We start from the raw sequence: 55,525 nt of genomic DNA on the forward strand, positions 1-55,525 counted from the left end.
TCGCCAGACTCCCCCCGTCCCCCTGATAGCTGCCCGTTCTTAGGCCCCGGACGGGCGGGTCAAGCGGACCCCCAGGGCGCGCAGCGCCACCAGGGTCCGCTTGAGGCGACCGTCCGGGGCTAAGAGAATGGGCAGCAGGGGGACGGGGAAACCCAGCGCAACCACACGCCCCGCCACACGCCCCGCACCACCCCGGCGAGCGGTCTCAGCGGGCGGCGAGGGCGTGGTCGACGTCGGAGCTGACGAGGACGCCGTAGACGCGTCCCTGGGCGTCGACCACCAGGTACTCCGAGGCCGGGGTCTCGCGCATGGCCTTGAGCAGGGCGTCGCCGCGGACGTCGAGGTCCAGCACCATGCCCTGGCGCAGCGACTTCGCGGAGTCGCCGATGGTGACCCACGGGCGGCGCTGCTCCGGGATGGCGGCGACGGCAGCCTCGTTGACCAGCCCCGTGGGCCGGCCGGCGCTGTCGACGACGACGAGCGAGGTGACGTCGGCCTCGCGGGCCCGTCGCAGCGCCTCCGACACCGGGAGGTCGGGCGCGACGGGGGCGGCCCGGCGGGCGAGGGTGCGGGTGTCGAGCCGCGGCAGCCGGGCCCGCATGCGCCCGACGGCGAGCGCCTGCGACGCGCCGGACCACAGCAGGGCGGCGACCAGGCCGGCCCAGACGATGGTGAGGACGTCGGGACGCGCGCCGTCGAGGGCGAACGGCAGCAGCAGGACCAGGCCGGCCAGCACCTGCCCGGAGCGGGCGGCGACGACGGTGCCCCGGTGTTCGTCGCCAGTGACGCGCCAGACGGCGGCGCGCAGCATGTGGCCGCCGTCGAGGGGCAGGCCGGGGAGCACGTTGAAGACGCCGACGACGAGGTTGGCGGCGGCCAGCATGTACACCAGGAAGCCGGGCACGCTGTCGTCGTCGATGGCCAGGTAGGCGAGCAGGCCGAGCCCGCCGAGCGCCAGCGACAGCAGCGGGCCGGCGGCCGAGACGACGAGGTCGCGCCCGGGGGTGGGCGCGTCGCGCTCGATCTCGGTGTGGCCGCCGAGGAAGTGCAGGGTGACGCCGCGCACCGGCAGCCCGAGCCGGCGCGCCGTCAGGGCGTGGCCCAGCTCGTGGACGAACACCGACGCGTAGAGCAGGACGGCGAACAGGAACGAGATGGCGTAGGCCTCGCCGTCGGACAGCTGCGGCAGGTAGCCGAGCACGCTGTCGCGGCCCCAGATGGTGATGAGCCCGGCGACCAGGAACCAGGTCGGGCTGACGTACACCGGGATGCCCGCGATGCGCCCGAGACTCAGCTGCCGACCCCGACCGGTTGCCATCGTCCAAGGCTACGTGTGTCAGGGACGGCGGCGTGTGCGGACCCGCTCTGTCGGAGGTGTGATCTACAGTCCTGACCATGACGATCCGCACGCGCGCCGAGCTCGGGGACGACCCCGCGGCCCCGCGCGTGCCGAGCCTGTCGCCGTCTCGCGCGGCCGATTTCATGACCTGCCCGCTGCTCTACCGCTTCCGCACCATCGACCGGCTGCCCGAGGCGCCCAGCTCCGAGGCCACCCGCGGCACGGTCGTGCACAGCGTGCTCGAGCGGCTGTACGACCTCCCGGCCGGCGAGCGCACCCCCGGCCGCGCCACGGGTCTGGTGCGCCCGGCGTGGGACGAGCTGATCGAGGTCGAGCCCGCGGTGGCCGAGCTGTTCGCCGACGACGCCGACGGCTCGGCTCTCGCCGACTGGCTGGCCAGCGCCGAGTCCCTGGTCGAGCAGTACTTCACGCTCGAGGACCCGCGCCGGCTCGAGCCGGCCGAGCGCGAGCTGTACGTCGAGACCACGCTCGACTCCGGGCTGCGGCTGCGCGGCTACGTCGACCGCCTCGACCGTGCCGAGGCCACCGGCGACCTCCGCGTCGTCGACTACAAGACCGGCAAGGCGCCGCGGGCCGGGTTCGAGCAGCGGGCCATGTTCCAGATGCGGTTCTACGCGCTCGTGCTGTGGCGGCTGCACGGCCGGGTGCCGCGGCTGCTGCAGCTCATCTATCTCGGCAGCGGCGAGCTGCTGCGCTACGAGCCCGACGAGGCCGACCTGCGGGCCACCGAGCGCAAGCTGGCGGCGTTGTGGGCGGCCATCGAGCGGGCCACCCAGACCGGCGACTGGCGGGCCAGCCCCAGCAGGCTCTGCGACTGGTGCTCCCACCAGGCACTCTGCCCAGCCTACGGCGGCACCCCGCCGCCGCTGCCGGCCACGGTCGCCACCGCCGACGACGACGAGGCCCCGTCCCCCCGCACCTCCCCCGTCGACGCCTGAGGCCGGCGCCGGGCGGCGGGGCGGCCGCCGGGCTCAGAGCAGCGCCGCGATGCCCGCGCACACGCCGAGCAGAGCGGCGTAACCGGCCAGCACCACCGGCACGAACCAGCGCTGCGACCAGTCGATCGGGTGACCGGTGCGCGGGTCGCGCACGATGCGGGCCCGCACGGCCAGCAGGACGATCCCGACGAGGGCGGCGACCACGCCGAGCGTCAGCGTGAGCCACGCGGGCAGGCCGAGCGCGGTCTCGTCGCCGCGCACCACGGCCATGACGCCGATGGCGCTGACCGCGCCGACCACCCCTCCGACGAGGGCGTGGCCGGCGTTGCGGGTCCGGCGCTCACCCTCGGTCAGGCCGGGTCGCCCGTCGGCGACGACACGCGCGTAGTCGGCCGGTGCGCCGAAGGCGTCGCGCGGGTCCTCGCCGGTCTCGGCGAGGTGGCTGTCGACCTCGGCCAACACCTCGCCGATGCGGCCGGGCTCGACGTCGCGCAGGCGCAGCGCGGTGAGCAGCTCGCGCCGGAACCTCTCGATGTCGGTGATCATCATGCGTCGGCCTTCCTGGTGGTCAGCAGTCCGTGGGTCGTCGCGGCGAAGGCGGCCCAGCGCTCGGAGCGCTCGGAGCGCTCGGCGAGCGCGGCCCGGCCGGCGGGGGTGACGGCGAGGTACTTCCGCCCCGGCCGCGCCGCCCCGGGTCCTCCTGCCGGTGGAGGCCGCACCTCCCCGTCGAGGACGAGTTGCGGCCGGTCCGGCGCGGCCTACCGTTGATCGTGTGACGACGGCCCGCGCCAAGCTCTTCCCCCGCATCGAGCCGTGGCTGCTGGACGCGTCCCTCACGATCGTCCTCGCGGCCACCGCGGTGGTGGCGCTGTTCGTCTACACCGACCCCAGCGGCATCGAGTACGCCGACGCCGACGCGCTGGGCATCGCGCTGGTGCTGTTCATCACGGTCCCGCTGATCGTGCGCCGCAGGCGCCCGGTCGCCGTCGGCCTGGTCACCGCGGCCGGGCTGGCCGCCTTCACCGCCGTCGACTACGCCATGCCGACGGCTGCCGCGGTGGCGCTCATCGCCGTCTACACCGCGGCCAACTACGCGGGCCTGGCCGTGTCGTTGCTGGTGGCGGGCGCGCAGATGGCGGCATCGGCCGCCTACGCCGTCGTCAGCGTCGACCGGCACCCGGACCTCACCATGGACCTCGGCGCCAACATCATCATCAGCTGCCTGCTCATCCTCGGCGCGTGGGGCATCGGCCGGGCGGTGCGCAGCCGGCGGCTCTACACCGCCGAGCTCGAGGACCGCGCCCGCCGGCTCGAGCGCGCCCACGACGTCGAGGTGCGGGCCGCCATCGCCGAGGAGCGCTCGCGCATCGCCCGCGAGCTGCACGACGTCGTCGCCCACCACGTGTCGGTCATGACGGTGCAGGCGGCCGGCGCGCGCCGCTCGCTGCGCCGCGACGTCGACCGCACCGCCGACGCCCTGCAGGCCATCGAGGACATCGGCCGGTCGGCGCTGCAAGAGATGCGCCGCGTCGTCGGCGTCCTGCGCACCCCCGACGGCGACGACCGCGGCGCCCAGCCGGCCACGCTGGCCCCGCAGCCCGGCCTCGGCGACCTCGCCCTGCTCGCCGAGCAGATGCGCGACGCCGGGCTGCCGGTCGACGTGCGGGTCGAGGGCGAGCCGGGCGCCGTCCCCGTCGGCGTCGACCTCGCCGCCTTCCGGGTCATCCAGGAGGCGCTCACCAACACCATCAAGCACGCGGGACCGTCGGCCGCCACCGTCCACGTCCGCTACCTGCCGTCGGAGGTGCACGTCGAGGTCAGCGACGACGGCCACGGCGTGGCGGCCGCGCTGGAGGGGCGCCGGCCCGGGCACGGGCTGCTCGGCATGCGCGAGCGCGTGGCCCTCTATGGTGGAACCCTCGCGGCCGGACCACGCCGCGGCGGCGGCTACGAGGTGCGGGCGAAGATCCCGTACGACAGTAACGGAGCGATGTCACGATGACGGCTCAGCCCATCCGGGTCCTGCTGGTGGACGACCAGCCGCTGCTGCGCACCGGATTCCGCATGATCCTCGAGGCCGAGTCCGACATCGCGGTGGTCGGCGAGTCCGGCGACGGCGAGCAGGCGGTCGCCGCCGCGCGGGCGCTGCAGCCCGACGTCGTCCTCATGGACATCCGCATGCCGCGGGTCGACGGCGTCCAGGCCACCCGGCAGATCACCGGCGCCGCCCGCGAGGCCGCGCCGCGCGTCCTGGTGCTCACCACCTTCGACCTCGACGAGTACGTCGTCGAGGCGCTGCGGGCCGGCGCCAGCGGCTTCCTGCTCAAGGACGTCCCGGCCGAGGACCTGGTGACGGCCATCCGCACGGTGTCGCGAGGTGACGCCGTCGTCGCCCCCAGCATCACGCGCCGCCTGCTCGACATGTTCGCCAGCCGCTTCCCCGCGGCCGACTCCCCCACGCCGGCCAACCTGCAGCACCTCACCGACCGCGAGCGCGAGGTGCTCACGCTGGTGGCGCGCGGCTACTCCAACGCCGAGATCGCGGCCGAGCTGGTCGTCAGCGAGACGACGGTCAAGACCCACGTCGGCAACGTGCTGACGAAGCTGGGCCTGCGCGACCGCGTCCAGGCCGCCGTCTACGCCTACGAGAGCGGCCTGGTCCAGCCCGGCGCGCTCTAGTCCCGCTCCCAGCGCCACTGCCAGACGGTGCCCTGCTCGGGGTCGGCGAGCTCGGCGACCCGGGTGAAGCCGAGCCGGGCGAGCACCTGCGTCGACGGGTTCTCCCCCACCAGCGTGTGGGCGACGACGGCGTCGACCTCGCCGGAGTCGACGGCGCGGCGCACCAGCGCGGCGGCGGCCGCCGTACCCAGCCCGCGGCCGCGGAACGCGGGCGCCACCTCGTAGCCGATCTCGACGACGCGGTCGCGCGGCGGGCCCGCGAAGCCACCCGAGCCGATCAGAGCCGGGCCCGAGGGATCGACGAAGAAGTACATCCACCACCCCGCCTCCTCGGGATGGTCGGCGAGGTGCTCGCGGCTGAAGCCGACGGACTCCGGGAACTCCGGCCAGCCGGCGGGGATCGGGGCGCCGATCGCCGCCTCGAACTCGGCGGGCCGCTCGACGAGCGCGTCGAGCAGTTCCACGGTGGCCGGCACGACGGCGATCTCTGTCATGGAGGCCATGATGGCCCATGCCGCCGGCGGGGCGTACGCCCGCAGGACGGGCACGAGCGCCGTCCTACTCCTCACGGTGGAGCCGGCAGACCGTGCGGTCCGCCGATCATCCGGTCGCCGCCGGCCAATAGCGTGGAACACGATCCACGAACCAGCTGACGAGGAGCGCACCGGTGACGACGCAACCCAGCTCGCCGAGCACGGCGGCCCGTGCCGTTGACCTGACCAAGATCTACGGCAAGGACGACACGCAGGTGGTGGCCCTCGGCGGGGTGACGGTGGAGTTCACCGCCGGCGCCTACACCGCGATCATGGGCCCGTCCGGCTCCGGCAAGTCCACGCTCATGCACTGCATGGCCGCGCTGGACTCGTCGACGTCGGGCCAGGTGTTCGTCGGCGACACAGAGCTGAGCAAACTGGGCGACAAGGAGCTCACCCGCCTGCGCCGCGACAAGATCGGCTTCATCTTCCAGGCGTTCAACCTGATCCCGACCCTGACGGCGAAAGAGAACATCACGCTGCCGCTCGACATCGCCGGCCGCGACGTCGACAAGGAGTGGTTCGACACCGTCATCGCCACCGTCGGCCTGGCCGACCGGCTCAGCCACAAGCCCAACCAGCTCTCCGGCGGCCAGCAGCAGCGAGTGGCGTGCGCCCGCGCGCTGGTCAGCCAGCCCGAGATCATCTTCGCCGACGAGCCCACCGGCAACCTCGACTCCCGGTCCGGCACCGAGGTGCTGTCGTTCCTGCGCCGCTCGGTCCGCGAGTTCGGGCAGACCATCGTCATGGTCACCCACGACCCCAACGCCGCCGCCTACTCCGACCGGGTGCTGTTCCTCGCCGACGGCCTCATCGTCGACGAGATGACCGACCCGACGGCCGAGAAGGTGCTGGAGCGCATGAAGGGCTTCGACGCCGTGGGGCAGCAGGCATGATCCGCGCGACTCTCAAGAGCCTGGCCGCGCGCAAGCTGCGGCTGGCCATGAGCGCGTTCGCCATCGTGCTCGGGGTGGCGTTCGTGGCCGGCTCGTACGTGTTCACCGACACCATCGACCGGACCTTCGACGACATCTTCGGCGGGCTGTCCTCCGACGTCGTCGTGCGGCCCGACCTGCCGGGCGAGACCGACATCTTCGCCGGCTTCGCCACCGGCACCACCACGACCATTTCGTCGGACCTGGTCGACGACGTCGCGGACCTGCCGGGCGTCGAACGGGCCGACGGCGAGATCGAGAACCAGAGCTTCTTCGTCCTCGACACCGACGGCGACGTCATGACCAGCCAGGGCGCCCCCGGCATCGCCGTCAACTGGCACGACGGCCCCGCCGCCGACGGCGACCCGGTGCTGCGCCTGGTCGACGGCGACCTGCCGGCCGGCCCGGGCGAGGTCGCCCTCGACGACCGCACCTTCGAGCGGTCCGGCTACCGGATCGGCGACGAGGTCGAGTTCGTCAGCACCGGCGACGAACCCCGGCTCACAGCGGAGCTGGTCGGCGTGGTCCGCTTCGGCGAGGGCGGCAGCCTGGCCGGCGCCAGCCTGTCGGTCTTCGAGACCCGCTACGCCCAGGAGCTCTTCGTGGGCGGCGACGACGCGTACAACCGCATCTCGGTGACGGCGGCCGACGGCGCCAGCGCCGAGGAGGTCCGCGACGAGATCAGCGCCATCCTCCCGGACGACTTCGAGGCCCTGACCGGCGCCGAGGTCGACGAGGAGACGGCGTCGGCCATCGAGGAGGGCCTCGGCTTCTTCAACACCTTCCTCCTGGTGTTCGCCGCGATCGCGCTGTTCGTCGGTGTGTTCCTCATCCTCAACACGTTCTCGATCCTGGTGGCGCAGCGCTCGCAGGAGATGGCGCTGTTCCGGGCCCTGGGCGCCGGCCGCCGTCAGGTGACGCGGTCGGTGCTGCTCGAGGCGCTCGTCGTCGGCGTCGTGGGCTCCACGCTCGGCCTGCTGCTCGGACTGGGGGTCGCGCAGCTGCTCAAGACGGTGTTCGGGGCGTTCGGGCTGGAGCTGGCCGGCGGCCTGGTGCTGCTGCCGCGGACGGTCGTCGTCGCCTACGTCGTGGGCATCGTGGTGACCATGATCGCGGCCTATGTCCCGGCGCGGCGGGCGTCGCGGGTGCCGCCGATCGCCGCCATGCGCGACGACGTGGTGGCCACGGAGTCGTCGCGGCGCTGGCACCTGTGGATCGGCGGCGCGCTGACGCTGCTCGGCGCGGCCGCGATGGCGACCGGCCTGTTCGCCGACGTCGACGACGCGGCGCTGATGGTCGGCGCCGGCATCTTCGCGGTCTTCATCGGCGTGGCGCTGCTCGCGCCGGTGCTGGCCACGCCGGTGCTGCGGGTGGTGGCCGGCTGGTACCCGAAGGCGTTCGGCACCGTCGGCCGGCTGGCCCGCGAGAACGCACTGCGCAACCCGCGGCGCACGGCGGCCACCGCGTCGGCGCTGATGATCGGCATGGCGCTGGTGACGGCCATCTCCATCATCGGCGCGTCGGCCAACGCCACGGTCGACCGCGCCCTCGACGACGGCGTGCGGGCGCAGTTCGTTGTCTCCAACGCCGTCGGTCAGCCGTTCTCGCCCAGCATCGCCGAGGCGGCGAGCCAGGTCGACGGGGTCGACGAGGTGGTCCCGGTGCGGGTGTCCGGCGGCGTCGTCGACGGCGACCAGACCTTCCTGCAGGCGTTCGACCCGGTCGCCTACGGCCGCGCCGCCGACCTGCCGATGGTCGAGGGCAGCGACGACCTCAGCGGCGGCGGGTTCCTCATCGGCGAGCAGCAGGCCGAGTCCGAGGGCCTCTCCGTCGGCGACACCGTCCGGCTGCAGCTGCCCGGCTCCGACGAGGAGATCGAGCTGATCGGCATCTACGGCCAGTCGCCGCTGCTGTCCGGCGGCGTGATCGTCAGCACGCAGACGCTCGAGGACGGCGCGGTGCCGGCGCTGGACTCGCTGCTCTACGTCATCGCCGACGACGGCGCCGACCTCGCGACCGTCCACGAGGGCCTCGACGAGGTGACGGCCGAAATCCCGACCGTCACCGTCCAGGACCAGGAGGAGTACAAGGAGTCCTCACGCGACCAGGTGAACCAGCTGCTGTACCTGGTCTACGCGCTGCTCGGGCTGGCCGTCCTCATCGCGGTCCTCGGCATCGTCAACACGCTGGCGCTGTCGGTCATGGAGCGCACCCGCGAGGTCGGGCTGCTGCGGGCCGTCGGTCTGAGCCGGCGCCAGCTGCGGCGCACGATCCGGCTGGAGTCGATCGCCATCGCCGTCCTCGGCGCCGTGCTCGGCGTCGCTCTCGGCCTGATCTTCGGGGTGTCGCTGCAGCGCGCCATCGCCGACGACGGGCTGGACCAGCTCTCCGTTCCCGGCGGGCAGCTGATCGTCTTCGTCGTCCTGGCCGCGGTCATCGGCGTGCTGGCCGCCGTCTGGCCGGCCCGGCGCGCGGCCAAGCTCGACGTGCTGCGCGCGATCACGACGGAATAACCGGCACCACGAGACCGGGAGCCGCCACCCAGTGCCGGGGTGGCGGCTCCCGCCGTGTCAGGTCGCCGGGTCGGGCTGCGGATCCGGCTCGCGGACGGGGTCCGGGTCGACGACAGCGCTGGCGGCGGGCAGGATGCGCCCGGCCTCGATGTCCTCGGCCCAGTGGCAGGCCACCCGGTGTGCGTCGGCGTGGCCGGCCACCGTCCGCAGCAGGGGCCGCTCCTCGGCACAGCGGGTGGGCTGGCGGAACGGGCAGCGGGTGTGGAAGCGGCATCCCGTCGGCGGGTCGGCCGGCGAGGGCAGGTCGCCCTGCAGCAGGATCCGCTGCCGGGTGTCCTCGACCACCGGGTCCGGGATCGGCACCGCCGACATCAGCGCCTTCGTGTACGGGTGCAGTGGCGTGGCGTACAGGTCGTCCGACGGCGCCTGCTCGACCAGCCCGCCCAGGTACATGACGGCGACGACGTCGGCGATGTGCCGGACGACGGCGAGGTCGTGCGCGATGACCAGGTAGGTCAGCCCGAGACGGTCCTGCAGCTCCTCGAGCAGGTTCACCACCTGCGCCTGGATGGACACGTCCAGCGCGGACACCGGCTCGTCGGCGACGATGAGCTGCGGCTCCAGCGCGATGGCCCGGGCGATGCCGATGCGCTGGCGCTGCCCGCCGGAGAACTCGTGCGGGTACCGGTTCGCCGCCGAGGCCGGCAGCCCCACCACGTCGAGCAGTTCGCGCACCCGGGCGCGGTGGTCGCCGCCGATGCCGTGCGCCCGCAGCGGCTCGCTCAGCACCGACTGCACGTTCTGCCGCGGGTCGAGGCTGGCCATGGGGTCCTGGAAGACCATCTGCATCTGCCGGCGCATGCGGCGCAGGTCCTCGCCGGCCAGCGCCCGCACGTCGACGTCGCCGAAGGTGACGGTGCCGGCGGTCGGCTCGACGAGACGCAGGATCGCCCGGCCGAGGGTCGACTTGCCGCAGCCGGACTCCCCCACGAGGCCGACGGTGGCGCCCCGCGGGATGTCGAGGTCGACGCCGTCGACGGCCTTGACGGAGCCCACCTGGCGCTCGACGACGATGCCGGACCTGATCGGGAAGTGCACCTCGAGCCCGCGGACGGAGAGCAGCACATCGGCCGAGGCACGCTTCTCCGCCGAGGGCGCAGGTACCTGGTCACTCATGCGGGCACCTCCTCGTTCTGCTCCAGCGGGTTCAGGCAGCGCAGGGACCGATCTCCCAAGGATTCCAGTCGCGGCGGGCCGCCGATGCAGGCGTCCAGCCGGTTCGGGCACCGGGGCGCGAAGGCGCAACCCTTGTGCCAGCTCAGCACGTCGGTCGGCGAGCCCGGGATCGGGTGCAGCGGCGCGCCGCGCGGTGCGTCGAGCCGGGGCACCGACGCCAGCAGGCCGCCGGTGTACGGGTGCCGCGGTTCGCCGAACAGCTCGCGCCGCCCGGCCGACTCGACGATGCGCCCGGAGTACATGACGTGGACGGTGTCGCACAGGCCGGCGACGACGCCCAGGTCGTGCGTGATCATCACCAGCGACGCGCCGGTGTCCTGCACCAGCTCCTTGAGCAGCTCGATGATCTGCGCCTGGATGGTGACGTCGAGCGCCGTCGTCGGCTCGTCGGCGATGAGCAGCCGCGGCTTGCAGGCCAGCGCCATGGCGATGAGCGCGCGCTGGCGCATGCCGCCGGAGAGCTGGTGCGGGTACTCCTTGAGCCGGCGCCGCGGGTCCGGGATGCCGACGCGGAACAGCAGCTCCTCGGCCGCCGCGCGCGCGGTCTCGCCCTTGAGGTCCTGGTGGCGTTCCAGCACCTCGGTGACCTGGATGCCGATGGGCACCACGGGGTTCAGCGAGGACATCGGGTCCTGGAAGACCATGGCGATGTCGCGGCCGCGGATGTCGCGCATCCGGTCGCGCGGCAGCGTCAGCAGGTCGTCGCCGTCGAACAGCACCTGCCCGCCCACCTGGACCCCGCGGCGCGGCAGCAGCCGCATGACCGCGAGCGACGTCACGCTCTTGCCGCTGCCCGACTCGCCCACCAGGCCGACGGTCTCGCCCGGCCGGACCGTGAACGAGACGCCGTCGACCGCCCGCACCGTCGGTCCGCCCTTGCGGGTGAACGTGACGGACAGGTCGCGGACGTCGAGCAGGGGTTCGGAGCGGAGTAGGGGTTCGGAGTCCGTCACTCTCACCGCCGGTACTTGGGGTCGATGGCTTCGCGCAGCCGCTCGCCGAGCATGGTGAAGCCCAGTGCGGCGATGACGATCGCGATGCCGGGGAAGAACGCCAGGTGCGGCGCGGAGGCCAGGTAGCGCTGGGTGTCGGCGAGCATGCGCCCCCACTCCGGGACACGCGGGTCGGCGCCGCCCAGGCCGAGGAACGAGAGCCCGGCGGCCTCGATGATCGCCGTCGCCAGCGTCAGCGTGGCCTGGACGATGACCGGCGAGATCGAGTTGGGCAGGATGTGCCCGAGCACGATCGGGCGCCGCCGCACGCCCAGCGACACCGCCGCCAGCACGTAGTCGGAGCCGCGCTGGGCCAGCATCTGGCCACGCAGCAGCCGGGCGAACACCGGCACGTTGATGATCGCGATGGCGATCATGACCGACCAGAGGCCCGCACCCAGCAGCGCGGCGATCGCGATCGCCATGAGCAGGCCGGGAATGGAGAGCATGATGTCGACGATCCGCATGACGACGGTGTCGACCTTGCCGCCGAACGCGCCGGCGAGGACGCCCAGCAGCAGGCCCCCGGCCATGCCGAACAGCGTCGCCACGACGCCGACCAGCAGCGACTGCCGGGCGCCGTAGACGACCCGGCTGAACTCGTCGCGGCCGGAGGCGTCCAGACCGAACCAGTGCTCCGCGGACGGGCCGGGGATGTTCGTCGGCGTGATCATGCCGCGGCCGGGCTGGGCGTCGGGCGCGTACGGCGCGATGAGCGGGGCGAAGATCGCGACCAGCACGAAGAACGCGATCAGGCCGAACCCGACGAGGGCGATTGGGTCGCGCTTGAGCCGCTTCCACGCCTCCTTGCGCAGGTTGCCGGCCGGCTGTTCGACCTGCTCGGACTCGGTGGCCGCCTCGACTTCGGACAGGCTCATGGGCTCACCTCACCCGCACTCGTGGATCGATCAGGCCATAGGAGAGGTCGACCAGCAGGTTCACGACGACGTACATCGCCGCGATCACCAGGATGAAGCCCTGCAGCACGGCGTAGTCGCGGTTGCTGATCGCCTCGGCGATGAAGCGGCCGACGCCGTCGAACGCGAACACCGTCTCGGTCAGGATGGCGCCGGAGAACAGCAGCCCGGCCTGCAGCCCGATGACGGTGATCACCGGCAGCAGCGCGTTGCGCAGCACGTGCCGGCGGGTGATGGTGCGCTCCCACAGGCCCTTGGCCTCGGCGGTGCGCACGTAGTCCTCGTGCACCACGTCGAGCACGCTTGCCCGGGTGATGCGGACGATGATGGCCAGCGGGATGGCGCCCAGCGCGATGGCCGGCAGCACCAGGTGCATGATCGCGTCCCAGGTGGCCTCGGGATTGCCGGTGATGATGCCGTCGAGCACGTACAGCCCGGTCGGATGGTCCGCGTCGACGCGCGGGTCCTGCCGGCCCTGGGTCGGGAACCAGCCCAGCTGCACGCTGAACACGTACTTGAGGATGTAGGCCAGGAAGAACACCGGCACCGCGACGCCCAGCAGCGACCCCGAGACCGAGAGGTTGTCCAGCCAGCTGCCGTACTTCCTCGCGGCGTAGTAGCCGAGCGGGATGCCGATGCCGATCGCGAAGATCAGCGCCGCGATCGCCAGCTCGAAGGTGGCCGGGAACGTCCGCGACATCTCCTCGATCACCGGCCGGTTGGTCCGGGCGCTGTTGCCGAAGTCGAGCTGGACCGCGGCGGAGATGAACTTCCAGTACTGGACGTACCAGGGCTCGTTGAGGCCGTAGAGCGCCTCGATGCGGGCGACGGACTCGGCGGTCGCGCGCTCCCCCAGGAGGGCCTGGGCAGGCCCTCCCGGGAGCGCGCGCAGCCACACGAACAGCAGGACCGACAGCCCGAGCAGGATCGGGATGAGCTGCAGGAGCCGCCGTACGACGAACTTGAGCATCTAGACCGTCAATCGACCGCGACGGTCGCGAAGCTCTCGTTCGACAACGGGTCGGGTACGAAGCCGGACACACCCTCGCGGAAGGCGATGGCCGGCTCGCTGTGGACGTACGGGATGCCCGGCACGAAGTCCATGATCAGCCGGTTGGCCTCCTGGTACAGCTCGGCGCGGCGCTCCTGGTCGGTCTCCTGCTCGGCCTCGTCGAGCTTGGCGAAGATCTCCGGGTTGTCGAAGCTGCCGAACTGCGGGTTGACGTCCTGGAAGAACGTGCCGATGAAGTTGTCCGGGTCGCCGAAGTCGCCGTTCCAGCCCAGCAGGAACATCGGCGTGCCGCCGGTCTGGGTGGCGTCGAGGTAGTCCGGGTTCCACGGGGCCGTGTTCGGCTCGATGGTGAAGCCCACCGCCTCGAGGTCGGCCGCCATGAGCTCCCAGTTGGCCTGCGGGTTCGGCATGTACGGCCGGGTGACGTCGGTCGGGTACCAGAACGGCAGCGTCAGGTCCGTGACGCCGGACTGCGCGATCAGCTCGCGGGCACGGTCGGGGTCGTAGTCGTACGTCGTGACGTCGTCGGCCCAGCCGAACAGCTCCGGCGGCATGAACTGCGTCGCCTTGACCGCACCCTCCGGGTAGTTGGTCCGGATGATGTTGTCGAAGTCGATCGCGTGCGCGATCGCCTGCCGGATCTGCAGGTTGTCGAACGGCGGGTAGTTCTGCTGGAAGCCGATGTAGGCCACGTTGAACGCCGGGCGGCGCAGGATCTGGTAGCCGCCGCTCTCGAGCAGCTCGACGTCGGCGGGGTCGACCAGGTCGTAGCCGTCGATCTCGCCGCTCTCGAGCGCCTGCCGGCGGGCCGGGCCGTCGGGGATGACGGTGAAGATCAGCTCGTCGACCTGCGCGGGCTCGTCCCAGTAGTCCTCGTACGCCGCGAGCCGCACCTCGCTGCCGCGCTCCCACGACTCGAACTGGAACGGGCCGGTGCCGACCGGGTGCTCGTAGCCGAAGGTGCCGTCGAACGACGGCGACTCGCCCGTGCCGCTGACGGCGTCGGCCTGGAACTCCTCGAGCGCCGCCGGGCTCGCGATGGTGAACGCGGGCATGGCCAGCGCGGACAGGAACGCCGACGACGGACGCGACAGCGTGATGACGGCTGTCCGCTCGTCCTGCGCCTCGCAGCCGGTGTAGAGGCTCTCGCCCATGGCGGGGTCCTCGTTGGCGGCGAACCCGCCCATGACGGTGCCCCAGTAGTAGGAGACCGCGGGGCTCTGCAGCACGCCCGCGAAGTTGTACCAGCGCTCGAAGTTGAAGCAGACGGCCTCGGCGTCGAGCGCCTCGCCGTCGTGGAAGGTCACACCCTCGCGCAGCGTGAACGTCCAGGTCAGGCCGTCCTCGCTGGCCTCCCAGGACTCGGCGAGGGCCGGCTCGATCTCGGTGCCGCCCTCCTCGCTGCGCACCAGGCCCTCGAAGATCTGGTTGATGACCCGGGTCGACTCGCCGTCGCTGACCAGGGCGCCGTCCAGGATCACCGGATCGGCCGAACCGGCGAAGACGAGCGTGCCGCCCCCGTCGCCGCCCTCAGCGGAGCCTTCGTCGTCTCCGCCACACGCCGTGAGCCCCAGGGCCAGGGCACCGGCCGCGGCTCCCGCGGCCAGCCTGCGGTTCAGGCTCATGCCACGCATGTCACACCTCACACAGTCGACTGCCGGGCGGTGTTCCCGACCGGTGGCCTGTGACAGTACTTCGTGCGAGGGTGATGGACAGTCACCGAGTTGTCAGGATGACATCGCGATTTCGCAACATTCTTTCGATATCGACCATGCGAAATGACAGTGTGACATTACACAGGCGGCCTCCTGAGCCTCAGCTGAGAAACGTACTTCGGCTATCGAGCGCCGAATCGTCGAACGATGCGAGCAGGTCCTTGGCCCGCATTCCGGCCAGCGAGTCGATGACGACGAGACCCGGTTCGGGCACCGCCGCGACCGCGTTCGGGATCGACAGGACCAGCGCGCCCGCCGCGAGTCCGGCCGCAGCCCCGCGCGGGGAGTCCTCGATCACGATGCTCCCGGCCGGGTCGACGCCGAGCTCGCGGGCCGCCGTCAGGTACGGCTCCGGGTGCGGCTTGCCGTTGGTGACCTCGTCGCCGGTGACGACGGCGCCGAACAGCCCGTCGGGCAGCCGGCGGACGACCGCCTCGGCCAGCCGGCGGTACGACATGGTCACCAGCGCCTGCGGCACGCCGAGCTCGCGCAGCTCCGTCAGCAGCTCGAACACGCCCGGCTGCCAGGTGAGCCCGTCGGCGATCCCCTTCAGCACCTCGCCCACCATGTGCTCGACGATCTGCTCGGGCGTCATGGGGATGCCGCCGCGCTCGCGGATGAAGGCGGCGGCCTCGAGCAGGTCGCTGCCGACGAGCGACAGGCTGTCGGCGTGGGTCCAGGTGCCGCCGTGGCGGAGCACGAGGGCCTCCTCGGCGCCCATCCACAGTGGCTCGGTGTCAACGATGGTGCCGTCCATGTCCCAGAGGACAGCGGCGGGAAGAGGCGGGGTCACGTACTCCATGGTCCCATGCCGGCTCCCCCGCACCCCACCCGGCGAATCCAGTACCTCGCTTGACGGATGGCCGTCGAGCGTGAAGCGTGGGTGATGCGGCCATCGCGATGCCCTGACAACACGACACCCTCAACACCGAAGAACCGGCGCGCTCCCGCGTGCCCACCGGAGGTGCACATCACCATGCTCACACTCACCGAGAACGCCGCTGCCGTCATCCGCAACATCGAGGGCCGCGAGGACCTCCCCACGGGGACCGGCATGCGCATCGCCGCCAACTCCGAGGGCGGCCTCGACCTCGAACTGCGGCCCGCGCCCGAAGCGGGCGACCAGATCCTCGACGACGCCGGCGCCCGGCTGTTCCTCGACGCCGACGCCGCGATCATGCTCGACGACAAGGCGCTCGACGCGTCCGTCGACCCCGCGGGCTCGATCCAGTTCGCCGTCACCGACCAGACCGCCGCCGGCATGGGCGGCGGGATGCCCGGCGGGCAGCCCGACGAGAACGGCCTGCCGGGCTGACACCAGGCTTCCGTCCGGGGCCCGCCGCCCTGTCCCCTTCCGACCGGCGGCGGGCCCGGGCGGGACTCTCTCTTGGCGGCGATCAGGTCGCGGTCGCGAGGAGGGACTTTTCCCCGCTCCAGCGGGGAGAACTCCCTCCCGACGCCGCGTCGAGGGCGAGTTACTGCCGCTCTGGCGGTAGCAAACCGGCCCACGGCGGCGCGCCCGGGCGGGGACTCTCCCCCGCGACCATCGGATCGCGAGGAGGGCCTTCTCCCCCGCTCCAGCGAGGAGAACTCCATTCCCGACGCCGCGCGGGACTCTCTCCCGCGACCATCCGGTGGGGATCGCGAGGAGGGACTTCTCCCCGCTCCTGCGGGGAGAACTCCCTCCCGACGCCGCCTCGCCCACGGCGGCAGGCCTTGATCAGGTGGCGTTGAAGTACTTCGCCTCGGGGTGGTGGACGACGAGCGCATCGGTCGACTGCTCGGGGTGCAGCTGCAACTCCTCGGAGAGGTTCACCCCGATCCGCTCGGGACGCAGCAGCCGGACCAGCTTCACGCGGTCGGCCAGATCCGGGCAGGCCGGGTAGCCGAAGGAGTAGCGCGAGCCGCGGTACTCCTGCTTGAGGATGCCGCCGAGCTCCGCGTCGTCCTCGGCGCCGAAGCCGAGCTCGTCGCGCACGCGCGCGTGCCAGTACTCCGCCAGCCCCTCGGTGAGCTGGACCGACAGCCCGTGCAGCTCGAGGTAGTCGCGGTAGGAGTTGGCCGCGAACAGCTTCGAGGTCGCCTCGGCCACGCCGGAACCCATGGTCACCAGCTGGAACGCGACGACGTCCACCTCGCCCGACGAGCGCGGGCGGAAGAAGTCGGCCAGGCACAGACGGCGGTCGCGCCGCTGCCGCGGGAACGAGAACCGCTCCAGCTCCTTGCGGTGGTCCTCGGGGTCGAGGACGACGAGGTCGCGGCCTTCGGACACGGCCGGGAAGTAGCCGTAGACGACGGCGGCCTCGAGGATGCCCTCGGTGTGCAGGCGGTCCAGCCAGGCGCGCAGCCGCGGCCGGCCCTCGGTCTCGACCAGCTCCTCGTAGGACGCGCCGCCGCGGGTGCCCTTGAGCCCCCACTGGCCCATGAAGGTCGCCCGCTCGTCGAGGTAGGCGGCGTAGTCGGCCAGGTGCAGGCCGCGGACCACGCGGGTCCCCCAGAACGGCGGCACCGGGACGGCGTTGTCGGTAGCCACGTCGGAGCGCACGTCGTCGCCGTCGTCGACCGGGTTCGCGACGGTGGTGCGCGCCACCCGCCGCTTGCGAAGCGCCGGCAGGACGTCGGCGAGCTCCTTGTCCGGATCGGTGCGGACGCTGGCGACGGCGTCCATCAGCCGCAGCCCCTCGAAGGCGTCGCGGGCGTAGCGGACCTCGCCGGCGTACAGCTCGGCGAGGTCGTCCTCGACGAACGCCCGGGTCAGGGCGGCGCCGCCCAGGATGACCGGCCAGCGCGCCGACACGCCGCGCTGGTTCATCTCCTCGAGGTTCTCCTTCATGACGACCGTGCTCTTGACCAGCAGGCCGGACATGCCGATGACGTCGGCGTCGTGCTCCTCGGCGGCGTCGAGGATGGCGCCGATGGGCTGCTTGATGCCCAGGTTGACGACGCTGTAGCCGTTGTTGGACAAGATGATGTCGACGAGGTTCTTGCCGATGTCGTGGACGTCGCCCTTGACGGTGGCCAGCACAATGGTGCCCTTGGTGCCGTCGTCGCCCTCGACCCGCTCCATGTGCGGCTCGAGGTAGGCGACGGCGGCCTTCATGACCTCGGCGCTCTGCAGCACGAACGGCAGTTGCATCTGGCCGCTGCCGAACAGCTCGCCGACGGTGCGCATGCCGTTGAGCAGTGTGTCGTTGACGATCTCGAGCGCGGACCGCTGCTCCAGCGCCTCGTCGAGGTCCGTCTCCAGGCCTTTGCGCTCGCCGTCGACGATGCGCCGCTCGAGCCGCTCGAACAGCGGCAGCCCGGCCAGCGCGGCCGCCCGGTCCTCCGTCGCCGACGTGACGCCCTCGAAGAGCTCGAGGTAGCGGGTGAGCGGGTCGTACTCGGGCGTGCGGCGGTCGTACACGAGGTCCAGCGCGACCTGGTACTGCTCCTCGGGGATCCGCGAGACGGGCAGGATGCGCGCGGAGTGGACGATGGCGGAGTCGAGGCCCGCGGCGACGCACTCGGCGAGGAAGACGGAGTTGAGGACGGCGCGCGCGGCCGGGTTGAGGCCGAACGAGACGTTCGAGACACCGAGCGTCGTCTGCACCGTGGGGTACCGGCGCTTCAGCTCGCGGATCGCCTCGATGGTCTCGATGCCGTCGCGGCGGGTCTCCTCCTGGCCCGTGGCGATGGGGAACGTCAGGCAGTCGACGATGATGTCCTCGGTGCGCATGCCCCACTCGCCGGTGAGCTGGGCGATCAGCCGCTCGGCGACGCGCACCTTCCACTCCGCCGTCCGGGCCTGCCCCTCCTCGTCGATGGTCAGGGCGACGACCGCGGCGCCGTGCTCCTGGACGATCGGCATGAGCGTGCGGATGCGCGAGGTGGGCCCGTCGCCGTCCTCGTAGTTGACGGAGTTGACGACGCTGCGCCCGCCCAGGCACTCGAGCCCGGCCTCGATGACGGCCGGCTCGGTGGAGTCGAGGACCAGCGGCAGCGTGCTCGCCGTCGCCAGCCGGGCGGCCAGCTCGCGCATGTCGGCGGCGCCGTCGCGGCCCACGTAGTCGACGCAGAGGTCGAGCAGGTGCGAGCCGTCGCGGGTCTGCGCCCTGGCGATCTCGACGCAGTCGTCGAGGCGGCCCTCGAGCATCGCCTCGCGGAACGCCTTGGAGCCGTTGGCGTTGGTGCGCTCGCCGATCGCGAGGTAGGAGGTGTCCTGGCGGAACGGGACGTGCTGGTAGAGGCTGGCGGCGCCGGCCTCCTCGAGCGGCCGCCGGGGCGTGACCTCGCGGCCGCCGATCCGCTCGACCACCTGGCGCAGGTGCTCCGGCGTGGTGCCGCAACAGCCGCCGACCAGCGACAGTCCGTACTCGGCGGTGAACAGGTCGTGGGCGTCGGCCAGCTGCTGCGGCGTCAGCGGGTAGTGCGCGCCGTCGGCCGTCAGCTCCGGCAGGCCGGCGTTGGGCATGCAGGCCAGGCCGCTGCGGGCGTGGCGCGCGAGGTGGCGCAGGTGCTCGCTCATCTCGGCCGGGCCGGTGGCGCAGTTGAGGCCGATGTGGTCGACGCCGAGCGGCTCGAGTGCCGTCAGGGCGGCCCCGATCTCCGAGCCGAGCAGCATGGTCCCGGTGGTCTCGACGGTGACGTTGACCATGAGCGCGACGTGCTCGGCGCCGGCCGCCCGCATGGCCCGGCGGGCGCCGATGATGGCGGCCTTGGCCTGCAGCAGGTCCTGCGCGGTCTCGACGAGGACCGCGTCGACGCCGCCGGCCAGCATGCCCTCGACCTGGGTGCGGTAGGCGTCGCGCAGCGTGGCGAAGCCGACGTGGCCGAGCGACGGGAGCTTGGTGCCCGGGCCGACGCTGCCGAGGACCCAGCGCGGCCGGTCGGGCGTGGACCAGTCGTCGGCGACCTCGCGGGCGAGGCGGGCGCCGGCCTCGGCGAGCTCGTGGATCCGGTGGGAGATGTCGTACTCACCCAGGTTGGCCCAGTTGGCGCCGAACGTATTCGTCTCGACGGCGTCGACGCCGACGGCGAAGTAGGCGTCGTGGATGTGCCGGACGACGTCGGGGCGGGTGACGTTGAGGATCTCGTTGCAGCCCTCGTGGCCCTCGAAGTCGTCGAGGGTGAGGTCGGCGGCCTGCAGCATGGTGCCCATGGCGCCGTCGGCCACCACGACGCGCCGGGACATGGCTTCGCGCAGACTCCCCCGCATCACGCCAGACTATGGCGGGCGGACCTGCTCACAAGCTTTGTTCCGGCATGCGGACGAATCGTCTCTGATTTTGGGACGAGCCTCCGCGAGCCAATCGCGGCGCGGAGCCGTAGGGTTGGTCAGAAGAACGGGGTGTGACCCTTCCAGGCAGGGAGACGAGCGCGATGGAGATCGATGGGGCGCCGCAGCTGCGCAATCCTGTCCTGATCGCGGCATTCGAGGGGTGGAACGACGCCGGCGAGGCGGCCACCGCGGGCGTCGAACACCTCGAGCGGGTCTGGAACGGCGAGTCCGTCGCCGCCCTCGACCCCGACGAGTACTACGACTTCCAGGTCAACCGCCCGATGGTCAGCGTCGACGAAGACGGCCTGCGCAGCATCCAGTGGCCCACCACCCGGCTGTCCGTGGTGCGCCTCGAGGACCACGACCGCGACATCGTGCTGCTGCGCGGCATCGAGCCGAACATGCGGTGGCGGGCGTTCTGCGCCGAGCTGCTGTCGGTGGCCACCGATCTCGGCTGCGAGCAGGTCGTCACCCTCGGCGCACTGCTGGCCGACGTCCCGCACACCCGGCCCGTGCCCGTCACCGTCTCGGCCAGCGATCCTGACCAGGCCGAGCGCCTCGGCCTCGAGCCCTCGCGCTACGAGGGCCCCACCGGCATCGTCGGCGTGTTCCAGGACGCCGCCACCAAGGCCGGCCTCGACGCGGTCTCGCTGTGGGCGGCCGTGCCGCACTACGTGGCCCAGTCGCCCTGCCCCAAGGCGACGCTGGTCCTACTGCAGCGGGTCGAGGACCACCTCGGCCTGCCGGTCCCCATGGGCGACCTCGCCGAGCAGGCCGAGGCCTGGCAGCACGGCGTCGACGAGCTGGCCGAAGAGGACTCCGACGTCGCCGAATACGTCCGCCGCCTCGAAGAGGCCCGCGACACCGTCGACCTCCCCGAGGCCTCCGGCGAGCACATCGCCCGCGAGTTCGAGCGCTACCTCCGACGCCGCGACACCTGAGATGATCACGTTCACCACCTGATTCCCTGCCACACGAGGCCTGCAGTCCTCGTGACGCGTGGCACATCCTCGTGACGTAGCGGCGGGCTTTCACGCCACCACCACGTGACGCCGCCGATTCCGGGCGAAGGCGGAGAGGTACCGGGAAGCCACGGCGTCGTCCCGGTAGAGGTCGGCCCAGACCGTGCGCACCACCTGCAGCCCGCGCTCTCGCAGGCGGTCCTCACGAACCTTCTCCCGCCAGATCGCGTCCTCAGCGGTCTCGCCGGGACGCAGGAGGCGCTCGTACTTCTGCCGTCCGTCGAACTCGCCGACCGTGGCCTGGTCGGCGAAGTAGAAGTCCACCCGATCCGTCGCACCGTCAGGCCCCGGCATGCCGACCTGGAGCTCCGGGCGCGGCAGCCCGATGCGTTCGAGCTGAACGCGGTGCCGTGACTCGCCGACGCTCTCCGATCGCGGGTCGGCGAACTCCACGACCCGGCCGGCGGCCCGTGCCCCACGCCAGTCGCGCATGGTGTCGAGGACGGTGCGCAGGGCCTCGTTCGTGGTGCCGAGCCGGGCCAGCGCATGGTCCGCCGTGACGACGGCCGACTCGAAGCCGGCCGTGCGTGCGACGTCGACGGCCGTCCGGGCGAAGCCGGTGACGGGCAGGCCGTCGATCTCGATGACGTCGGACTCGTCGAGCGCGCCGGTGTGGTGATGCACGCCGCCCTCGACCCGCGGCGATCGAAGATCGGACCGCCAGACGTGCACCTTCGAGAGATCGACGTCCCAGACCCGCAGTCCGGCGACGACCGCGGCGGAGACGTGGCACAGCACGACCGGCTTGGTCAGTTGGAGGACGACCGCCTGCGAGAGGACCCGGTGCCGGGCGAGATCGTCCATCGCGGCCCACTGCTCGCTCTCCACGTACGCCCCGCGGCGGACGGTCGTCCAGCGGCCGCCCTGCACACGCCGGCTGATCTCGCCGTCGTCCAGCCCGGCGGCCAGGGCCTGGGCCCGCGTCACGACACCGTGCTGCTGGCTCGCGAGGTACATCAGCGTTTCGTCCATGGACGTGACGCTGCCTCCAGGGACGCGACGACGCCAGGGACCTCGGGCGAAATGTGGACAACCTGCGGCCGGCGGCTCAGCTGTGGAGGACGGCCGGTCGTCAGCCGTACGCCCACATCACGAGGATCGCGCTCGCATCACGAGGACTGCAGGCCTCGTGTGGCAGGGAATCAGGTGGTGAACGTGGTCATGTGGAGAGGGCGAGGCCGAGGAGGGCGTCGGCGGTGGCGGCCACGAGCGCGGGGGCGGCGGGGTCGGCGCCGGGGGTCGCGGCCCAGCGGTCGATGGCCGCGAGGGCGCCCGGCGAGTCGAGGTCGTCGGCGAGGCGCTCGCGGATTTCGGCCAGCACCGGCTCGGCGGGCGGGCCGGCCGGGCGCGCCACCGCGGCGCGCCAGCGGGCCAGCCGCTCCTGCGCCGCCCCCAGCACGCCGGCCGACCACTCGCGGTCGGTGCGGTAGTGGGCGCCGAGCAGGGCCAGCCGCACGGCCGCGCCCTCGACACCGTCGGCACGCAACCGCGAGACGAAGACCAGGTTGCCCAGCGACTTCGACATCTTCTCGCCGTCGAGCCCGACCATGCCGGCGTGCGAGTACAGCGTCGCGAACGCGCCGGCGACCACCTGGGCGTGCGCCGCGGACATCTCGTGGTGCGGGAAGGCGAGATCGCTGCCGCCGCCCTGCACGTCGAACGGGACGCCGAGGTACTCCATGGCGATGGCCGCGCACTCGACGTGCCAGCCGGGGCGGCCGGGGCCGAACGGGCTGTCCCACGACGGCTCGCCCGGGCGTGCCCTGAGCCAGACGAGCGGGTCGAGCGGGTCCTTCTTGCCGGGACGGTCGGGGTCGCCGCCGCGCTCGGCGAACAGCGCGCGCATCTCGTCCTCGGCCAGCCGCGCCACCGAGCCGAACGCCGGGTCGCTCCGCACCGAGAAGTAGAGGTCGCCGTCGAGCTCGTAGACCGACGGCTCCATGCGCGCGATCAACCGCGTGATCAACGGGATCGCCTCGACGGCGCCGACGTACGACGACGGCGGCAGCACCCGCAGCCAGGCCATGTCCTCGGTGAACAGCCGGGTCTCGGTGTCGGCGAGCTTGCGCCAGTCCTGCCCGGTGGCCGTCGCCCGCTCGAGCAGCGGGTCGTCGACGTCGGTGATGTTCTGGACGTAGCGCACGTCGTGCCCGGCGTCGCGCCAGACCCGGTTGAGCAGGTCGAACGCCACGTAGGTGGCGGCATGCCCCAGGTGCGTGGCGTCGTAGGGCGTGATGCCGCAGACGTACATCGTCGCGACCTGTGCCGGCTCGACGGGGCGGACGGCGCCCGCGGCGGTGTCGTGCAGGCGGACGGGCAGGCCGCGCCCGGGAAGGGCGGGCACGTGGGGGGCAGACCAGGCTCGCATGATGTGGCTCAGCGTAGCCGGACGCCGACCGTGGGGTCCCAGGCGGTGACGCCCCTCACGAGGCGACGGGAACAGTGGTCTCAGAAGACCGGCCATGGAACCGGCATCCGTCCCTCGGGACTCGGCATCGTCCCACGGGTCAGCAGCGCGTCGATGCGGGCCGCCGTCGCCGCGACCTCCTCGTCGGCCAGCAGCCCCCGCAGCGTCGCACCCAGGGCGCCGTCGACCAGCCCGCGCAGGCGCGCGAGCGACGACCGCTCGGCCGCCGAGAGCGCCGACCCGGCCCACCCCCACAGGACGGTGCGCAGCTTCGGGTCGGCGTTGAAGCAGACCCCGTGGTCGACGCCCACGACGCCGGCCAGCGACGGCGCCACCGTCCGGTCGCCGACGAGGACGTGGCCGCCCTTGCGGTCGGCGTTGTTGACGACGGCGTCGAAGACGGCCAGCCGCCGCAGCCCGGGGTCGTCGGCATGGACCAGCAGCACGGGCGAGCCGTCGCCGTCGACCGCCTCGAGGATGGGCAGCCAGGCGCCGACGGGGGCCGACGCCGGTATGACGTCGACCTTCCCCGCGCCCAGCGACGCCGTCCCCTGCTCCATCCAGGCCTGGCACATGCCCGCCCCGAACGGCCCGTCGGGGCGCAGCACCGTCGGCGGCACCACGTGCCAGCCGGCGGCGTCGGACACCTCGTACGCCGCCGCTTCGCGCGCGGCCAGCGTGCCGTCGGGGAAGTCCCACAGCGGCTGCTCCCCGCTGATCGGCTTGTACACGCAGCGCACCGACGCGCCGCCATGCGTCACGCGCCCGAGCAGCGTGAGGTTCGACGCGACCACCAGCCGGCCCTCGACGGTCAGCTCGCCCTCGCGGAGCAGGCTCAGCAGGTCCACGCCGGTCAGTCCCGCCGCCGGTAACCGTTCTGACGGGGGCAGACGTGCCCGGACGGGTCGAGCGGCAGGCTGCACAGCGGACACGGCGGGCGCCCGGCCGCGACGAGGGCCTGGGCGCGCTTGACGAAGGCCCGCGCCTCGGCGCCGGACAGCCGCACGACCATGACGTCGCGGTCGGACTCCTCGGGGTCGTCCGGCGGCTCGCTGTCGTCGTCGACGACGGCGTAGGCGGCGACCTCGACGATCTCGTCCTCGCTGTCCCACTTGAGCGTCATGGAACCGACGCGGAACTCCTCGACGATGGGCTGCTCGAGCGGGTCGAGGTCTTCGAGTTCCGTGGGCGCGACGGCGGGGACGGAGGTCAGGCCCCCGGCCCGGCGCAGGATCTCGTCGAGCATGTTGTCGACCCGCTCGGCGAGCACCGACACCTGCTCCTTCTCGAGCAGAACGCTGATCAGCTTGGTGGCGTCGCGGGCCTGGAGGAAGAAGGAACGCTCGCCCGGACGGCCCACCGTTCCGGCGATGAAACGGTCGGGCTGGTCGAATCGGTACACCTGCGCGGACACGTCGGAAAGCCTATCTCGCGCTCCGGCGCAACCGTCGATCTACTCCGCCGCGTCGCCCGCTCCCCCGCCGACGACGGCGTCCGTGCGGCTCGCGCGGCGCTTGCGGCGGGCCGGCGACCGGAGGAACCCCAGCTCGCCACCGAGATCGTTCAGGCGCAGGACGAACGGGCGACGCTCGGTGTAGGACACGACCGACACCGAGCACGGGTCGATGACGAGGCGCTGGAACTGGTCGAGGTGCATCCCCAGCGCGTCGGCGAGGATCGCCTTGATGACGTCGGCATGCGAGACGGCGAACCAGACCGCGCCCGGGCCGTGGGTCTCGGCCAGCGCGGCGTCGCGCGAGCGGACGGCCTCGACGGCGCGCTGCTGCACGGCCCGCAGCGCCTCGCCGCCGGGGAACACGACCCCCGACGGGTGCTCCTGCACGACTTTCCAGAGCTTCTCGCGGCGCAGGCCGTCCAGTGACCGGCCGGTCCACGCGCCGTAGTCGCACTCGGTCAGGCCCTCGTCGGTGACGACGGCGGCGCCGGGCGCGCGGCCCGCGGCGATGGCCGACGCCGTCTGCATGCACCGCTCCAGCGGGCTGCTGACGAGGGCGGCCGGCTCGATCCGCGCGAGCCGCTCGGCCAGTGCCGCGGCGCCTGCCACCCCGGTCTCGTCGAGCCCGACCCCGGGGCTGCGGCCGGCCAGCACCCCGGAGGCGTTGGCGGTGGTCCGGCCGTGGCGCACGAGGACGACTGTGGGCAATTTCAACTCCTCTTGTGTCCCGCCGCACACATCCTGAACCGTTCGGTCCGTCGTCGGCGACGGGCCGACGACTCGTGGGAGCCGCCGGCTCCCGGTCGCCGCCGGTGTGCGCGGCGCACCACGGGGCTCAAGCCTACGAGGCGTACCGATCGGGTGAACATCTGGCCGCTTTGTTCCGATTCATGGCCCACGGACTTACATTGGCTCTGCCCAGAGGGTCGCGCACGTCCTCGAAATGGGCTATCAAGGCTTCAGACAAACGTCTTCGTCGCCGGGACCGTTCGGCCCACCCGGGCCTCAGCGCGTCGTCGGGCAAGGGAGGGGACACGACGCGGATGCGGTGCCTCAGACGTCGCCACGTGGCGGCCATCGCGGCCACGGCCGGTCTCGCGCTGGCCGTCGTCAGCGCGCCCGCTGCCGCCGAGCCCGCGACCACGCCGCCGCCCGCCGAGGCGCCGCCCGCGCCCACCGACCCGGACGAGGCGTACAACCAGGGTCTCGAGGGGGCCCAGACGGTCGCCGTCGCCGAGGCACAGCGGCTGCTGGCCCAGGTCATGGCCGACCTCGGCACGGCGCAGCAGACCTTCGCCGAGGCCTCAGCGGCCGCCGACGACGCCCGAGCCAACGACGTCCACGCGCGGCAGCAGCTCGAGATCGCCGCCCAGGCCGTGGCCCGCACCCAGCGCGAGATCGACGCGCTCGACGCGCAGACCGAGGCCACCCGCAACACCATCGGCACCATCGCCCGCGAGGCCTACCAGGGCAACAACCTCGCCGCGCTCGGCGTGGTGCTGGGCTCCGAGACGCCCGACGACCTCGCGGCGCGCTACATGGGCATGCGCACGCTGCTGCGCACGGCCGACGGCGCCCTCAGCGCCATGGCCGCCAGCCAGGCGGAGCTGTCCAACGCGCACGCGCGCCTCGAGGGACAGCGCAGCGCGCGCGAGCGGCTGGCCGACCAGGCCGGGCTCTCGCTCGCGGCACTCGAGACGGCCGAGGCGGCGGCGCTCGCGGCCCGGCAGGTCGTCGACAACACCCAGACGCTGGTCGAGGCGGCGCTGCAGTCGGCGGCCGACGCCCGGCTGCAGGACTACCAGCGCTACATGGAGCTGTTGCAGTCGTCCACCGAGGTCGGCGAGCTGCTCGCCGCGGCGAACTACGGGCCGGGCTACGGAAGCGGCACGTTCATCCGCCCGGCCACCGGCCCGACGACGTCCGAGTACGGCCCGCGCATGCACCCGATCCTCGGCTACGTGAAGATGCACACCGGCCTCGACTTCGGCCGCGGCGACGGGCGCATCTACGCCGCCGACGCCGGCACCGTCGTCGAGGCGCGGTGGAACAACGCCTACGGCAACATGGTCATCGTCGACCACGGCGTGGTGGACGGCCAGCGGCTCACGACGATGTACGCCCACCAGTCCGACCTCATGGTCGTGCCGGGCCAGCGGGTCGAGAAGGGCCAGTACATCGGCAACATCGGCTCGACGGGGTACTCCACCGGCCCGCACCTGCACTTCGAGGTCCGCCTCGACGGCCAGCACACCGACCCGTGGCCGTGGATCGCCAGCGCTCCCCTGCCCGGCGGTGCGGCCTCCTGACACCCCTCAGGCGACGGCGTCGGCCAGCACCCGCTTCACCGTGCCCAGGCCGGCCGGCAGCCAGGTGGGCTTCCCGCCGGGCAGCCCCTGCTCGCCGGCCCGGCCGACGCTGATCAGCCCGAGGGCGGCGCGCACGGCCCACCCGCGCGCCCGCCGGACGGTGGCCTCGTCGGCGCCGCCGTAGGCCTCGAGGAAGCGCGCGGACGCGCCGGCGGGCAGCAGCATCCAGGCCGCCGCCAGGTCCGTGGCCGGGTCGCCGGCGCACAGCTCGCCGAAGTCGAGCACCCCGGCCAGCGTCCCGCCGGCGGTGGTGACGTTCGCCGGGTGCAGGTCGCCGTGCACCCAGACCCGCGGGCCGGACCAGGCCGGCGCCGACGTCGCGTCGTCCCACACGGAGCGGGCCGCCGGCAGCAGTTCCGGCGGCATCAGCGCCGGCAGGGCCCGCTCCACGCCGTCGGCGACCACCGCGAGGGCCACGCCGCGGTCAGGGCTGGCCGGCGCCTCCTCGGGCGCGGGCCGGTGCAGGGCGCGCAGGAACCCGGCCAGCGCCGCGGCCGCGTCGTCGCGCGTGACGGCGGCGCGGTCGGCCGGCTCGCCGTCGACCCAGGTGGTGACGGTCCACGGCTGTGGGAAGTGCGTGGACGGCTCACCCAGCCGCAGCGGCACCGGGACGGGCAGCGGCAGCCGCGCCGCGAGCTCCGGCACCCACCGGTACTCCTTGCGCAGCAGCTCCGGGGCGCGCTCGGTGCACGGGACGCGCACGGTCAGGGTGTCGCCGAGGCGCCAGAGCTCGTTGTCCCAGCCGCGCGCCGCCAGCCGCACGTCCAGTCCGGCCAGGTCGGGGTGCTGCTCTCGCAGCAGCGTCCGCAGCAGTTCGCCGTCCATCTACGCGCTCCACCTTCCGGTCGCCAGCATCGCGAAGGTGAACAGGCCGAGCGCGATGCGGTAGACGATGAACGGCGCGAACGACCGCTTCTCCAGCCACGACATCAGCCAGGCGATGACGCCGAGACCCACCAGGAACGCGATCACCGTCGCCAGGATCGTCGGCCCCACGCCGATGACCGAGCCCTCCCGCATGGCGCCCGGCCACTCGAAGATGCCCGAGCCGAGCACCGCCGGGATCGCCAGCAGGAACGCGAACCGGGCCGCTGCCGCGCGGTCGAGGCCGAGGAACAGCCCCATGCTGATCGACGCGCCGGACCGCGACACGCCCGGGATCAGTGCCATCGCCTGCGCGAAGCCGATCGCGATGGCGTCGCGATAGTCGAGGTCGGCGACGGTGCGCTCCTTGCGCCCGACGCGGTCGGCGATGCCGAGGATGACGCCCAGCACGACCAGCGTCGTCGCGATGATCCAGAGCGACCGGAAGTCGTCGCGGATGACGTCCTGCAGCACGTACCCGAGCACGCCGATGGGGATGGTCCCGATGATCACGAACCAGCCCATGCGGGCGTCCTGGGGGTCGTAGGTCGCTCGCCGTCGACGGCCGCGGGACTCGCCGCCGCGGCCGGCCGCCAGCGACCGGAACCACGCGGTCACGATGCGGCCGATGTCGCGGGCGAAGTAGAGGATCACGGCCGACTCGGTGCCGATCTGGGTGACGGCGGTGAACGCCGCGCCGGGGTCCTCCCAGCCGAACAGCTCGGGGTAGATGCGCAGGTGGGCGCTGGACGAGATCGGCAGGAACTCCGTCAGCCCCTGGATCACGCCCAGGACGGCGGCCTGGAACCACTCCATGCGTGCGTCGACTCCCCTAGGTGCCGGTCAGGTAGGTCAGGATGCCAGGCCGGCGGCGTCGAGCGCCTCGGCGACGGTGCGCAGCGCGGCGATGCGCTCGTCGAGCGGTCCGGCGTGCGCCGCCACGGACAGCGTGGTGACCCCGGCCGACGCGTACGCGTGCAGCCGGTCGCGGATGCGATCGGGCGGCCCGATGAGCGCCGTCCGGTCGACGAAATCGAGCGGGACGGCGGCCGCGGCCTCGCGGTGCTTCCGGTCGAGGAACAGGTCCTGGACGGTGCGCGCGGCGTCGCCGAAGCCCATGCGGACGGCGAGCGCGTTGTAGAAGTTCTGCTGCCGGCTGCCCATGCCGCCGATGTACAGGGCCGAGTACGCCCGGATCGGCTCCGCACACGCCTCTAGGTCGTCGCCGACCGACACCGGCACCGTCGGGACCACGTCGAACCCCTCCATGGTCAGCCCGGCCGCCGAGCGCCCGGCCGCGATCAGGTCCAGCGACTCCGCCGCGTGCTCGGGTGCGACGAAGACGCCCAGCCAGCCGTCGGCGATCTCGCCGGTCAGCCTCAGGTTCTTCGGCCCGATGGAGGCCAGGTAGAGGGGGATCGACGGCCGCACCGGGTGCACCGTCAGCTGCAGCGCCTTGCCGGGACCGTCCGGCAGCGGCAGCCGCCAGTGGTCGCCGTCGTAGGCCACCCGCTGGCGCAACAGCGCCAGCCTCACGACGTCGACGTACTCGCGGGTCCGCTCCAGCGGGCGCGAGAACCGCACGCCGTGCCAGCCCTCGGAGACCTGCGGGCCGGACACCCCCAGGCCGAGCCGGAACCGCCCGCCGGACAGGCTGTCGAGCGTGGCCGCCGTCATCGCCGTCGCCGCCGGCGTGCGGGCCGGGATCTGCATGACGGCGCTGCCCACGTCGACGCGAGACGTCTGCGCGGCCACCCAGGCGAGCACCGTCGGCGCGTCGGAGCCGTAGGCCTCCGCGGCCCACACCACCGAGTAGCCGAGCTGGTCGGCCTCCCTGGCCAGGGCCAGGTTGACGTGGTTGTCGCCACCGCCCCAGTAGCCCAGGTTGAGCCCGAGCTGCATGCGCCACCTCCCGCGAGACACTCCGGGGGACTCTACCTGTCGGCGGTCCTCACCCCGAGCGCGTGTCCCACCCGGTAGCCTCGCCGCGTGGAACAGCGACGACTCGGGGGAAGCGGGCTGTACGTCTCACGCCTGGCGCTCGGCACCATGACATGGGGACGCGACACCGACCAACACGACGCGCGGGAGCAACTGAAGCTGTTCGCCGACGCGGGTGGCACGCTGATCGACACCGCGGCGTCGTACGGCAACGGCGAGAGCGAGAAGCTCATCGGCGCCCTGCTCGACAGCGCGGTGCCCCGCTCCGACGTGCTCATCGCCACCAAGGCGGGCACGTCGCGGCCGGCCGGGCGGCGCGTCGTCGACGTATCGCGCAGGGGCCTGCTCGATCAGCTCGACGACTCCCTCGACCGGCTCGACCTCGACTACGTCGACCTATGGCAGGTGCACACCTGGAGCGACGCCGCGCCCATGGAGGAGACGCTGGGCGCGCTGGAGCACGCCGTCACCTCGGGCCGGGCCCGCTACGCCGGCGTCTCCAACTACTCGGGCTGGCAGACCGCCGCCGCCGCCGTGCACCAGCGCGCCGTCGCCGGCTCCCAGGCGCCGCTGGTCTCCACACAGGTCGAGTACTCGCTGCTCGAGCGCGGCGTCGAGCGCGAGGTGCTGCCCGCGGCCGGACGGCTCGGGCTCGGCGTGCTCGCGTGGTCGCCGCTGGGACGCGGTGTGCTGACCGGCAAGTACCGCAGCGGCACCCCGGCCGACTCCCGGGCCGCCACCACCCACTTCGCGTCGTTCGTCGACAAGTACCTCGACGCCCGCTCGGCGAAGATCGTCGAGGCCGTCTGCACCGCCGCCGACGGGCTCGACGCGCTGCCGCTCGAGGTCGCGCTGACGTGGGTGCGCGACCGCCCGGGCGTGACGTCGGCCATCGTCGGCGCCCGGACCGCCGCCCAGCTGCGCGACGTGCTCGGCTCCGACGACCTCGAGCTGCCGGCCGAGATCCGCGCCGCCCTCGACGAGGTGTCGGCGCTGGAGTTGGGCTACCCGGAGAGCCGCTGAGCGCGAGTCCGCGCCGCGGCTCCGGGTGGCCGGTGCCCGTCAGTACTCGCGGTCGTCCGGCGTGGGCCCGTACTCGCGGTCCGCGACCACCGAGTACTCCCGGTCGTCCGGCACCGGCCCGTACTCGCGGTCCGCCACGGCCTGCGCCGCAACGCCGGGAGCGGCGACCGCTCCCAGTAGGGCGGCCGCGGCCGCGATGTGGGGCAGAGTTGTCCGTCGCATGTCCGTTCCTCTCGATCGGGAGATCTCCTGCCCGACCATTGAGCGACGGCACCGCTTCAGAACGACTTCAGGGATGCTTCACCCGCGACGCCAGATCAGTCGTCGGTGTGGATGATCTCATCGACGCGGTAGACCAGCAGGTCCTCGTCGGCCACGCCGAACGGGTCCGTGGTGAGCGTCTGCTCGTCCGCCTCGCCGAGCGCCTGCACCCACACCGTCCCGCCGCGCGGCAGCAGCCCGGCGTCCTCGGCCCGCTCGTCCAGGCCGTCGACGCCGTAGGCGTGCAGCATCTGGTAGAGCGCCCGGCCGGGGTGCGACACGTCGGCGACGGCGGACTCCTCAGGATCCTGCGGGTACAGCTCGCCGTACGCCTCGCGGCCGGACAGCATGAGCCGGTCGGCGTCGTCGATCTCGTAGTCGCGGCGGACCAGCACGCCGACCAGTCCCGGATCGGCCTCGAGGTCCTCGAACTCGACGCGCGGCGGCTCCTCGGGGAACTCCCACGGGGTGACCTCCTCGGTGGCGTCGTACAGCAGGTCGTCGTAGCGGTCGGCGGCGATCCGCAGCGCGTTGTAGGCGGCCTGGACCACCGGATCCGCTTCACCGGAGCGAGCCAGGCAGGCATTGAGGTGGGCTTCGAGTGCGTCGGTGAGGTCGTCGAGCGCGGCCTGAAGGCGCTCGGCGTCGTGCGGCGGCGTGGTCACAGTCGACGACCGTACCCGGTCCGGCCGTGGCAAGATACGTGAATGGAGTGGTCGGTGGCGAGAAGCCTCAATTCACGAGTTGCCCAGGCCACCGAGTACGAGTTCCGGCACATCTCGCTCCCCCGCACCACCTCTCGGAGCGCGGCCCGCCGCCTGCTGACCCAGCAGGCGGAGCAGGGCCACTGGGAACTCGCTCGGTTGCGTCTGCACCCCGACGGCACACGCAAGATCGTGCTCCGTCGCAAGATCCTGCGGGTCCGCGCGACGCTCTGACCGCCCAGGTCACAGCGCCGCGCGGACACCGTCAGGCCCGGCGTGCGCGCAGCGCCACCACGGCGCCCGTCAGCAGCAGGCCCATCGCCGCCAGCGCGACGGTGGTGCTGCTGGTACCGGTGTCGGGCAGCTCCTCGCCGTCACCGCCGGTGTCGTCACCCGCGCCGGTGACCGTCACGACGGTTTCGGCCTCGTAGTCCTCGGAGTAGCCCTCGTAGTGCAGGGCTGCAACACCGAGCTCGCCGACCGGCGCGTCGTCGTCGAGGCGGACCTGGAACGTCCACTCCTCGACGTCGCCGGGGGCCAGCGAGTCCAGGCGGAGGCACGAGGCCTCCTGCGGGGTCGGCTGTACGCAGCCCTCGTCGACCCAGGTCATCTCATCGAGGACGTCGAGCCCCTCGACTCCGGTGATGGTGGCGCCGGCCGGCACCGCGAGCTCCGCCAGCCGGCCCGTGACGGGGACGACGCCGTTGTTGCGGGCCGTCACGACGATCTCAACGACATCGCCGGCAGCACCCGAGACCGACGGCGTCGCGGTCACATCGAGCATGCGGAGATCGACGTCGAGGCCGACCGACGTGGCGTCGGCCCCGTCACCGCCGTTGTCGCCGATGACGCGCACCGTGGTGTCGCCGAGCCCGGTGCTCGGCGCCGACTCCGGCATGCGCATCTGGAAGGTCACCTCGGCGGTGCCCGGAGCGGCCAGCGTCGCGTTGGTGTGGCACTCGACGTGCGTGTCGACGACGGCGCAGCCCTCGTCCGGCCGCTCGGTGCCGTCGACCAGCTCGAGCCCGCTCAGGCCGGTGGCAGAGACACCGGTGACGGTGACTCCCTGGCCCGGCTGGAAGTCGATGGAAGCGCCGGCCATGGCCGTGTTGCCGACGTTGCGGATGCGCACGGTGTGCTCGAAGTCCGCACCGGGCGGAGCAGTGATGCCGATCAGCGGGTCGAAGGCGACCTCGAGGTCGACCACGCCCTCGTGCACAGTGACGTCGGCCTCGGCGGTCTCGGACCCGCCCTCGTCGGCGGTGACGCTGTAGGTGGCGGCGCCGACTACACCCGCGGCGTCGTCGGCGAGTTCGATCTCGAAGATCGTGGTCGTGTTGTCCGTCGTGCCGAGCGTGGCGTTCGTGTGGCACTCCACCCGCTGCGGGGTGACGAGCGTGCAGCCTTCGTCGGGCCGCTCGGTGCCATCGACGAGGTCCTCGCCCATGATCCCGGCGATCGTCACGCCGTCGGGCACGGTGAAGTCGGTGCTGTAGCCGACGACCTCTAGTCCCTGGTTGTTCTCGAGGGAGGCGTGAGCCTCCGTCGTGGAGCCCGCCACTCCCGAGATCTCCTGGAGAGTGACGCCGAAGTCGATCACGATGTCTTCGGCGGCTGCGGGAACGGCAACACCAAGGGCTGCGGCCCCAGTCATGGCCACACCGGCCAGTGTGCGGGCCGTAGCCCGCCCGTTGAACCTCAAGGGTCCCCCCAAAGTATGTGTGTAGCAGCGCGAAACGTCTGTTTTGCCCGGGGCAGGCTACATCACGGGGAGGTATGACGAGAACAGGTAGAAGCAGATTCTCATCAAGCGAGGTCGAGGAACCGGTCGAGCACCCGCGCCCCGAACCGCAGCCCGTCGAGCGGCACCCGCTCGTCGACGCCGTGGAACATGCCGGCGAAGTCGAGCTCCGGGGGCAGTCGCAGCGGCGAGAAGCCGAAGTTGCGGATGCCGAGCAGGCTGAACGCCTTGGCGTCGGTGCCGCCGGACAGGCAGTACGGCACCGGCCGGGCGCCGGGGTCCTCGGCGCGCAGCGCGGCGCTCATGGCGTCGACCAGCGGGCCGTCGAAGGTGGTTTCGACGGCGATGTCGCGCACCAGGGCCTCGCGCTTGACGTTCGGCCCGAGGATCTCGTCGAGCGTGGCGGCGAACTCCTCCTCCTGCCCGGGCAGGAAGCGGCCGTCGATGTAGGCCTCGGCGCGGCCGGGAACGACGTTGTGCTTGTAGCCGGCCTTGAGCATGGTCGGGTTGGTGCTGTTGCGCAGCGTGGCGCCGATGATGCGCCCGACGTTGCCGAGCTCGCCGAGCAGGGCCTCGGGGTCGTCGGGGTCGAACTCGACGCCGAAGGCGTCGCCGGCCTCTTCGAGGAAGGCGCGCACCGTCGGCGTGAGCCGCACCGGCCACTGGAACCGGCCGATGCGCGCGACCACCTCGGCGAGCTCGGTGACGGCGTTGGCGCTGCTGACCATGGAGCCGTGGCCGGCCCGCCCCTCGACGGTGAGCTTCATCCAGTCGATGCCCTTCTGGGCGGTCTCGACCAGGTAGAGCCGCAGGTCGTCGTTCACGGTGAGGCTGAACCCGCCGACCTCGCTGATGGCCTCGGTGACGCCCTCGAACAGCTCGGGACGGTGGTCGACGGCCCAGTGGGCGCCGAGAACGCCGCCGGCCTCCTCGTCGGCCAGGAACGCCAGCACGACCGGCCGGGCCGGACGCCGTCCGGTGCGCAGCCGGTCGCGCATGACGGACAGGATCATGGCGTCCATGTCCTTCATGTCGACGGCGCCGCGCCCCCACAGGCAGTCGTCGGTGATCTCGCCGGAGAACGGGTCGTGCGTCCAGTCCGATGCATCGGCCGGGACGACGTCGAGGTGGCCGTGCATGAGCAGCGCGTCGGTGCGGTTCGGGTCGGACCCCTCGACCCGGGCGACGACGGTGGTGCGCCCGGGCTCGGAGTCGAAGACGACCGGCTCGAGGCCGGCCTCGGCCAGTTTCTCGGCCACGTACTCGGCGGCCTTGCGCTCGCCCGGGCCGCTGCTGTCGCCGTAGTTCGAGGTGTCGATGCGCAGCAGGTCGCGGCAGAGGTCGACGACCTCGGCATCGGGAGCGCCGGGCGCGCTGGACGCGCCGGTGGGCGGCTGGCCGGGCGAGGCGGGGGGCGTCGTCATCCGCCTATCCTGACACGCCTCCAGTACTGCCGCTTGTCCTGGTCACGGACCACCACGCCCAGCTTGCCGAGCTCGTCGCGCAGTTCGGCGACGTCCTTCCGGTCGCCCTTCTCCAGCGCCGCCGACCGCGCCCCGAGGACGGCGTTCGCGCCCGCCGGCAGCTCGGGCTCGTCGGGCACCCACCGGCGGAACTCATGGCGGTACGGGTCACCGTCACGCCGCCACGGGTAGCCCTGCTCGGTGAACGCGGCGGCCAGCCGGTCCGCCGCGAGGTCGGACCTCTCGCGGGCCAGCTCCTCGCCGGACCGCCCGGCCAGCACGAGCTCCTTTCCGTCGGCGAACACGGCGCTGACGTCGCCGCGCCCGATGGTGCGGCTCTTGCCGTCGCGGGTGAGCGTGACCTCGTCCGGCCCGACGGCGACGCGAAGCACCTCGCCCTCGGCGGTCAGCGCCAGGACGACGCCGAGCACGACGCCGGCCGCCGCTGCCCCGATGGTGCCGTGCGGCTGCGGCAGGTCGGCGATCACGCGGGCGAGCCCGATGTTCGGCACCCAGTCGGTGTCGAGGATCCACCGCGCCAGCGGCCGGACCGCGAGCCCCGCCAGTGCGCCGAGCGCCGGGAGGCCGAGCCACACCAGCACCGCTTCCCAGCGCGGACGGCCGACGACACTCACTTGATCTCCGAGCGCAGCACCCGCCACGTGCCGAGGGCCAGCGGCACCGCCAGCCACAGCGCGAGCGAGGTGCCCAGCCGGCCCCAGGCCTCCGCGGTGAGGTCGCCGTCGAGCAGCGGCATCGTGGTGGTGGTGAGGTCGAGCCACCGGGCGGGGGTCTCGATCGCGGAGATCGTGCTGCCCAGGATGGTCCACACGGTGGGCAACACGAAGTAGAGGACGATGGCCAGCGGCGTGCTGAGCAGCGCCAGGCCGAACGCGGTGCCGACCAGCACGTTGACGACCTGGAACAGCAGCACCCGGCCGACCCCCTCGGCGCCGAACTCCCAGCGGGCGTTCGCGTCGGTGACCAGCGGCGCGACGACGTTGGCCAGTGCGGCCCAGGCGAGGCTCGCGACCACGGCGCCGGCGGCCATGAGGACGGCGGCCGAGAGCTTGGCCAGGATGACCCGCTCCCGCCGCGGCTCCAGCGCGAACGTGCTCAGCGTGGTCCGCTGCGACCACTCGCCGGTGACGGCCATGATGCCGACCACCGGCAGCAGGATGCCGACCGGCAGCTGGGCACCGCCGAAGAAGTCGGCGAAGTTGCGGTCCTCCGCGCTGCCGGTGAACATCTGCACGATCACCATGCCGAGGGCCACCAAGGCGATGATCGCGAGCAGCCAGAAGCCGGCCCGGGTGTCGGTGGCCTTGCGCAGTTCGACGGCGGTGAGCCGCGCGAGCGACGGGCGGGCGGTGCGGACTGGCCGGTGCGTTCCGGCCGCGGGCGTGGCGAGGGCGGACATCAGGAGGCTTCCTTCTGCGAGGCGACGGTGGCCGCGCCGGCCCCGACGGTTCCCGCTGGCGCGTGGCCCGGCGGCCGGCTGCCATCGTGGGAGTCGTGGGACGAGGTCAGGCGGAGGAACATCTCTTCGAGGCCGCCGGAGTCGGCCGGGCGCAGCTCGAGCAGGACGGCGCCCGCGGCGAGGGCCGCGCGTCCCACGGTCTCGGCGTCGCCGGCGACGCTGAAGCCGCCGTCGCGGGTCGGCTGCACCGACAGCCCGGCCTCGGCGAGCGCCTTCTCGAGCGGCGCGGGGTCGAGCGAGCGGACGTAGAGGCCGCCGGCGTGCAGCAGCTCGTCCTTGCCGCCGTCGGCGACGATGCGCCCGCTGCCGATGACCACCAGGTGGTCGGCCACGGCCTCGACCTCGCGCAGCAGGTGCGACGACAGCATGACGGTGCCGCCGCGGTCGGCGAAGTCGCGGAGCACGCCGCGCATCCAGAAGATGCCCTCGGGGTCGAGGCCGTTCGCCGGCTCGTCCAGCATCAGCACCGTCGGGTCGCCGAGCAGCGCGTGCGCCAGGCCGAGCCGCTGCCGCATGCCCAGGGAGTAGTTGCCGACGCGGCGCTTCTCGGCCGCGCCGTGCAGGCCGACCAGCTCGAGCATGGCGTCGACGCGCTTCTGCCCGACGCCGAGCAGCTGCGCCGACAGCGACAGGATCTCGCGGCCCGTGCGCCCGGAGTGCTGGGCGGACGCGTCCAGCAGCACGCCGATGTGCCGGCCCGGGTTGGGCAGGTCGCGGAAGGCGACGCCGTTGACGGTGGTGCGGCCGGACGTGGGCGGGGTGAGTCCGCTGATCATCCGCATCGTGGTGGACTTCCCCGCGCCGTTCGGGCCGAGGAAGCCGGTGACGGTGCCGGGGACGCAGGTGAACGAGACGTCGTTCACGGCGGTGAAGGCGCCGTACCGCTTCGTCAGGTGCTCGACAGTGATCATGGCATCCACTCTGGCCGCGCCACCCGGCCCGCCGCGTCGCCCCGAAGGCTGCCGAGCCGCGACCTTGGTCTAGGTCCCGATCGACCTTGGTCGCTACCCGCCGGCGCCGATCGGCTCGTAGCGTGGTGTCCCATGACGACCCCTGCCGTGCCGCCGGCGACCAGCCCGGAGCTGCCGGCGCTGCTCCCGGGGATGCTGCGGGTCGACCCCGACGACGCCGACCCGGCCCGCCGCGGCCGGGTCCGCCGGTCGGTGCGCGACTGGATCGTCGACACGCTGTGCTTCGTCGTCGCGATCCTCATCGGCCTGATGACCTACGACAGCGCGATGCAGAACGACCCGCCGGAACTGGTGCAGCTGATCGACCTGATCGTCGGCGCGCTGGCCTGCGTGAGCCTGTGGTGGCGGCGACGGTGGCCGGTGCAGCTCGCCGTCGTGGTGGCGCTGCTCGCGGTCGGCGTGTCCTCGGCTGCGGGCGCCGGGATCGTCATGCTGTTCACCGTCGCGGTGCATCGCCGGTGGCCGATCGCGGCGGCGGTCGCGGCGGTCAACCTCGGCACGGCGCTGGCCTTCTACGGCGTCTACCCCGACCCCGTCCTGGCGTTCCGCTGGATCGTCCTGCTGTCCGCGTCGGTCGTCGCCGCGGTCACGCTGTGGGGCATGCTGGTGCGCTCGCGCCGGCAGCTGGTGCTGTCGCTGCGCGAGCGGGCGCACCAGGCCGAGGCCGAGGCGGCGCTGCGGGTCGAGCGGGCCCGGCACCTCGAGCGCGAGCGCATCGCCCGCGAGATGCATGACGTCCTGGCGCACCGGATCTCACTGCTCAGCGTGCACGCCGGTGCGCTGGAGTACCGCCCCGACGCACCGCGGGCCGACGTCGCGAACGCCGCGGGCGTCATTCGGGCCAGTGCGCACCAGGCACTGCAGGACCTGCGCGAGATCATCGGCGTTCTGCGGGCGCCGTCGTCCGACGACGACCCCGACCGGCCGCAGCCCATGCTCGCGCAGCTGCCCGCGCTGGTCGAGGAGTCGCGGCAGGCCGGCATGCGGGTCAGCGTCGTCGACGAGCTGACCGGAGACGACGGCGCCGAGCCGCCGCCCGCCGTCGCCCGCTGCGCCTACCGCGTCGTCCAGGAGGCGCTCACCAACGTGCGCAAGCACGCTCGCGGCACGGGCGTCTGCGTCACGCTGACCGGCGGGCCCGGCGGCGGGCTGGCCGTCGAGGTGCGCAACCGGATGCCCGTCGGATCGGCCGGACGGGCCACCCCGCCCGAGATCCCGGGCACCGGAACCGGGCTGATCGGACTGGCCGAACGGGTCGGGCTGGCGGGCGGGATGCTGGAGCACGGAATCACCCGTGACGGCGACTTCCGCGTGCACGCCTGGCTACCGTGGCCCGCATGACGTCCGAACCGCAGACGACCGTCACCAGGGTTCTCATCGTCGACGACGACGCACTCGTCCGCGCCGGGCTGTCCATGATGCTCGCCGGCGCGCCCGACCTCGAGATCGTCGGCGAGGCGGCCGACGGCGCCGACGTGCCGGCCATGGTCGAGTCGGCGCGGCCCGACGTCGTGCTCATGGACATCCGCATGCCCCGCGTCGACGGCCTGGCGGCGACGCAGACGCTGCGCAAGCGGGCCGAGCCGCCCGAGATCGTCATCCTCACGACCTTCGACACCGACGACCACGTGCTGCGCGCGCTGCGGGCCGGCGCCACCGGCTTCCTGCTCAAGGACACCCCGCCGGCCGAGATCGTGACGGCGGTCCGGCGCGCGGCCGCGGGCGAGCCGATCCTGTCGCCGTCGGTCACCCGGCAGCTCATCGACCACGTCACCGACGGCGACGACGGCGGCCGCTCCCATCAGGCGCGCGGACAGCTCGGGGAGCTGTCCGATCGCGAGCTCGAGGTGGCGGTCGCGATCGCGCACGGCAAGTCCAACGCCGAGATCAGCGCCGAGCTGTTCATGAGCGTCGCGACGGTGAAGGCGCACGTCTCGCGGGTGCTGACGAAGCTCGGGCTCAACAACCGGGTCCAGATCGCGCTGCTGGTCCACGACGCGGGGCTGGTCTGACGGGGAGGCTCACGCGTGGCGAGCCCGGCCACGTGCTCGGCACGGCAGAGCGTCGCTCGGATGCCTGTTTCGTCGCGATATCGAGGGCGGTCAGCCTTGCCAGGGCGGTCATGTGCTGGCGAGGCTGGCCCACTCGCCGGCGAGCATGGCGTACTCGTACTCGCTGGTCCAGACGCCCTTGACGAACTCGCTCTCCACCTCGTGAGCTTCGCGGCGCATGCCCAGCCGCTCCATGAGACCGGCCGACGCGGCGTTGTCGGCGTCGCAGCGGCCGATGACGCGTCGGAAGCCGAACGTCTCGAATGCCAGCCGCATCATGGCCGTGGCCGCCTCGCGGGCGTAACCGTGGCCATGATTCGCCGAGTGGAGCGCGAACCCGATCTCGGCTCGGCGGTGCTGCTCGCTGACGTTCTGCAGGTGCACCTCGCCGAGGAAGACGCCGTCGGCCGTACGGACGACGGCGAGGTCGAGCACGTCGCCCTCGTGGGCGATGGCGGACTGCTGCATCCGCCTGCCCAGGCCCTCCATGGCCCGCCCGCGCGACCACGGCTCCCAGTACATGTAGCGGGCGACGTCGGGGTGCCCGTGCAGCCGGTGCAGGTCGTCGAGATCGGTCTCGAGGTAGCGGCGCAGCGTGAGCCGGTCGGTGGTGACGGGGAGCGACGGGGCGGGGGCGGCCACCCAGCCATCCTAGGCACACCGCCGTCGCCCACGCCGCGTCCGATTCCCGCCAGCACTCCCCCGCCGCCGGCCGCAGGCTTGATCCATGAGCACGCTGACGAGCACCTATCAGTACCGCACGATCCCCGCGTCCGTGGCGGCCGGGCTGCGCGAGCGCGACGACGCCGGGCAGACCCGCGAGCCGTTCACCGACGCCGAGGGCGGTGCGCCGCTGCGCTGCTGCCTGACCCGCAGCCGGATCGGCGAGCGCATCGTCCTGGTCTCCTACGCGCCGCTGCGGCGCTGGGCCGAGGAGCACGGCGCAAGCCCCGGCGCCTACGACGAGGTGGGCCCGGTCTTCCTGCATGCCGACGGGTGCGAAGGGCCGCGGCACGACGGGTTCCCGGCGGAGCTCGTGTCGGCCCGGCGGGTGTTCCGCGGCTACGACAGCCGCGGCCACATCGTCGGGGGCCGGCTGGTCTCCCCCGCGCCCGGCCACGCCGAGGAGGTCGCGGCCGCTGCCCTCGACGACCTGTTCGCCGACCCGGCCGTCGAGGTCGTGCACGTCCGCGCCGTCGAGTTCGGCTGCTTCCTCACCGAGGTCCGCCGCCCGGTCCGCCGCCCGGTGTGACGGCCGTCCCTGCGGGTACGGAAGCGGCATGACCGACACCAGTGGGTCGACGGAGCCGACCGGCTCAGTGACGTGCGGGAAGGCATGACGGTGGTCGACGCCCTCGGGGAGGAGCTCGGCACCGTCGCCGAGGTCCGGATGGGCGACCCGGAGGCCGTCACCACGCAGGGCCAGGAGCCCGAGCAGGACGACGACCTCCTGAGCACCGCGGCGAGAGGCATCTGGAGTGGTCCGGGCCTGCCCGACCAGGAACGCGCCCGGCTGCTCCGGGTGGGCTTCCTGCGGGTGGACCGGACCCTCTCCAAGGACCTCTACGCCGCGGCCGACGAGGTCCACCGCGTCGACGGCGAGATGGTCCGGCTCTCCGTCCCCGCCGATCAGCTCGTCTCCGGCTGAGCGGCGAGACCGGCCGACCGGCGGGCACGGGCCCGCCGGTCTCCCGTCAGCGCTCGGCGACGACGGTGCCGGCCGGCGGCCGGGCGGCCGGGTCGCGCTCCAGCGCGATGTGCGGCAGCACCCGGTCCAGCCGGCGCGGCAGCCACCAGGCCCGCTCCCCCAGCAGGCTCATCACCGCCGGGACGATGAGGCACCGGATGACGACGGCGTCGAGGAAGACGGCGACCGCGAGGCCGAGGCCGAACTGCTGCAGCATGCGGTCCGGGCTGAGCAGGAATGCCCCGAACACCACGACCATGATCGTCGCGGCCGCCGTGATGACGCCGCCGGTGGTCGCCAGCCCCTCGCGGACCGCGCGGACGGCGTTGCCGGAGCGGCGCCACTCCTCGTGCATCCGCGACACGAGGAAGACCTCGTAGTCCATCGACAGGCCGAACACGATCGCGAAGATCATCACCGGGACGAACGCCTCGACCGGGCCGGCCGGCACGCCGAACAGGCCCTCGCCGAAGACCAGCGTCACCACGCCCAGCGACGCGCCGATGCTCAGCAGGTTGAGGATCGCGGCCTTCACCGGCACCCAGATGGACCGGAACACCGCCATCAGCAGCAGCGCCGACAGCCCGACGACGACGGCGACGAACAGCGGCAGCCGGTCGCTGACGGCGGCGGCGAAGTCCTCGGCGGCCGCCGTCGAGCCGCCCACCAGGTAGGTCGCACCGGTCGACGACTCCAGCGGCGGCAGCACCTCGTCGCGCAGCCGGTGCACCAGGGAGCCGGTCGCGGCGTCCTGCGGCGCGGACTCCGGGAACGCGACGACCAGGGCCAGGTCGGTCCCCTCCAGCGGCTGCGCCGGCACCACGCCCGCGATGCCGTCGGCCGACTCCAGCGCCGACGTCAGCGCGGCGCCGCCGTCGTCCGCACCATCGGCCAGCACGATCAGCGGGCCGTTGAACCCGTCGCCGAACCCGGCGGCCAGCAGGTCGTACGCCTGCCGGCTGGTCGACGACGCCGACTCGTTGCCGGCGTCGGCGAAGCCCAGCCGCATGCCCAGCGCGGGTGCGGACAGCGCGAGCAGGACGGCGACGGCGGCGACCAGCGGCGGAAGTGGGCGACGGCGGACGGCGTCGGCCAGGCGCCGCCAGCGGGCGCCGGGCTGCCGCTTCGACCGCTGCGCGTGCGTCACGATCCGCTTCTCGATCCGCCGGCCGAACACCGTCAGCAGTGACGGCAGCAGCGTCAGCGACGCGAGCATGGTGACCAGCACCGTCAGCGCGACGGCGAGTGCCACGCCCTGCAGCGAGCCCAGCCCCAGGGCGAACAGGCCGAGCAGCGCGATGATCACGGTGCAGCCGGCGAAGATCACCGAGCGCCCGGCGGTGTCCAGCGCCGTGCGGGCGGCCCGCTGCCGGTCCGCGCCGGCCAGCAGCTCCGAGCGGTACCGGGCGAACACCAGCAGCGCGTAGTCGATGCCCACGCCGATGCCGACCAGCATCATCAGCGGCGGCGTGTAGGTCGCGATCGTCACCACGTTGGACAGCAGCACGATGACGCCCAGCGTCGAGCCCACCGCGAAGACCGCGGTGATCAGCGGCAGCGTCGCGGCCAGGAACGAGCCGAACATGAAGACGAGGATCACCAGCGCGGCCAGCATGCCGGCGCCCTCGGCGGCCCCGCCCTCGGACTCCTCCGCGCCGCGGACCGCGTCGCCGCCCAGCTCGACCTGCAGGCCGTCGCCGCCGGCCTCCTGCGCGGTGTCGATGATCTCGCGGACGGCGTCGGCCGGCACGTCGGCGGCGGTGCCGTCCAGCGTCACCGTCGCGTAGGCGATCGTCCCGTCCTCGGACACCGCTCCCGGCGCGTCGAACGGGCCGGACACGTGGACGACGTGCGGCAGCATGCTGAGCTCGCCGAGCATCGGGGCGACCCGCTCGCGGTGGGTCTCGACGCCGTCCTCGGCGTGCAGCACCACCTGCACCGAATCGCCGGCCTGCGCGGGCGCGGCGTCCTCGAGCGTGTCGGACAGCAGCTGCGACTCCGTTCCCGGCAGTGTGTGCTCGTCGTGGTAGTCGTCGCCGACGGCCTGCGACAGCGCCGTGACGCCGGCCAGCACGGCCACCCACAGCCCGATGGCCAGCCAGTGGTGCCGCTGTGACCAGGCGGCGAGCCGTTCCAGCCCCATGATCTCGTCCTTCCTCACCGTGCGGAGTTCTCCCGACGATGACGAGGATCGGGTGACGGCACGGCTCGGCGCGTCCGGCTGGAGTGGACACCCGGCCTACATCCCGGGTTGTGGTCGCGGGTGATCGCGTACGCCTGGGGTCGTCCAGCCCTCCGCGGGACCGTGCCGGCCCGGGTCGGCATCCGCGGCGACGACGCCGTCGCCCATCGAGCTGCGCGATCTCACCTTCACGGCGGTGAGCCGCACGGACCCGTCACCGGTGAGCGGTCCAGGGCCCAGGGCTGCGGCGGCGAGGAGGACGATGACGGCGAGGGCGAGCAGATCACGTTGCCCCGCACCGTCGACGCACAGGACTTCTACTCCTTCACTCTCACCGGCCGGTCCATGGCCGACGACACCGAATGGCGCGCCGAGATCACCTGGTGGGACGGCGAGCGGGTGCACACCGACGTCATGGACGACGACGGCCGGCCTTCCGCGTGACGGCACCCGGCTGATGCGCGGCCAGGCGGTACGGACGGCGCTGGCCGGCATGCTGGCGATGCCGCCGTCGGGACTGGCCACCGGCCTGCTGGCCGCTCCCACCGTCGCCGCCGGATTCGCCGCCGTGCACGCGCTGGTCGCGCGGCTGCGGCGCCGTCAGCCCAGCCAGCCGGGGGTCACCAGCCCGGCCTCGTAGGCGAGCACGACGAGCTGCGCGCGGTCGCGGGCGTCGAGCTTGGTGAGGATGCGGCTGACGTGGGTCTTCGCCGTCGCCGGGCTGAGGACCAGGCGGTCGGCGATCTCGTCGTTGGACAGCCCGGCCGCGACCAGTTCGAGCACCTCGCGCTCGCGCTCGGTCAGCGCGTTGAGGCGGGCGTTCGGGACCGGCTTGGCGGCCCGGCCGGCGATCTCGGAGATCAGCCGCCGGGTGATCGACGGGGCGATCAGCGCGTCGCCGCGGGCCACGACCCGGACGGCGTGGATGAGCTCCATGGGCTCGGTGTCCTTGACGAGGAACCCGCTGGCGCCGGCCCGCAGCGCGCCGTAGACGTAGTCGTCGAGGTCGAACGTGGTGAGGATGACGACGCGGACCCCGGCCAGCGCGGGGTCGGCGACGATGCGGCGGGTGGCCTCGAGCCCGTCCAGCTCCGGCATCCGCACGTCCATGAGGACGACCTCGGGGCGCAGTTCGCGGACCAGCGTGAGCGCCTCGGCGCCGTCGGCCGCCTCGCCCACGACGTCGAGGTCCGGCTCGCCGTCGAGGATGGACCGGAACCCCGCCCGGACCAGCCGCTGGTCGTCGGCCAGCAGCACCGTCGTCACGCAGCACCTCCGTAGGGCAGCCGTGCGGTCACGCGGAACCCGCCCTCGGGCCGGTCGGCCGCCTCGAGCGTGCCGCCGAGCGCCTCGGCCCGCGACCGCATGCCGTCGATGCCGCTGCCGCCGCCGCTCGCGCGGGAGCCGGCGCCTCGCCCGTCGTCGCTCACGTCCACCGTCACATCATCGCGCCCGTAGCCCACGCTGATGGCGACCCGCCCGGCACCGGCGTGCCGGGTGACGTTGGTGAGCGCCTCCTGGACGATGCGGAACGCCGCGAGGTCGACGGCGGGCGCCAGCGCGACGGGGGTGCCCTCGGTCTCGACGTCGACGGCGAGCCCGGCGGCCCTGCTGCGGTCGGCCAGCTCCGGCAGCCGGCGCAGACCGGGCGCCGGCGCCGTCGGGGCCTCCTCATCGTCCACCTGGCGGAGCACGCCGAGGGTGCCGCGCAGCTCGCGCAGCGCCTCGCGGCTGGTCTCCTTGATGGCGGCGAGCGCCTTCGCCGCGGGAGTCTCGCCGCCGCCGCCGCCGCCGCGCGACAGGGCGTGCAGCGCGGCCCCGGCCTGCACGTTGATCAGCGAGATGTTGTGCCCGAGCACGTCGTGCAGCTCGCGGGCGATGCGCAGCCGCTCCTCGATCGCCCGCCGGCGCAGCGCCTCCTCGCGGCTGCGGCGCGACGTGTGCACGCCCGCGCCGACGGCGACCGCGGCGACCAGCCAGCTGACCAGCAGGAACATGCCGGCGTCACCGAGCGGGGATGCGTCGGTGCCGTACTCGCCGAACGCCGAGCCGACGATCGCGAGCCCGCCGATGACCCCGGCCGCCACCGTCCGGCCCGCCGACGCCAGCGAGTACAGCGCGATGATCAGCGTGACCAGCAGCGCGCCGTCGGGGTTGATCGCCGGGTAGTAGACCATCGACGCGGCCAGCGTGACGACGCCCACCGTCACCGGGTACCGGCGGCGGAACGCCAGCGCGGCGCAGGCGACGATCATGAGCACCCAGCCGGTCCACGGGACCGGCCGCACCGCGATCGGGTCGCCCGTGCCGAGCACGGTCGTGAGCACCACGAACACGCCGGTGGCGGCGGCGAGCAGCGCGTCGCCGCGCGGTCCCCGCGTCCACGGTTCCCGGCCCTCGGTCATGGACGGCAGCTTAGATAAGGTCGGGGCTGTTCCGTCCACGTCTTTCGGCCACGTCGTCGCGAGGAGTCCCGACACCATGACCATCGGCACCGGCCGCCGTTTCCCCGACGGCTTCCTCTGGGGGTCGGCGACGGCCTCGTACCAGATCGAGGGCGCGGCCAAAGAGGGCGGCCGCGGGCCGTCCATCTGGGACACGTTCTCGCACACGCCCGGCAAGACGCTGAACGGCGACACCGGCGACGTCGCCGACGACCACTACCACCGCTGGCAGGAGGACCTCGGCCACATCGCCGACCTCGGCCTGGGCGCGTACCGGTTCTCGACGGCGTGGCCGCGGGTCCAGCCCGGCGGCAGCGGGCCGGTGAACCGCGAGGGCCTCGACTTCTACTCGCGGCTGGTCGACGGCCTGCTCGATCGCGGCGTCAAGCCGGTCCTCACGCTGTACCACTGGGACCTCCCGCAGGACCTCGAGGACGCCGGCGGCTGGGCGAACCGCGACACCGCGTACCGGTTCGCCGAGTACGCCGAGCTCATGGCTCGCGAGCTGGGCGACCGCGTCGACACCTGGACCACGCTGAACGAGCCCTGGTGCAGCGCCTACCTGGGCTACGCCTCCGGTGCGCACGCGCCGGGCCGGGCCGACGGCGCCGCCGCGCTGGCCGCCGTCCACCACCTCAACCTCGCGCACGGGCTGGGGGTGCAGGCGATCCGCTCGGTGCTGCCGTCGGCGCGCGCCTCGATCACGCTGAACCTGCACGTCATCCGTCCGGTCGACCCGTCCTCCGAGGCCGACCTCGATGCGGTCCGCCGGGTCGACGCGCTGGCGAACCGCGCCTTCACCGGCCCGCTGCTGTCCGGCGCCTACCCCGCCGACCTGTTCGACGACACCGCGCACGTCACGGACTGGTCGTTCGTGCGTGCCGGCGACGAGGAGATCGCGCACCAGCCGATCGACGTGCTCGGGGTCAACTACTACTCGACGGCGCTCGCCCGGCGGTGGGACGGCGCGCGCCCGCGCTCCGAGGACGACGGTCACGACGACGCCCTCGGCTCCCCCTGGGTCGGCGCCGACGATGTCGAGTTCGTCCGCCCCGAGGGCCCGTACACCGCCATGGGCTGGAACATCGACCCCACCGGCATGACCGAGCTGCTGCTGCGCATCGCGCGCGAGTATCCGGACCAGCCGATGATGATCACCGAGAACGGCGCCGCCTTCGCCGACACCGTCTCGCCCGACGGCGCCGTCCACGACCCGCTGCGCATCGACTACATCGCGCGCCACCTCGAGGCCGTCGGCCAGGCCATCGACCAGGGCGCCGACGTGCGCGGCTACTTCGCATGGTCGCTGCTGGACAACTTCGAGTGGTCCTACGGCTACGACCGCCGGTTCGGCCTCATCCGGGTCGACTACGACACCCTGGTGCGGACGTGGAAGGACTCCGCGCACTGGTATCAGGGCGTGGTCGCGCGCAACGCGCTTCCGGAGGGCTGAGGCGCCGTCAGCTCGGCAGCACGACGATCACCGCGAACCAGGCGGTGAACGCCAGCCAGACGAGGGCGGCGACGGCGAGGGCCACCCGGCCGCGCGTCGTCGCCGTCGTCCGGGCCGTGAGCGCCATGCCCGCGAGCCCGGCCACGAGCAGCAGGCCCAGCCACGGGACCAGCGGCGGCACGCTGAGGCGGCTACGCGCGTCGCTGCTCGTCGGTGAAGATGTCCTCGACCGTCAGGTCGAACAGCTTGGCGAGACGGAGCGCGACCGGAAGGCTCGGGTCGAACTTCCCCGTCTCGATCGCGTTGATCGACTGTCGTGACACGCCGACGCGCTGAGCCAGGTCGGCTTGTGTCCAAGCGCGCTCGGCCCGGAGCTCGGCGACGCGGTTCTTCATTGGTACCTGAGCCGGCCGACGGCGAAGGCGATCACGTAGACGACTCCCAGGATCGCGGGGAAGAGCGCGATGTTGAGGTCGCGGGTGACGAGGCCGGCGGCGTCTGCGACCGAGTAGGCGAAGCCGACGACCCAGCCCACGCCGAGGGTCACCGCCAGCGCGTCCTGCATGATCTTGCGCTGCAGGTCGTCGAGTGCCCTCAGGAGGCGCGCGAAGGTGACGATCCAGGCGATGCCGACGAGAAGGTTGACCGCGACTGCTGCCCAGCTCGCCACCCGCTGCTCGTTCCACACGACCTCGGGGCCGAACTTGGCCGCCGCGAGGGTCACCGACCAGGCGAGGGTCCAGAGCGCGAGCTGAGCGGTCGCCCTGTTCGACTCTCTATAGCTTGCGGTCTCGTGGGTGTGCACGGACGCCTCCCTTCCGTCATCGAGTCAAGTAGACTTGACCCACCTCCGCTGTGTCAAGCACACTTGACGCGACATCCGGTTCTCGCACAGCTCAGGGAGGCGCCCGTGGCTCGCTACAAGGTACAGAACACGTACATCAAGGCAGGGTTCATCGCCGATGCCGAGGACAAGATCGAAGAGGCGATTCAACCTCTACTGGACGAGGGAACGACAAACGGCTGGACGCTTCACTCGTTCCAAGCCACAGCCGCGGCGAAAGGCACCAACCTCGTGTTCATCTGGCACCTGCCCGACTGACACCGGAGCTTCGGTTCGTGTCGAGGTCACCATCCGGGGTCTGCGGTTCGTCCTTGGCCTGAGCAGGTAGGCAGATCAGGTGTTCGATACGACCTGTCGTTGGGTCAGCCGTTCCCGGGAGCGGCAGCACTGGGTTGCCGGGCCTCGAAGCCGGACATCACGCCAGGTGTCCCTCCCGTCCAGCCGCGCCCGCGCCGAAGGAAGGGGCGCCGTTCCGAACAGCGCCCAGCAGCGCGGCCGCCAGGTCGGTGCGGCTGTAGACCACGCGGCGGCCGCTGCGGCGCCGCGACACCAGGCCGGTGCGGTGCAGGATCGCGAGGTGGTACGACACCGTCGCCGGCGTCAACGCCTCGCGGCGGCCCAGCTCGGCTGTCGTGCGCGGAGTGTCCAGGGCGGCCATCAGCGGTGCGCGGGTGTGCCCGATCAGCTCGCCCAGGTCGCCGGTCCCTCGTTCCGCATCGGCCCCGCCCGGAACCGACCAGAGCGCGTGCAGGCCGCGGGCCGGGTACAGGATCGAGGGCGTCGTCGGGCGCTCGGCGTTGAGCAGGACGCCGTCGCCGACACCGGTGCTCGGGATCAGCAGCAGGCCGTCGTACGGCCAGTCGACCACCAGGTCGAACGGCTTGCGCACGACGACCGCGCCGTCGTCCCAGCGCACGGACGGGTGGAAGTCGTCGAGCAGGGCGAGCGCGCCGTGCTGCGCCATCCGGTCGCCGCGGTAGGCGACGTCGGCGGTCAGCACGTCGAGCACCCGCGGCCAGTCCGGCTCGAGCACGCACGCGAAGTACGTCCGCATCGCCGCCGCCACCCGGGCCGCGAACGCCGCCGGTCCCCCGGCCAGCGCCTCGGCGACGACGGCCGGCATCGGCTGGCGCAGCTCCTCGAGCCGGGCCGGCCCGCCGACGCTCGCCGCGACGGCGGCCGGCACGGTCCGGCCGCGGTAGGCGATGTCCAGCTGGTACTCGACCAGCTCGGCCGGGGTCGCCGCGACGGCCGCCACCTCGTCGTCGATCGTCATGACGGCGGCGTCCGGCGGCGGTGTGTGAGCAAGTCGGGGATGTACACGGTGCTGCCGGTCAGCGCCGCGAGGAGGCTCAGCGGCCCGGCCGGGACGGCGTCGAGCGCGCGGGCCCGCCAGCGCATCAGATGCGGCGACCCGGGCGCCGGCCGGTGCAGCGCGCGCAGGCTGCCGACCACCTCGGCGCAGGGCGAGATGCCGAACCGCGACCGGCCCAGGGCATCGGCCGTCATCGGCATCCGGACCGCCATGATTCGAACGTACTCGAATTCATGGCATCGGATCTGCCCGGCGGGTCGACTGCCGCCATGACGACGCAGCCCCTCAGCCGCCGCCGGCTCATCCGTACCGGCACCGCCACCGCCCTCACCACAGCCGGCCTCACCGCCGGCCTGGCCCTCCCGTCGATCGCCGACGAGGCCACCGACGACACCGAAGCCACCGACCCTGCCCTCCGCAAGGTGGTCCTCGTCGGCGCCAACCCGGGCGTCCAGCTGTTCGGCGACGACGTCGTGACGGCGTACGCGTCGGTCTGGACCGTCGAGTGGTCCACCCACGGGCCCGGCGCGGCGATCGTGCTCTGGCACGACGGCGCCGTCCGGGTGCTCACCGACCATCCCGACCTCGGCTACTGGCTCGAGCACACCTTCACCAGGTTCTTCCCCGAGGCCACGGGCCTGCCGTGGCCGGAGCCGCGGATCGAGCGGCGGTCCGTGCACATCACGAACGATCTCGCCCGCGGCACCCGGGCGCGGGCCGGCGACGTCAGCGTCCGCATCGCGAACGTGCTGGATCGGCGGGCGTTCGCAACCGACCGGTTCGACCTCGGCGGCCGTGTCCACAGCCTCAGCCTGGTGACCGGTCCGAGCGCCTCCGCGGCCATCGAGGTGCGCGACCGGCGGCTACCCGGCGAGATCATCCGCGGCGGCACACCGGACCGCCCCTCGTCCAGCGCATTCGTCGCCGTGGCCGAGGTCTGGCGATTCTGAGCCAATCAGTTGCTCGACGCCTCCTGATACCCCAAGATCACCCGGTACGATTTCACAGCTACCGGGTCATCTCGGAGGTTTACGACGAGTGTCGGGCAGGAACGAGATCGACGATTTCGCGGGTCTTCTACGGCGACACCGGCTGACAGCCGGTCTGTCGCAGGAGGAGCTTGCCGAAAAAGCCGGTCTCAGCGCTGACGCCGTAGCAGCGCTCGAGCGCGGCCGCCGAAGGGCGCCGCGCCCCCTCACCGTGCGCATGCTCGCCACGGCGCTCAACCTGTCCGAGCAGGACTTCGCAGTGTTCACCGAGTCGCTGCGCCGCTCGCCGTCGGGCTACACGCCGCAGCTGCAGGGCCCGCCGCTGCCTCCCGACACGCTCATCGGCCGGGCCGCCGAGCTGACCGAGCTGACGTCGCTGCTCGGGCACGGCGGCGTCCGGCTGGTCACGCTCACCGGGCTAGGCGGCGTCGGCAAGAGCCGCCTCGCGGTCGCGGTCTCCAACGGCGTCGGCCGCCAGTTCGAGGCCGGCGTCTGCTGGGTGCCGCTGGCCGCCCGGCCCGACGGCCCCGAGGTCACCGATGCCGTCGCGGCCGCCGTCGGGCTCCGGCTCGCCTCCGACGCCGCCGAGATCGACGCGCTGGCCGAGCACATCGGGGCGCGGCGCATGCTCGTCGTCCTCGACAACTGCGAGCACGTGGTCGAGACCTGCGCCTGGCTGTGCACCGTCTTGCTGCAGCGCTGCCCGCGGCTGACCATCCTGGCCACGAGCCGCGAGCTGCTCCGGGCGCCCGGCGAGGTGGTCCGGCAGGTGCAGCCGCTCTCCGTGCCGCCGTCGCGGGCCGCGCCAGAGGAGATCCGCGACGCCGACGCCGTCCGGATGTTCCTCGCCCGCGCCGCCGCCCACGGGGTGCACCCGCGCGACGAGCGCCTGCTGCAGGTCAGCCGGGTGTGCCGCAGCGTCCAGGGCATCCCCCTGGCCATCGAGCTCGCGGCCGCGCGGGTGAACGTGCTGACCATCGAGCAGATCGCCGACGAGCTCGACTCGTCGTCGCGCATCCTGTCCGGTGGCAGCCGCACCGCGCCGCTGCGCCAGCAGACCATCGATGCCGCGCTCGACTGGAGCTACAACCTGCTCAGCGGCGAGGAGCAGGAGTTCTTCGAAGCCGTCTCGACGTTCTCCGGCGGCTGGACGCTGCCCGCCGCGGTCGCCGTCTTCTGCCCTGAGGCCACCGACGCCTGCCACGAGCGCGTCCTCGACCTCACCGGCCGGCTCATCGACAAATCGCTGATCCTGGTCGACCGCGAAGCCGCCGAAGCGCGGTACTCGATGTTCTCCGTCATCCGGCAGTACGCCGGGCGGCGGCTCGACGACGGCGGCCGGCGCGCCACCATCGAGCAGCGGCACCTGTTGCACTACGTCGAGCTGGCCGAGACGGCCGAGTCCAGTCTGGGCACCGGCCAGCAGAGCGCGACGCTCAACCGCCTCGACACCGAGCTCGACAACCTGCGGATCGCGCTCGGCCGCGCCATCAGCCGCGAGCTGGCCGTGGAGTCCATGCGGCTGGCGGCGGCGCTGTGGCGGTACTTCTCGCTGCGCGGCCACTACTCCGAAGGCCGCGACTGGCTCGAGTCGGCGCTGCGCATCGCCCGCGCCGGCCCGGAGCCCGTCGCCGACCCGGCCCTGGCCGCGGCGCTCAAGGGCGCCGGGTTCCTCGCGCACCTGCAGTGCGAGTACAGCATCGCCGCGGAACGGCTCGAGGATGCGCTGGCGATCTACCGGCGCCTCGACGACGCCGCCGGCGCCGCCCGCACGCTGGTGCACCTGGGCAGCATCGCCCGCGAGCGCGCCGAGTACGACCGCTCGCACCAGCTGCACCTCGAGAGCCTGCACCTCTACCAGCAGCTCGGCGACCGCGCCGGCATCGCCTGGGCTAGGCACTACCTGGGGTTCGTCTCCTGGCTGCGCATGGACCTCGACCGCGCGCGCGACTACTCCGAGGCCGCGCTCACCTACTTCCAGCAGGCCGGCGACGGCGAGGGCATCACCTGGTCGCAGATCAACCTCGGGTCCGTCGCCCTGTACGACGGCGACCTCCCCGGTGCCGAGCGGCTGCTGCACCAGAGCCTCGGCCGCGCACAACGACTCGGGTTCCGCGAAGGCGTGGGCTGGTCGCTCAACCAGCTGGGGGTGGTCGCGCGCCGCCAGGGCCGCCTCGAACGCTCCATCCACCTGCTCGACGAGAGCCTCGCCGAACACCAGGAGCTGGGCGACAAGTGGCGCGCCGCGAGCGTCCTCGAGGCGCTGGCCTCGGTCGCGCAGCAGCACGACAACAGCGGGTACGCCGCATTCCTGCTCGGCGCGGCCTCGGCCGTCCGCGACACCATCGGCGCACCGGTCCCGCAATGCGAGCGCCCCGACACCGAGCTCACGACCGCTGCGGTCCGCGACAAACTCGGTGAGCGCGCGTTCGCGCACGCGTGGGGCGCGGGACAGGCCACGCCCCTGCACGCCGTCGCCGACGGCTACCCGCCCGACGACACCCTCAGCACGCTCGACGCGCCCTGGTGATCTTCTCGGAAGGCCCTGCCACGTTCCCCTCCGGGGAACGTAAGTGCCCGGCCGGCTGCGGTCTTGCCCCCCGCTAGACTCGCAGCCGGCCAAGCTTGTGCGGCGCCGGCGCCTGGCCATGTCCACCCACATCTGGTACGGGTTCCGGCACTCCTCCCCCCGCGGGGACCACTCTGTCGTGCCGGGGCGGTCCGCAACAGCTACAGCGCCCTGACAACCCCCTGACAATGCCGACCCGGGCGTCACCCGTGGCACGGGTCGGAGGATGGCTCCGTGGTTCGACGACGGACTGTGACGGCGTGGTGACCGTGCGTGCGCACGGGCAGCACGGGCACCACACGTCGCGCGCCGGACTCCGGCTGGCGCGGTCGCGGCCGGGCTGCTCCTGGGCAGTGAACGACGACGCCGCCGGCTCGCTCCCCGTCAGGTGGGCGAACCGGCGGCGTGGTGGGTCAGGCCGGTGGCGGCGACGGCGTGCCTGACGGCAGCGCTGTTCGTCGTCGCCTGGACGCGGCAGCTCCAGGCCGTCAGGCGCGATCAGCCGCGCCCGCCCGGCACCCGGACGTCCACCCAGACGAGCCGGTGGTCGCTGGTCGGGAACGGGAACTCGCCGGTCAGCCGGGACAGCGGGTCGGAGCGGACCGGCCAGAACACGCCCGCCCCGACCGGCCGCAGCTGCCGCGACGGCAGCACGTAGTCGGCGCGCAGGTTGCCGGGGGCGCCGTCGGCGAAGTCGGCGGTGTCGTAGCGCGGGTCGCCCCGGTGCGACACGTTCGCACCGCCCTGCAGGACGGCGGCCTCGGCGGCGCCGGCCGACGTGGGCAGCGGGTCGACGATGCGCGGGTTCTCGAGCAGCTGCTGGATCGCGCCCGGCACGGAGTCGCCGTCGACGGGGTCGCTGTTCTGGTCGCCGAGGATGACGAACGACGAGCCCGGCTTCAGTCCCCCGCGCACGCCCTCGTCGTCGTAGATCCAGTTGGCCCGGCCCGGGCCGACGTACTCGGCCCAGAAGCGGATCTCGTCGTGGTTGCGCCGGCCGTTGCGGTCCTCGGGACCGTCGAACGTGGGCGGCGTCGGGTGCGAGGCCAGCACGTGCACGGTCCGGCCACCGACTCGCACCGGCACGTCCCAGTGCGACTTGCTGGACAGCCGGAGGATGTCCTGCTCCTCGGGCGAGTAGAACGCCGTCGGCAGCAGCGACCCGGGCATGTCCTTCCAGAGGAAGTTCTGGAACGTGCGGACGTCGTCCTCGAGGATCGGGTACTTCGACAGCACCGCCATGCCGTACTGGCCCGGGAACAGGCCGAAGCCGTAGGCGTCGTCGCCGCCGCCGACGGTGCCATCGTTGTTCAGGTCGAAGCCGGTCGGGATGCCGGTGTTGGACGGCGCGACGTAGGCGTACGGGTATTCGATCGCGTCGGCGCCGCCCTGGCCGATCTCGAGGTAGTTCTCGCGGAACAGGTCCGCCGCCACGCCGCCCTCGACGTAGTCGAACTCGTTCAGCAGGACGATGTCGGGCCGGGTCCGCTGGATGACCTCGGCGACCGCCTGCGCCTGTGTGTCGGTCGTCGTGGACAGGTCGGCCTCGAGCTCGCCGGCGACGGCGCGGTTGAGGCTGAGGTTGTAGGTGGCGACGCGGACGGCCGCGGCGCCGCGGCCCGCCGTGTCGTCGCCGCCGTCGCGTCCGGCGCTCGCCGGGGCCGCCGCCAGCACCGCGGCGGTCGTGGTCAGGGCCGCCGTCACCGCGACGGCGCGGATGGAGATGCGCATGGAGGTCCCTCTCCCGTGATGACCGAATCCGGGCAACCGTAGACCCATCGGGCGAACAGGAGGTGACGCCCGCACGTCTCGATCGAATCTCATCACGTGGACTGCGTTCGATGCCTGGTCATCCAGTGGAATCCGCCGGCCCCGTCTTGCTCCCCCGCCTCGTCGAGCGCACCCGGACCATCGCCGCCGACGAGCGCGCCGGTCTTCCGGTCGCCGGAGTGCCCGCGGCTCAGCCCGCGAACGGCCATGCCGGGATCCGCGCCTCCAGCGCGACCAGCGCGGCCCGAGCCGACGGCGGGGGCTCGCCCTCGGCGACGGCGAGGACCGCGGCCCGCCACGACGCCGCCAGCACGCGGCCCAGCACGGCCGACGCGGGCGCCGTCAGCGCGCTCAGCAGGTCCGCCAGCCGGTCCGGCTTCGCCAGCCGGTCCGGCTTCGCCAGCCGGTCCGGCTCCGCCAGCCGGTCCG

General features: G+C 72.9%; 56 protein-coding genes and 1 pseudogene (1 of these 57 cut by a window edge). 20 read left to right on the plus strand and 37 right to left on the minus strand.

What is annotated here, in order from left to right; all coding sequences use genetic code 11:
• Positions 1 to 205: 205 nt before the first annotated feature.
• The gene (locus tag E1212_RS08095; RefSeq protein ID WP_131981131.1) at positions 206 to 1,318 is read right to left on the minus strand and encodes a site-2 protease family protein; all 1,113 of its coding nucleotides are present in this window, start codon (positions 1,316 to 1,318) and stop codon (positions 206 to 208) included.
• Positions 1,319 to 1,395: 77 nt separating this feature from the next.
• On the opposite strand from E1212_RS08095, the gene E1212_RS08100 reads away from it, so the two are divergent.
• On the plus strand, positions 1,396 to 2,298 hold the full coding sequence (locus tag E1212_RS08100; protein ID WP_131981133.1) for a RecB family exonuclease: 903 nt from the start codon (positions 1,396 to 1,398) through the stop codon (positions 2,296 to 2,298).
• 33 nt (positions 2,299 to 2,331) lie between these two features.
• Here the strand turns inward: E1212_RS08100 and E1212_RS08105 are convergent, their stop codons facing one another.
• Positions 2,332 to 2,847, minus strand: a complete 516-nt coding sequence (locus E1212_RS08105) for a hypothetical protein (protein WP_131981135.1) — start codon at positions 2,845 to 2,847, stop codon at positions 2,332 to 2,334.
• Entirely contained in the window at positions 2,844 to 3,017 is a 174-nt protein-coding gene (locus tag E1212_RS29340) for a hypothetical protein (RefSeq protein ID WP_162605389.1), read from the minus strand. Before E1212_RS29340 ends, E1212_RS08105 begins: the two co-directional genes overlap by 4 nt.
• Positions 3,018 to 3,070: 53 nt before the next feature.
• Here E1212_RS29340 and E1212_RS08110 point away from each other — a divergent pair, with 53 nt between their 5' ends.
• Complete coding sequence (locus E1212_RS08110) at positions 3,071 to 4,300, plus strand: sensor histidine kinase (RefSeq protein WP_203416608.1); 1,230 nt, start codon at positions 3,071 to 3,073, stop codon at positions 4,298 to 4,300.
• A complete protein-coding gene (locus E1212_RS08115) occupies positions 4,297 to 4,977 on the plus strand; it encodes a response regulator (RefSeq protein WP_131981137.1) in 681 nt (226 codons plus the stop codon). Before E1212_RS08110 ends, E1212_RS08115 begins: the two co-directional genes overlap by 4 nt.
• On the opposite strand, the gene E1212_RS08120 is transcribed toward E1212_RS08115, so the two are convergent.
• Positions 4,974 to 5,471 carry a GNAT family N-acetyltransferase gene (locus tag E1212_RS08120; RefSeq protein ID WP_203416610.1) on the minus strand — a complete coding sequence of 166 codons (498 nt, stop codon included), beginning with the start codon at positions 5,469 to 5,471 and terminating at the stop codon, positions 4,974 to 4,976. The two genes, E1212_RS08115 and E1212_RS08120, sit on opposite strands and share 4 nt — an antisense overlap.
• A gap of 173 nt (positions 5,472 to 5,644) precedes the next feature.
• Between E1212_RS08120 and E1212_RS08125 the strand changes: the two genes are divergently transcribed.
• Complete coding sequence (locus E1212_RS08125; RefSeq protein ID WP_131981139.1) at positions 5,645 to 6,406, plus strand: ABC transporter ATP-binding protein; 762 nt, start codon at positions 5,645 to 5,647, stop codon at positions 6,404 to 6,406.
• A complete protein-coding gene (locus tag E1212_RS08130; protein WP_131981141.1) occupies positions 6,403 to 8,958 on the plus strand; it encodes an ABC transporter permease in 2,556 nt (851 codons plus the stop codon). Before E1212_RS08125 ends, E1212_RS08130 begins: the two co-directional genes overlap by 4 nt.
• A gap of 57 nt (positions 8,959 to 9,015) precedes the next feature.
• On the opposite strand, the gene E1212_RS08135 is transcribed toward E1212_RS08130, so the two are convergent.
• The 6 genes from E1212_RS08135 to E1212_RS08160 all read right to left on the minus strand — a co-directional run bounded on the left by E1212_RS08135 (position 9,016) and on the right by E1212_RS08160 (position 15,632).
• Complete coding sequence (locus E1212_RS08135; RefSeq protein ID WP_131981143.1) at positions 9,016 to 10,134, minus strand: ABC transporter ATP-binding protein; 1,119 nt, start codon at positions 10,132 to 10,134, stop codon at positions 9,016 to 9,018.
• Positions 10,131 to 11,147, minus strand: a complete 1,017-nt coding sequence (locus E1212_RS08140; RefSeq protein WP_238992275.1) for an ABC transporter ATP-binding protein — start codon at positions 11,145 to 11,147, stop codon at positions 10,131 to 10,133. The genes E1212_RS08135 and E1212_RS08140 overlap by 4 nt, the downstream gene beginning before the upstream one ends.
• A 2-nt stretch (positions 11,148 to 11,149) precedes the next feature.
• Positions 11,150 to 12,064 (minus strand): ABC transporter permease, encoded by a 915-nt coding sequence (locus E1212_RS08145; protein WP_131981145.1) that lies wholly within the window; start codon positions 12,062 to 12,064, stop codon positions 11,150 to 11,152.
• Positions 12,065 to 12,068: 4 nt separating this feature from the next.
• Positions 12,069 to 13,073, minus strand: a complete 1,005-nt coding sequence (locus tag E1212_RS08150) for an ABC transporter permease (protein WP_131981147.1) — start codon at positions 13,071 to 13,073, stop codon at positions 12,069 to 12,071.
• 8 nt (positions 13,074 to 13,081) lie between these two features.
• Positions 13,082 to 14,740 carry an ABC transporter substrate-binding protein gene (locus E1212_RS08155; protein WP_131981149.1) on the minus strand — a complete coding sequence of 553 codons (1,659 nt, stop codon included), beginning with the start codon at positions 14,738 to 14,740 and terminating at the stop codon, positions 13,082 to 13,084.
• Between the two features lie 190 nt (positions 14,741 to 14,930).
• Entirely contained in the window at positions 14,931 to 15,632 is a 702-nt protein-coding gene (locus E1212_RS08160; RefSeq protein ID WP_131981151.1) for an HAD family hydrolase, read from the minus strand.
• Positions 15,633 to 15,806: 174 nt separating this feature from the next.
• Between E1212_RS08160 and E1212_RS08165 the strand changes: the two genes are divergently transcribed.
• Positions 15,807 to 16,145 (plus strand): iron-sulfur cluster biosynthesis protein, encoded by a 339-nt coding sequence (locus E1212_RS08165; RefSeq protein WP_203416612.1) that lies wholly within the window; start codon positions 15,807 to 15,809, stop codon positions 16,143 to 16,145.
• A gap of 405 nt (positions 16,146 to 16,550) precedes the next feature.
• Here the strand turns inward: E1212_RS08165 and metH are convergent, their stop codons facing one another.
• Positions 16,551 to 20,027 carry a methionine synthase gene (gene metH / locus E1212_RS08170; RefSeq protein ID WP_131981153.1) on the minus strand — a complete coding sequence of 1,159 codons (3,477 nt, stop codon included), beginning with the start codon at positions 20,025 to 20,027 and terminating at the stop codon, positions 16,551 to 16,553.
• Between the two features lie 164 nt (positions 20,028 to 20,191).
• Between metH and E1212_RS08175 the strand changes: the two are divergent.
• Positions 20,192 to 21,025: pseudogene (locus E1212_RS08175) on the plus strand (PAC2 family protein); the annotation flags it as partial.
• Positions 21,026 to 21,121: 96 nt separating this feature from the next.
• On the opposite strand, the gene E1212_RS08180 reads toward E1212_RS08175, so the two are convergent.
• The 5 genes from E1212_RS08180 to E1212_RS08200 all read right to left on the minus strand — a co-directional run bounded on the left by E1212_RS08180 (position 21,122) and on the right by E1212_RS08200 (position 25,683).
• Positions 21,122 to 22,084, minus strand: a complete 963-nt coding sequence (locus E1212_RS08180; RefSeq protein ID WP_131981157.1) for a type IV toxin-antitoxin system AbiEi family antitoxin domain-containing protein — start codon at positions 22,082 to 22,084, stop codon at positions 21,122 to 21,124.
• Positions 22,085 to 22,271: 187 nt separating this feature from the next.
• Positions 22,272 to 23,480: a cysteine--1-D-myo-inosityl 2-amino-2-deoxy-alpha-D-glucopyranoside ligase gene (mshC, locus tag E1212_RS08185; protein ID WP_131981159.1), complete on the minus strand. Its 1,209-nt coding sequence runs from the start codon at positions 23,478 to 23,480 to the stop codon at positions 22,272 to 22,274.
• Between the two features lie 80 nt (positions 23,481 to 23,560).
• On the minus strand, positions 23,561 to 24,376 hold the full coding sequence (locus E1212_RS08190) for an SCO1664 family protein (RefSeq protein WP_131981335.1): 816 nt from the start codon (positions 24,374 to 24,376) through the stop codon (positions 23,561 to 23,563).
• On the minus strand, positions 24,373 to 24,933 hold the full coding sequence (locus E1212_RS08195; protein ID WP_131981161.1) for a DUF3090 family protein: 561 nt from the start codon (positions 24,931 to 24,933) through the stop codon (positions 24,373 to 24,375). The genes E1212_RS08190 and E1212_RS08195 overlap by 4 nt, the downstream gene beginning before the upstream one ends.
• Positions 24,934 to 24,972: 39 nt before the next feature.
• Complete coding sequence (locus tag E1212_RS08200; RefSeq protein ID WP_131981163.1) at positions 24,973 to 25,683, minus strand: MSMEG_4193 family putative phosphomutase; 711 nt, start codon at positions 25,681 to 25,683, stop codon at positions 24,973 to 24,975.
• Positions 25,684 to 26,042: 359 nt separating this feature from the next.
• Here E1212_RS08200 and E1212_RS08205 point away from each other — a divergent pair, with 359 nt between their 5' ends.
• Positions 26,043 to 27,284, plus strand: coding sequence for a M23 family metallopeptidase (locus tag E1212_RS08205; RefSeq protein ID WP_131981165.1), 1,242 nt, complete (start codon positions 26,043 to 26,045; stop codon positions 27,282 to 27,284).
• Positions 27,285 to 27,290: 6 nt separating this feature from the next.
• Here E1212_RS08205 and E1212_RS08210 read toward each other — a convergent pair whose 3' ends face one another.
• From E1212_RS08210 to E1212_RS08220, 3 genes are read right to left on the minus strand one after another with little or no spacing between them, the layout of a single operon-like run.
• The gene (locus E1212_RS08210) at positions 27,291 to 28,169 is read right to left on the minus strand and encodes an aminoglycoside phosphotransferase family protein (protein WP_131981167.1); all 879 of its coding nucleotides are present in this window, start codon (positions 28,167 to 28,169) and stop codon (positions 27,291 to 27,293) included.
• Positions 28,170 to 29,024: an undecaprenyl-diphosphate phosphatase gene (locus tag E1212_RS08215; protein WP_131981169.1), complete on the minus strand. Its 855-nt coding sequence runs from the start codon at positions 29,022 to 29,024 to the stop codon at positions 28,170 to 28,172.
• 36 nt (positions 29,025 to 29,060) lie between these two features.
• On the minus strand, positions 29,061 to 30,110 hold the full coding sequence (locus E1212_RS08220) for an LLM class F420-dependent oxidoreductase (RefSeq protein WP_131981171.1): 1,050 nt from the start codon (positions 30,108 to 30,110) through the stop codon (positions 29,061 to 29,063).
• A gap of 87 nt (positions 30,111 to 30,197) precedes the next feature.
• Between E1212_RS08220 and E1212_RS08225 the strand changes: the two genes are divergently transcribed.
• Positions 30,198 to 31,172, plus strand: a complete 975-nt coding sequence (locus E1212_RS08225; RefSeq protein ID WP_131981173.1) for an aldo/keto reductase — start codon at positions 30,198 to 30,200, stop codon at positions 31,170 to 31,172.
• Between the two features lie 39 nt (positions 31,173 to 31,211).
• Here the strand turns inward: E1212_RS08225 and E1212_RS08230 are convergent, their stop codons facing one another.
• Positions 31,212 to 31,394: a hypothetical protein gene (locus E1212_RS08230; protein WP_131981175.1), complete on the minus strand. Its 183-nt coding sequence runs from the start codon at positions 31,392 to 31,394 to the stop codon at positions 31,212 to 31,214.
• Between the two features lie 95 nt (positions 31,395 to 31,489).
• Complete coding sequence (locus tag E1212_RS08235; RefSeq protein ID WP_131981177.1) at positions 31,490 to 32,098, minus strand: hypothetical protein; 609 nt, start codon at positions 32,096 to 32,098, stop codon at positions 31,490 to 31,492.
• Positions 32,099 to 32,152: 54 nt separating this feature from the next.
• Between E1212_RS08235 and E1212_RS08240 the strand changes: the two genes are divergently transcribed.
• A complete protein-coding gene (locus tag E1212_RS08240) occupies positions 32,153 to 32,371 on the plus strand; it encodes a DUF5703 family protein (RefSeq protein ID WP_238992277.1) in 219 nt (72 codons plus the stop codon).
• Between the two features lie 31 nt (positions 32,372 to 32,402).
• Here E1212_RS08240 and E1212_RS08245 read toward each other — a convergent pair whose 3' ends face one another.
• From E1212_RS08245 to E1212_RS08265, 5 genes are all read right to left on the minus strand, one after another.
• The gene (locus E1212_RS08245; RefSeq protein ID WP_131981181.1) at positions 32,403 to 33,737 is read right to left on the minus strand and encodes an LPXTG cell wall anchor domain-containing protein; all 1,335 of its coding nucleotides are present in this window, start codon (positions 33,735 to 33,737) and stop codon (positions 32,403 to 32,405) included.
• Positions 33,738 to 33,943: 206 nt separating this feature from the next.
• Entirely contained in the window at positions 33,944 to 35,302 is a 1,359-nt protein-coding gene (locus E1212_RS08250) for a M20/M25/M40 family metallo-hydrolase (protein ID WP_131981183.1), read from the minus strand.
• Positions 35,299 to 35,976 carry a YqeB family protein gene (locus E1212_RS08255; RefSeq protein WP_131981185.1) on the minus strand — a complete coding sequence of 226 codons (678 nt, stop codon included), beginning with the start codon at positions 35,974 to 35,976 and terminating at the stop codon, positions 35,299 to 35,301. Before E1212_RS08255 ends, E1212_RS08250 begins: the two co-directional genes overlap by 4 nt.
• Positions 35,973 to 36,761: an ABC-2 transporter permease gene (locus E1212_RS08260; RefSeq protein WP_131981187.1), complete on the minus strand. Its 789-nt coding sequence runs from the start codon at positions 36,759 to 36,761 to the stop codon at positions 35,973 to 35,975. The genes E1212_RS08255 and E1212_RS08260 overlap by 4 nt, the downstream gene beginning before the upstream one ends.
• Positions 36,761 to 37,732: an ABC transporter ATP-binding protein gene (locus E1212_RS08265; RefSeq protein ID WP_131981189.1), complete on the minus strand. Its 972-nt coding sequence runs from the start codon at positions 37,730 to 37,732 to the stop codon at positions 36,761 to 36,763. The genes E1212_RS08260 and E1212_RS08265 overlap by 1 nt, the downstream gene beginning before the upstream one ends.
• A gap of 132 nt (positions 37,733 to 37,864) precedes the next feature.
• Here E1212_RS08265 and E1212_RS08270 point away from each other — a divergent pair, with 132 nt between their 5' ends.
• The gene (locus tag E1212_RS08270; protein ID WP_131981191.1) at positions 37,865 to 39,133 is read left to right on the plus strand and encodes a sensor histidine kinase; all 1,269 of its coding nucleotides are present in this window, start codon (positions 37,865 to 37,867) and stop codon (positions 39,131 to 39,133) included.
• Positions 39,130 to 39,804 carry a response regulator transcription factor gene (locus E1212_RS08275; protein ID WP_131981193.1) on the plus strand — a complete coding sequence of 225 codons (675 nt, stop codon included), beginning with the start codon at positions 39,130 to 39,132 and terminating at the stop codon, positions 39,802 to 39,804. The genes E1212_RS08270 and E1212_RS08275 overlap by 4 nt, the downstream gene beginning before the upstream one ends.
• 108 nt (positions 39,805 to 39,912) lie before the next feature.
• Here E1212_RS08275 and E1212_RS08280 read toward each other — a convergent pair whose 3' ends face one another.
• Entirely contained in the window at positions 39,913 to 40,485 is a 573-nt protein-coding gene (locus E1212_RS08280) for a GNAT family N-acetyltransferase (protein WP_131981195.1), read from the minus strand.
• Positions 40,486 to 40,570: 85 nt separating this feature from the next.
• On the opposite strand from E1212_RS08280, the gene E1212_RS08285 reads away from it, so the two are divergent.
• Both E1212_RS08285 and E1212_RS08290 read left to right on the plus strand, forming a co-directional pair.
• On the plus strand, positions 40,571 to 41,095 hold the full coding sequence (locus E1212_RS08285; protein WP_131981197.1) for a DUF1203 domain-containing protein: 525 nt from the start codon (positions 40,571 to 40,573) through the stop codon (positions 41,093 to 41,095).
• 84 nt (positions 41,096 to 41,179) lie between these two features.
• Positions 41,180 to 41,491, plus strand: a complete 312-nt coding sequence (locus E1212_RS08290; protein WP_131981199.1) for a hypothetical protein — start codon at positions 41,180 to 41,182, stop codon at positions 41,489 to 41,491.
• Positions 41,492 to 41,537: 46 nt separating this feature from the next.
• On the opposite strand, the gene E1212_RS08295 is transcribed toward E1212_RS08290, so the two are convergent.
• Positions 41,538 to 43,673, minus strand: a complete 2,136-nt coding sequence (locus E1212_RS08295; RefSeq protein ID WP_203416614.1) for an MMPL family transporter — start codon at positions 43,671 to 43,673, stop codon at positions 41,538 to 41,540.
• Between the two features lie 120 nt (positions 43,674 to 43,793).
• Here E1212_RS08295 and E1212_RS08300 point away from each other — a divergent pair, with 120 nt between their 5' ends.
• Both E1212_RS08300 and E1212_RS08305 read left to right on the plus strand, forming a co-directional pair.
• A complete protein-coding gene (locus E1212_RS08300; protein ID WP_131981201.1) occupies positions 43,794 to 44,156 on the plus strand; it encodes a hypothetical protein in 363 nt (120 codons plus the stop codon).
• A gap of 13 nt (positions 44,157 to 44,169) precedes the next feature.
• Complete coding sequence (locus E1212_RS08305; protein ID WP_131981203.1) at positions 44,170 to 44,352, plus strand: hypothetical protein; 183 nt, start codon at positions 44,170 to 44,172, stop codon at positions 44,350 to 44,352.
• On the opposite strand, the gene E1212_RS08310 is transcribed toward E1212_RS08305, so the two are convergent.
• Entirely contained in the window at positions 44,313 to 44,978 is a 666-nt protein-coding gene (locus E1212_RS08310) for a response regulator (RefSeq protein ID WP_131981205.1), read from the minus strand. The genes E1212_RS08305 and E1212_RS08310 overlap by 40 nt on opposite strands.
• Positions 44,975 to 46,117: a sensor histidine kinase gene (locus E1212_RS08315; protein WP_131981207.1), complete on the minus strand. Its 1,143-nt coding sequence runs from the start codon at positions 46,115 to 46,117 to the stop codon at positions 44,975 to 44,977. Before E1212_RS08315 ends, E1212_RS08310 begins: the two co-directional genes overlap by 4 nt.
• 76 nt (positions 46,118 to 46,193) lie before the next feature.
• On the opposite strand from E1212_RS08315, the gene E1212_RS08320 reads away from it, so the two are divergent.
• Positions 46,194 to 47,609, plus strand: a complete 1,416-nt coding sequence (locus E1212_RS08320; protein WP_131981209.1) for a GH1 family beta-glucosidase — start codon at positions 46,194 to 46,196, stop codon at positions 47,607 to 47,609.
• A gap of 7 nt (positions 47,610 to 47,616) precedes the next feature.
• Here the strand turns inward: E1212_RS08320 and E1212_RS29345 are convergent, their stop codons facing one another.
• From E1212_RS29345 to E1212_RS08330, 3 genes are read right to left on the minus strand one after another with little or no spacing between them, the layout of a single operon-like run.
• On the minus strand, positions 47,617 to 47,790 hold the full coding sequence (locus E1212_RS29345) for a hypothetical protein (RefSeq protein WP_162605390.1): 174 nt from the start codon (positions 47,788 to 47,790) through the stop codon (positions 47,617 to 47,619).
• 10 nt (positions 47,791 to 47,800) lie between these two features.
• Complete coding sequence (locus E1212_RS08325; RefSeq protein ID WP_131981211.1) at positions 47,801 to 48,004, minus strand: helix-turn-helix transcriptional regulator; 204 nt, start codon at positions 48,002 to 48,004, stop codon at positions 47,801 to 47,803.
• Complete coding sequence (locus E1212_RS08330) at positions 48,001 to 48,414, minus strand: hypothetical protein (protein ID WP_131981213.1); 414 nt, start codon at positions 48,412 to 48,414, stop codon at positions 48,001 to 48,003. Before E1212_RS08330 ends, E1212_RS08325 begins: the two co-directional genes overlap by 4 nt.
• Before the next feature lie 105 nt (positions 48,415 to 48,519).
• Here E1212_RS08330 and E1212_RS08335 point away from each other — a divergent pair, with 105 nt between their 5' ends.
• Positions 48,520 to 48,711, plus strand: coding sequence for a hypothetical protein (locus tag E1212_RS08335; RefSeq protein WP_131981215.1), 192 nt, complete (start codon positions 48,520 to 48,522; stop codon positions 48,709 to 48,711).
• A 157-nt stretch (positions 48,712 to 48,868) separates the two neighbouring features.
• On the opposite strand, the gene E1212_RS08340 is transcribed toward E1212_RS08335, so the two are convergent.
• Both E1212_RS08340 and E1212_RS08345 read right to left on the minus strand, forming a co-directional pair.
• Positions 48,869 to 49,729: a helix-turn-helix domain-containing protein gene (locus E1212_RS08340; RefSeq protein WP_131981217.1), complete on the minus strand. Its 861-nt coding sequence runs from the start codon at positions 49,727 to 49,729 to the stop codon at positions 48,869 to 48,871.
• On the minus strand, positions 49,726 to 49,980 hold the full coding sequence (locus E1212_RS08345) for a hypothetical protein (protein ID WP_131981219.1): 255 nt from the start codon (positions 49,978 to 49,980) through the stop codon (positions 49,726 to 49,728). Before E1212_RS08345 ends, E1212_RS08340 begins: the two co-directional genes overlap by 4 nt.
• Before the next feature lie 57 nt (positions 49,981 to 50,037).
• Here E1212_RS08345 and E1212_RS08350 point away from each other — a divergent pair, with 57 nt between their 5' ends.
• Both E1212_RS08350 and E1212_RS08355 read left to right on the plus strand, forming a co-directional pair.
• Positions 50,038 to 50,718 (plus strand): hypothetical protein, encoded by a 681-nt coding sequence (locus tag E1212_RS08350; protein WP_203416616.1) that lies wholly within the window; start codon positions 50,038 to 50,040, stop codon positions 50,716 to 50,718.
• Between the two features lie 49 nt (positions 50,719 to 50,767).
• On the plus strand, positions 50,768 to 53,287 hold the full coding sequence (locus tag E1212_RS08355; protein ID WP_420814360.1) for an ATP-binding protein: 2,520 nt from the start codon (positions 50,768 to 50,770) through the stop codon (positions 53,285 to 53,287).
• 537 nt (positions 53,288 to 53,824) lie between these two features.
• Here the strand turns inward: E1212_RS08355 and E1212_RS08360 are convergent.
• Both E1212_RS08360 and E1212_RS08365 read right to left on the minus strand, forming a co-directional pair.
• A complete protein-coding gene (locus E1212_RS08360; RefSeq protein WP_131981223.1) occupies positions 53,825 to 55,057 on the minus strand; it encodes an endonuclease/exonuclease/phosphatase family protein in 1,233 nt (410 codons plus the stop codon).
• Positions 55,058 to 55,286: 229 nt separating this feature from the next.
• On the minus strand, positions 55,287 to 55,525 hold the end of the coding sequence (locus tag E1212_RS08365) for a TetR/AcrR family transcriptional regulator (protein ID WP_131981225.1). The gene runs 379 nt beyond the window's last position; the window shows 239 of its 618 coding nt (coding positions 380-618); its start codon lies off the right edge, out of view; the stop codon is at positions 55,287 to 55,289.

Source organism: Jiangella ureilytica (genome assembly GCF_004348545.1).
GTDB lineage: Bacteria > Actinomycetota > Actinomycetes > Jiangellales > Jiangellaceae > Jiangella > Jiangella ureilytica.

Bases quoted from the DNA above. Each gene is read 5' to 3' on its own strand.
- E1212_RS08095 (WP_131981131.1), bottom strand. From the start codon at position 1,318: ATGGCAACCGGTCGGGGTCGGCAGCTGAGTCTCGGGCGCATCGCGGGC.
- E1212_RS08100 (WP_131981133.1), top strand. From the start codon at position 1,396: ATGACGATCCGCACGCGCGCCGAGCTCGGGGACGACCCCGCGGCCCCG.
- E1212_RS08105 (WP_131981135.1), bottom strand. From the start codon at position 2,847: ATGATGATCACCGACATCGAGAGGTTCCGGCGCGAGCTGCTCACCGCG.
- E1212_RS08115 (WP_131981137.1), top strand. From the start codon at position 4,297: ATGACGGCTCAGCCCATCCGGGTCCTGCTGGTGGACGACCAGCCGCTG.
- E1212_RS08120 (WP_203416610.1), bottom strand. From the start codon at position 5,471: ATGACAGAGATCGCCGTCGTGCCGGCCACCGTGGAACTGCTCGACGCG.
- E1212_RS08130 (WP_131981141.1), top strand. From the start codon at position 6,403: ATGATCCGCGCGACTCTCAAGAGCCTGGCCGCGCGCAAGCTGCGGCTG.
- E1212_RS08135 (WP_131981143.1), bottom strand. From the start codon at position 10,134: ATGAGTGACCAGGTACCTGCGCCCTCGGCGGAGAAGCGTGCCTCGGCC.
- E1212_RS08145 (WP_131981145.1), bottom strand. From the start codon at position 12,064: ATGAGCCTGTCCGAAGTCGAGGCGGCCACCGAGTCCGAGCAGGTCGAA.
- E1212_RS08150 (WP_131981147.1), bottom strand. From the start codon at position 13,073: ATGCTCAAGTTCGTCGTACGGCGGCTCCTGCAGCTCATCCCGATCCTG.
- E1212_RS08155 (WP_131981149.1), bottom strand. From the start codon at position 14,740: ATGAGCCTGAACCGCAGGCTGGCCGCGGGAGCCGCGGCCGGTGCCCTG.
- E1212_RS08160 (WP_131981151.1), bottom strand. From the start codon at position 15,632: ATGGAGTACGTGACCCCGCCTCTTCCCGCCGCTGTCCTCTGGGACATG.
- E1212_RS08165 (WP_203416612.1), top strand. From the start codon at position 15,807: ATGCTCACACTCACCGAGAACGCCGCTGCCGTCATCCGCAACATCGAG.
- metH (WP_131981153.1), bottom strand. From the start codon at position 20,027: ATGCGGGGGAGTCTGCGCGAAGCCATGTCCCGGCGCGTCGTGGTGGCC.
- E1212_RS08180 (WP_131981157.1), bottom strand. From the start codon at position 22,084: ATGGACGAAACGCTGATGTACCTCGCGAGCCAGCAGCACGGTGTCGTG.
- mshC (WP_131981159.1), bottom strand. From the start codon at position 23,480: ATGCGAGCCTGGTCTGCCCCCCACGTGCCCGCCCTTCCCGGGCGCGGC.
- E1212_RS08210 (WP_131981167.1), bottom strand. From the start codon at position 28,169: ATGGACGGCGAACTGCTGCGGACGCTGCTGCGAGAGCAGCACCCCGAC.
- E1212_RS08215 (WP_131981169.1), bottom strand. From the start codon at position 29,024: ATGGAGTGGTTCCAGGCCGCCGTCCTGGGCGTGATCCAGGGGCTGACG.
- E1212_RS08220 (WP_131981171.1), bottom strand. From the start codon at position 30,110: ATGCAGCTCGGGCTCAACCTGGGCTACTGGGGCGGTGGCGACAACCAC.
- E1212_RS08230 (WP_131981175.1), bottom strand. From the start codon at position 31,394: ATGCGACGGACAACTCTGCCCCACATCGCGGCCGCGGCCGCCCTACTG.
- E1212_RS08250 (WP_131981183.1), bottom strand. From the start codon at position 35,302: ATGACGACGCCCCCCGCCTCGCCCGGCCAGCCGCCCACCGGCGCGTCC.
- E1212_RS08260 (WP_131981187.1), bottom strand. From the start codon at position 36,761: ATGTCCGCCCTCGCCACGCCCGCGGCCGGAACGCACCGGCCAGTCCGC.
- E1212_RS08265 (WP_131981189.1), bottom strand. From the start codon at position 37,732: ATGATCACTGTCGAGCACCTGACGAAGCGGTACGGCGCCTTCACCGCC.
- E1212_RS08270 (WP_131981191.1), top strand. From the start codon at position 37,865: ATGACGACCCCTGCCGTGCCGCCGGCGACCAGCCCGGAGCTGCCGGCG.
- E1212_RS08275 (WP_131981193.1), top strand. From the start codon at position 39,130: ATGACGTCCGAACCGCAGACGACCGTCACCAGGGTTCTCATCGTCGAC.
- E1212_RS08285 (WP_131981197.1), top strand. From the start codon at position 40,571: ATGAGCACGCTGACGAGCACCTATCAGTACCGCACGATCCCCGCGTCC.
- E1212_RS08290 (WP_131981199.1), top strand. From the start codon at position 41,180: ATGACGGTGGTCGACGCCCTCGGGGAGGAGCTCGGCACCGTCGCCGAG.
- E1212_RS08295 (WP_203416614.1), bottom strand. From the start codon at position 43,673: ATGGGGCTGGAACGGCTCGCCGCCTGGTCACAGCGGCACCACTGGCTG.
- E1212_RS08305 (WP_131981203.1), top strand. From the start codon at position 44,170: ATGCGCGGCCAGGCGGTACGGACGGCGCTGGCCGGCATGCTGGCGATG.
- E1212_RS08315 (WP_131981207.1), bottom strand. From the start codon at position 46,117: ATGACCGAGGGCCGGGAACCGTGGACGCGGGGACCGCGCGGCGACGCG.
- E1212_RS08320 (WP_131981209.1), top strand. From the start codon at position 46,194: ATGACCATCGGCACCGGCCGCCGTTTCCCCGACGGCTTCCTCTGGGGG.
- E1212_RS08325 (WP_131981211.1), bottom strand. From the start codon at position 48,004: ATGAAGAACCGCGTCGCCGAGCTCCGGGCCGAGCGCGCTTGGACACAA.
- E1212_RS08340 (WP_131981217.1), bottom strand. From the start codon at position 49,729: ATGACGATCGACGACGAGGTGGCGGCCGTCGCGGCGACCCCGGCCGAG.
- E1212_RS08345 (WP_131981219.1), bottom strand. From the start codon at position 49,980: ATGGCGGTCCGGATGCCGATGACGGCCGATGCCCTGGGCCGGTCGCGG.
- E1212_RS08350 (WP_203416616.1), top strand. From the start codon at position 50,038: ATGACGACGCAGCCCCTCAGCCGCCGCCGGCTCATCCGTACCGGCACC.
- E1212_RS08360 (WP_131981223.1), bottom strand. From the start codon at position 55,057: ATGCGCATCTCCATCCGCGCCGTCGCGGTGACGGCGGCCCTGACCACG.